General features: G+C 63.8%; 49 protein-coding genes and 1 pseudogene (2 of these 50 only partly in view). 37 read left to right on the forward strand and 13 right to left on the reverse strand.

What is annotated here, in order from left to right:
• From epmA to NKI10_RS14205, 8 genes are all read left to right on the forward strand, one after another.
• Positions 1-705, forward strand: the 3' portion of a protein-coding gene (gene epmA, locus NKI10_RS14170; protein ID WP_023700603.1) for an EF-P lysine aminoacylase EpmA. 342 nt of this gene lie to the left of the window's left edge; only the last 705 of its 1,047 coding nucleotides appear in the window; its start codon lies off the left edge, out of view; its stop codon occupies positions 703-705.
• Positions 706-904: 199 nt separating this feature from the next.
• Complete coding sequence (locus tag NKI10_RS14175; RefSeq protein WP_023816274.1) at positions 905-2,248, forward strand: TldD/PmbA family protein; 1,344 nt, start codon at positions 905-907, stop codon at positions 2,246-2,248.
• Positions 2,235-3,041 carry a 3'(2'),5'-bisphosphate nucleotidase CysQ gene (locus tag NKI10_RS14180; protein ID WP_352652149.1) on the forward strand — a complete coding sequence of 269 codons (807 nt, stop codon included), beginning with the start codon at positions 2,235-2,237 and terminating at the stop codon, positions 3,039-3,041. The genes NKI10_RS14175 and NKI10_RS14180 overlap by 14 nt, the downstream gene beginning before the upstream one ends.
• A gap of 68 nt (positions 3,042-3,109) precedes the next feature.
• Positions 3,110-3,355 (forward strand): DUF4170 domain-containing protein, encoded by a 246-nt coding sequence (locus NKI10_RS14185; RefSeq protein WP_023682943.1) that lies wholly within the window; start codon positions 3,110-3,112, stop codon positions 3,353-3,355.
• Between the two features lie 5 nt (positions 3,356-3,360).
• Positions 3,361-4,149: a lysophospholipid acyltransferase family protein gene (locus NKI10_RS14190; protein ID WP_023682942.1), complete on the forward strand. Its 789-nt coding sequence runs from the start codon at positions 3,361-3,363 to the stop codon at positions 4,147-4,149.
• Entirely contained in the window at positions 4,146-5,462 is a 1,317-nt protein-coding gene (waaA, locus tag NKI10_RS14195) for a lipid IV(A) 3-deoxy-D-manno-octulosonic acid transferase (RefSeq protein ID WP_352860528.1), read from the forward strand. Before NKI10_RS14190 ends, waaA begins: the two co-directional genes overlap by 4 nt.
• Positions 5,463-6,491: a tetraacyldisaccharide 4'-kinase gene (gene lpxK, locus NKI10_RS14200; RefSeq protein ID WP_352860530.1), complete on the forward strand. Its 1,029-nt coding sequence runs from the start codon at positions 5,463-5,465 to the stop codon at positions 6,489-6,491.
• A gap of 88 nt (positions 6,492-6,579) precedes the next feature.
• A complete protein-coding gene (locus NKI10_RS14205; RefSeq protein WP_155922435.1) occupies positions 6,580-7,062 on the forward strand; it encodes a PM0630 family protein in 483 nt (160 codons plus the stop codon).
• A 60-nt stretch (positions 7,063-7,122) separates the two neighbouring features.
• On the opposite strand, the gene NKI10_RS14210 is transcribed toward NKI10_RS14205, so the two are convergent.
• Positions 7,123-7,356, reverse strand: coding sequence for a DUF2093 domain-containing protein (locus tag NKI10_RS14210; RefSeq protein WP_023694434.1), 234 nt, complete (start codon positions 7,354-7,356; stop codon positions 7,123-7,125).
• 112 nt (positions 7,357-7,468) lie between these two features.
• Between NKI10_RS14210 and NKI10_RS14215 the strand changes: the two genes are divergently transcribed.
• Positions 7,469-8,074, forward strand: a complete 606-nt coding sequence (locus NKI10_RS14215; protein ID WP_352860532.1) for a hypothetical protein — start codon at positions 7,469-7,471, stop codon at positions 8,072-8,074.
• 17 nt (positions 8,075-8,091) lie between these two features.
• Here NKI10_RS14215 and NKI10_RS14220 read toward each other — a convergent pair whose 3' ends face one another.
• Complete coding sequence (locus NKI10_RS14220; protein ID WP_352860534.1) at positions 8,092-9,018, reverse strand: LysR substrate-binding domain-containing protein; 927 nt, start codon at positions 9,016-9,018, stop codon at positions 8,092-8,094.
• Positions 9,019-9,110: 92 nt separating this feature from the next.
• On the opposite strand from NKI10_RS14220, the gene NKI10_RS14225 reads away from it, so the two are divergent.
• Positions 9,111-10,004 carry a DMT family transporter gene (locus NKI10_RS14225; protein WP_352860536.1) on the forward strand — a complete coding sequence of 298 codons (894 nt, stop codon included), beginning with the start codon at positions 9,111-9,113 and terminating at the stop codon, positions 10,002-10,004.
• An 80-nt stretch (positions 10,005-10,084) separates the two neighbouring features.
• Positions 10,085-11,392 carry a hypothetical protein gene (locus NKI10_RS14230; RefSeq protein ID WP_352860538.1) on the forward strand — a complete coding sequence of 436 codons (1,308 nt, stop codon included), beginning with the start codon at positions 10,085-10,087 and terminating at the stop codon, positions 11,390-11,392.
• Positions 11,393-11,417: 25 nt separating this feature from the next.
• Here NKI10_RS14230 and mutL read toward each other — a convergent pair whose 3' ends face one another.
• Together mutL and NKI10_RS14240 are read right to left on the reverse strand one after the other, a co-directional pair.
• Entirely contained in the window at positions 11,418-13,271 is a 1,854-nt protein-coding gene (gene mutL / locus NKI10_RS14235) for a DNA mismatch repair endonuclease MutL (protein WP_352860540.1), read from the reverse strand.
• Positions 13,272-13,541: 270 nt separating this feature from the next.
• Complete coding sequence (locus NKI10_RS14240) at positions 13,542-14,444, reverse strand: LysR substrate-binding domain-containing protein (RefSeq protein ID WP_352860542.1); 903 nt, start codon at positions 14,442-14,444, stop codon at positions 13,542-13,544.
• Positions 14,445-14,533: 89 nt separating this feature from the next.
• On the opposite strand from NKI10_RS14240, the gene NKI10_RS14245 reads away from it, so the two are divergent.
• The 4 genes from NKI10_RS14245 (at position 14,534) to NKI10_RS14260 (ending at position 18,984) form a co-directional block, all read left to right on the forward strand.
• Positions 14,534-16,084: a trimethylamine methyltransferase family protein gene (locus NKI10_RS14245; RefSeq protein WP_352860544.1), complete on the forward strand. Its 1,551-nt coding sequence runs from the start codon at positions 14,534-14,536 to the stop codon at positions 16,082-16,084.
• A 61-nt stretch (positions 16,085-16,145) separates the two neighbouring features.
• Positions 16,146-17,795 carry an ABC transporter substrate-binding protein gene (locus NKI10_RS14250; protein ID WP_352860546.1) on the forward strand — a complete coding sequence of 550 codons (1,650 nt, stop codon included), beginning with the start codon at positions 16,146-16,148 and terminating at the stop codon, positions 17,793-17,795.
• A 93-nt stretch (positions 17,796-17,888) separates the two neighbouring features.
• Positions 17,889-18,368 (forward strand): DUF3828 domain-containing protein, encoded by a 480-nt coding sequence (locus tag NKI10_RS14255; RefSeq protein WP_352652154.1) that lies wholly within the window; start codon positions 17,889-17,891, stop codon positions 18,366-18,368.
• Between the two features lie 4 nt (positions 18,369-18,372).
• Positions 18,373-18,984 carry a hypothetical protein gene (locus tag NKI10_RS14260; protein ID WP_352860547.1) on the forward strand — a complete coding sequence of 204 codons (612 nt, stop codon included), beginning with the start codon at positions 18,373-18,375 and terminating at the stop codon, positions 18,982-18,984.
• Positions 18,985-19,202: 218 nt separating this feature from the next.
• On the opposite strand, the gene queF is transcribed toward NKI10_RS14260, so the two are convergent.
• Positions 19,203-19,664 (reverse strand): preQ(1) synthase, encoded by a 462-nt coding sequence (queF, locus tag NKI10_RS14265; protein ID WP_023682931.1) that lies wholly within the window; start codon positions 19,662-19,664, stop codon positions 19,203-19,205.
• A 140-nt stretch (positions 19,665-19,804) separates the two neighbouring features.
• Here queF and NKI10_RS14270 point away from each other — a divergent pair, with 140 nt between their 5' ends.
• Positions 19,805-21,850, forward strand: a complete 2,046-nt coding sequence (locus tag NKI10_RS14270) for an oxidoreductase (RefSeq protein ID WP_352860588.1) — start codon at positions 19,805-19,807, stop codon at positions 21,848-21,850.
• Between the two features lie 220 nt (positions 21,851-22,070).
• Here the strand turns inward: NKI10_RS14270 and NKI10_RS14275 are convergent, their stop codons facing one another.
• On the reverse strand, positions 22,071-22,478 hold the full coding sequence (locus tag NKI10_RS14275; RefSeq protein WP_023682929.1) for a hypothetical protein: 408 nt from the start codon (positions 22,476-22,478) through the stop codon (positions 22,071-22,073).
• A 192-nt stretch (positions 22,479-22,670) separates the two neighbouring features.
• Between NKI10_RS14275 and NKI10_RS14280 the strand changes: the two genes are divergently transcribed.
• The gene (locus NKI10_RS14280; protein ID WP_023672921.1) at positions 22,671-23,075 is read left to right on the forward strand and encodes a MarR family winged helix-turn-helix transcriptional regulator; all 405 of its coding nucleotides are present in this window, start codon (positions 22,671-22,673) and stop codon (positions 23,073-23,075) included.
• A 21-nt stretch (positions 23,076-23,096) separates the two neighbouring features.
• Here the strand turns inward: NKI10_RS14280 and NKI10_RS14285 are convergent, their stop codons facing one another.
• On the reverse strand, positions 23,097-25,163 hold the full coding sequence (locus NKI10_RS14285; protein ID WP_352860549.1) for a putative bifunctional diguanylate cyclase/phosphodiesterase: 2,067 nt from the start codon (positions 25,161-25,163) through the stop codon (positions 23,097-23,099).
• A 309-nt stretch (positions 25,164-25,472) separates the two neighbouring features.
• On the opposite strand from NKI10_RS14285, the gene NKI10_RS14290 reads away from it, so the two are divergent.
• Together NKI10_RS14290 and tdh are read left to right on the forward strand one after the other, a co-directional pair.
• Positions 25,473-26,660 (forward strand): glycine C-acetyltransferase, encoded by a 1,188-nt coding sequence (locus NKI10_RS14290; RefSeq protein WP_352860551.1) that lies wholly within the window; start codon positions 25,473-25,475, stop codon positions 26,658-26,660.
• A 45-nt stretch (positions 26,661-26,705) separates the two neighbouring features.
• Entirely contained in the window at positions 26,706-27,740 is a 1,035-nt protein-coding gene (gene tdh, locus NKI10_RS14295; protein ID WP_352860553.1) for an L-threonine 3-dehydrogenase, read from the forward strand.
• A gap of 223 nt (positions 27,741-27,963) precedes the next feature.
• Here the strand turns inward: tdh and NKI10_RS14300 are convergent, their stop codons facing one another.
• On the reverse strand, positions 27,964-28,398 hold the full coding sequence (locus NKI10_RS14300) for a MarR family winged helix-turn-helix transcriptional regulator (RefSeq protein ID WP_031203942.1): 435 nt from the start codon (positions 28,396-28,398) through the stop codon (positions 27,964-27,966).
• A 122-nt stretch (positions 28,399-28,520) separates the two neighbouring features.
• Between NKI10_RS14300 and hmgA the strand changes: the two genes are divergently transcribed.
• The 6 genes from hmgA to NKI10_RS14330 are packed head-to-tail and all read left to right on the forward strand — an operon-like array spanning position 28,521 to position 32,895.
• Positions 28,521-29,834 (forward strand): homogentisate 1,2-dioxygenase, encoded by a 1,314-nt coding sequence (gene hmgA / locus NKI10_RS14305; protein ID WP_352860555.1) that lies wholly within the window; start codon positions 28,521-28,523, stop codon positions 29,832-29,834.
• A 10-nt stretch (positions 29,835-29,844) separates the two neighbouring features.
• Positions 29,845-30,732: an MBL fold metallo-hydrolase gene (locus tag NKI10_RS14310; protein ID WP_352860557.1), complete on the forward strand. Its 888-nt coding sequence runs from the start codon at positions 29,845-29,847 to the stop codon at positions 30,730-30,732.
• On the forward strand, positions 30,729-31,742 hold the full coding sequence (locus tag NKI10_RS14315) for a fumarylacetoacetate hydrolase family protein (protein WP_023747725.1): 1,014 nt from the start codon (positions 30,729-30,731) through the stop codon (positions 31,740-31,742). The genes NKI10_RS14310 and NKI10_RS14315 overlap by 4 nt, the downstream gene beginning before the upstream one ends.
• 14 nt (positions 31,743-31,756) lie before the next feature.
• Positions 31,757-32,053, forward strand: a complete 297-nt coding sequence (locus NKI10_RS14320) for a hypothetical protein (RefSeq protein WP_023724856.1) — start codon at positions 31,757-31,759, stop codon at positions 32,051-32,053.
• Between the two features lie 7 nt (positions 32,054-32,060).
• A complete protein-coding gene (locus NKI10_RS14325) occupies positions 32,061-32,357 on the forward strand; it encodes a hypothetical protein (RefSeq protein WP_352860560.1) in 297 nt (98 codons plus the stop codon).
• Position 32,358: 1 nt separating this feature from the next.
• Positions 32,359-32,895 carry a DinB family protein gene (locus NKI10_RS14330; protein ID WP_352860562.1) on the forward strand — a complete coding sequence of 179 codons (537 nt, stop codon included), beginning with the start codon at positions 32,359-32,361 and terminating at the stop codon, positions 32,893-32,895.
• 3 nt (positions 32,896-32,898) lie between these two features.
• Here the strand turns inward: NKI10_RS14330 and NKI10_RS14335 are convergent.
• Together NKI10_RS14335 and hppD are read right to left on the reverse strand one after the other, a co-directional pair.
• Positions 32,899-33,066: pseudogene (locus NKI10_RS14335) on the reverse strand (type II toxin-antitoxin system Phd/YefM family antitoxin); the annotation flags it as partial.
• Between the two features lie 113 nt (positions 33,067-33,179).
• Complete coding sequence (gene hppD / locus NKI10_RS14340; protein ID WP_352860564.1) at positions 33,180-34,295, reverse strand: 4-hydroxyphenylpyruvate dioxygenase; 1,116 nt, start codon at positions 34,293-34,295, stop codon at positions 33,180-33,182.
• 135 nt (positions 34,296-34,430) lie between these two features.
• On the opposite strand from hppD, the gene NKI10_RS14345 reads away from it, so the two are divergent.
• Entirely contained in the window at positions 34,431-34,898 is a 468-nt protein-coding gene (locus tag NKI10_RS14345; RefSeq protein WP_023689628.1) for an Lrp/AsnC family transcriptional regulator, read from the forward strand.
• 215 nt (positions 34,899-35,113) lie between these two features.
• Here the strand turns inward: NKI10_RS14345 and NKI10_RS14350 are convergent, their stop codons facing one another.
• Positions 35,114-35,452, reverse strand: a complete 339-nt coding sequence (locus tag NKI10_RS14350; protein WP_023672907.1) for a protein tyrosine phosphatase family protein — start codon at positions 35,450-35,452, stop codon at positions 35,114-35,116.
• 207 nt (positions 35,453-35,659) lie between these two features.
• On the opposite strand from NKI10_RS14350, the gene NKI10_RS14355 reads away from it, so the two are divergent.
• Positions 35,660-36,004, forward strand: a complete 345-nt coding sequence (locus NKI10_RS14355) for a RidA family protein (protein WP_023672906.1) — start codon at positions 35,660-35,662, stop codon at positions 36,002-36,004.
• A 169-nt stretch (positions 36,005-36,173) separates the two neighbouring features.
• Here the strand turns inward: NKI10_RS14355 and hutC are convergent, their stop codons facing one another.
• Complete coding sequence (gene hutC / locus NKI10_RS14360) at positions 36,174-36,914, reverse strand: histidine utilization transcriptional repressor HutC (protein ID WP_352860567.1); 741 nt, start codon at positions 36,912-36,914, stop codon at positions 36,174-36,176.
• A complete protein-coding gene (locus NKI10_RS14365; RefSeq protein WP_023747719.1) occupies positions 36,911-38,263 on the reverse strand; it encodes a formimidoylglutamate deiminase in 1,353 nt (450 codons plus the stop codon). The genes hutC and NKI10_RS14365 overlap by 4 nt, the downstream gene beginning before the upstream one ends.
• A gap of 90 nt (positions 38,264-38,353) precedes the next feature.
• On the opposite strand from NKI10_RS14365, the gene hutI reads away from it, so the two are divergent.
• The 10 genes from hutI to NKI10_RS14415 all read left to right on the forward strand — a co-directional run.
• The gene (gene hutI, locus NKI10_RS14370; protein ID WP_352860569.1) at positions 38,354-39,589 is read left to right on the forward strand and encodes an imidazolonepropionase; all 1,236 of its coding nucleotides are present in this window, start codon (positions 38,354-38,356) and stop codon (positions 39,587-39,589) included.
• On the forward strand, positions 39,586-41,124 hold the full coding sequence (gene hutH / locus NKI10_RS14375) for a histidine ammonia-lyase (RefSeq protein WP_352676632.1): 1,539 nt from the start codon (positions 39,586-39,588) through the stop codon (positions 41,122-41,124). The genes hutI and hutH overlap by 4 nt, the downstream gene beginning before the upstream one ends.
• 1 nt (position 41,125) lies before the next feature.
• Positions 41,126-41,938 carry an N-formylglutamate deformylase gene (gene hutG, locus NKI10_RS14380; protein WP_023742743.1) on the forward strand — a complete coding sequence of 271 codons (813 nt, stop codon included), beginning with the start codon at positions 41,126-41,128 and terminating at the stop codon, positions 41,936-41,938.
• A 28-nt stretch (positions 41,939-41,966) separates the two neighbouring features.
• On the forward strand, positions 41,967-43,637 hold the full coding sequence (gene hutU, locus NKI10_RS14385) for a urocanate hydratase (protein ID WP_502896825.1): 1,671 nt from the start codon (positions 41,967-41,969) through the stop codon (positions 43,635-43,637).
• Between the two features lie 12 nt (positions 43,638-43,649).
• Positions 43,650-44,249 (forward strand): HutD/Ves family protein, encoded by a 600-nt coding sequence (locus NKI10_RS14390; protein WP_352860591.1) that lies wholly within the window; start codon positions 43,650-43,652, stop codon positions 44,247-44,249.
• Between the two features lie 289 nt (positions 44,250-44,538).
• Complete coding sequence (locus tag NKI10_RS14395) at positions 44,539-53,118, forward strand: glycoside hydrolase family 94 protein (RefSeq protein WP_352860572.1); 8,580 nt, start codon at positions 44,539-44,541, stop codon at positions 53,116-53,118.
• 343 nt (positions 53,119-53,461) lie between these two features.
• Positions 53,462-55,234 (forward strand): glucan ABC transporter ATP-binding protein/ permease, encoded by a 1,773-nt coding sequence (locus NKI10_RS14400; protein WP_352860574.1) that lies wholly within the window; start codon positions 53,462-53,464, stop codon positions 55,232-55,234.
• A gap of 166 nt (positions 55,235-55,400) precedes the next feature.
• The gene (locus NKI10_RS14405) at positions 55,401-56,162 is read left to right on the forward strand and encodes a heme ABC transporter permease (RefSeq protein ID WP_023715243.1); all 762 of its coding nucleotides are present in this window, start codon (positions 55,401-55,403) and stop codon (positions 56,160-56,162) included.
• Between the two features lie 191 nt (positions 56,163-56,353).
• Positions 56,354-57,025, forward strand: coding sequence for an outer membrane protein (locus tag NKI10_RS14410; protein WP_023689643.1), 672 nt, complete (start codon positions 56,354-56,356; stop codon positions 57,023-57,025).
• Between the two features lie 35 nt (positions 57,026-57,060).
• Positions 57,061-57,671, forward strand: partial view of a tetratricopeptide repeat-containing sulfotransferase family protein gene (locus NKI10_RS14415; protein ID WP_352860577.1) — the 5' portion only. Its footprint extends 1,021 nt past the window's final position; only the first 611 of its 1,632 coding nucleotides appear in the window; it begins with the start codon at positions 57,061-57,063; the stop codon falls past the right edge of the window.

The raw sequence follows: 57,671 nt of genomic DNA on the forward strand, positions 1-57,671 counted from the left end.
TTCACCATGCTGGAATGGTATCGGGTCGGCGAAACCTATGACAGCCTGATGGCCGATTGCGCCGAACTGCTGAAGCTGGCAGCCGAGCGGGCCGGCGCCAAAACCTTCCGCTTTCGCGGCCGCGAGGCCGATCCGTTCGCCGAACCGGAACGCGTGAGCGTGGCGGAAGCTTTTGCGCGTTACGCCGGCATCGATCTTCTTGCCACCGTTTCTGCCGATGGCGGCACAGACCGCGCCGCACTCCATGATGCTCTGGTCAAGGCCGGCCTGCGCACGGCCGACGATGACAACTGGGCCGATTTGTTCAGCCGCGTGATGGTGGAAAAGGTCGAACCGATGCTGGGGCAGGGGCGGGCCACAATCCTCTATGGCTATCCGATCTCCGAGGCCGCCTTGGCCCGGCCGAGCGCGGAGGACCAGCGCGTGGCCGAGCGCTTCGAGCTCTATTGCTGCGGCGTCGAGCTCGCCAATGCTTTCGGCGAACTGACCGATCCGGCCGAGCAGCGCCGGCGCTTTGCCGCCGAGATGGACGAGAAGGAGCGCGTCTATGGCGAGCGCTATCCGCTGGATGAGGATTTTCTCGCCGCCCTCGCCATCATGCCGCAAGCCAGCGGCTCGGCGCTTGGCTTCGATCGGCTGGTGATGCTGGCAACGGGCGCGACGAGGATCGATGACGTGATCTGGACGCCGGTCGCCACTCCTTGACGGAAATCGGCCTCGGTTAAACTCACAAACCGGTCAAGCCGCGCGTCTGTGGCGGCCGCCGCGGATGGGCTTTGCGGGCCGCTTGGGCGCTATGCCGCAGCGGGACAATTGCCCGTGCGCCATTGCACAAGCCGCATTGGGACAATAGATGGTGCAACAGCCGCTACCGCCCGGCGCGGCTTCAGCCAGGACCATGCGCATGACCGATACACCAGAGGCAGCGAAATTGACCGACCGCGTCGCGGCACTGGTCGAGGCTGCCAAGCGGGCCGGCGCCGACGCCGCCGACGCGGTTGCCGTGCGCGGCCGCTCGATCGGCGTGTCGGTGCGGCTGGGCAAGGTCGAGAACACTGAGGCGTCCGAGGGCGACGATGTCTCGCTGCGCGTCTTCGTCGGCAACCGGGTGGCGAGCGTCTCGGCGACGGCGGCATCGGACCCCAAGGCATTGGCCGAGCGCGCCGTGGCCATGGCCAAAGTCTCGCCCGAGGACCCCTATCAGGGTCTCGCCGATCCGGCTTTGCTGGTCGGCAAGGTGCGCGACCTCGATCTGTTCGACGCCACCGAGGTTTCGGCCGATCAGTTGAAGGAAGCGGCCCTGGCCGCCGAGGAAGCGGCCCTTGCAGTCAAGGGCGTCACCAATTCGGCCGGCAGCGGCGCCAGCGCAGGCCTCGGCGGGCTGGTGCTTGCCACGTCGAACGGCTTCGTCGGCCACTATGTCGCGTCGCGCTTTTCGCGTTCGGCCAGCGTGATTGCGGGCGAAGGCACCGGCATGGAGCGCGACTACGAATACTCTTCGAACCAGCATTTTTCCGATCTGGACGCACCGGAATTGATCGGCCGCAAGGCCGGCGAGCGCGCCGTGCGCCGCCTCGGCGCCCGCAAGGCGGCGACCGGTCCGGTCAACGTGGTGTTCGATCCGCGCGTCGCGCGCGGCATTGCCGGTCATCTCGCCGGCGCCATCAACGGCGCTTCGGTGGCGCGCAAGACGAGTTTTTTGCGCGAGATGATGGGCAAGCAGGTTGCGTCGGCTGCCATCACCGTCACCGACGAGCCGCTACGGCGTCGCGGCCAGGCCTCGCGCCCGTTCGACGGCGAAGGCGTCGAGGGCGAAAAGCTGTTGATGGTCGAGAACGGCGTGCTGAAGCACTGGTTCCTGTCGACGTCCGCCGCGCGGGAATTGGGGCTGACCACCAACGGACGCGGCGCGCGCAGCGGCTCGTCGGTATCGCCGTCTTCGACCAATCTCGCCATCGAGCCGGGCGACAGGACGCCGGAAGACCTGATCAGGTCGCTGAAATCCGGCTTTTATGTCACCGAAGTGTTCGGCCAGGGCGTCGACATGGTGACCGGCGAATACAGCCGTGGCGCATCCGGCTTCTGGATCGACAATGGTGAGCTTGCCTATCCGGTGGCCGAGGTGACCATCGCCTCCAATTTGAAGACGATGTTCCTCAACATGGTGCCGGCGAGCGATCTTGACCGCGATTTCGGCACCGCCGCACCGACGCTGCTGATCGAAGGAATGACCCTTGCCGGAGCGTGACCCGGTCATATCGGCCGGGGCCTCGGACGACCTCGATCTGCTGCGCGACGCCGCCCGCGAGGCGGGCGCGATCGCCATGCGCTATTTCGGCAAGAACCCGCAAGTGTGGATGAAAGGCGGCACCTCGCCGGTCAGCGAAGCCGACCACGCGGCGGACGCCTATTTGCGCGAGACCCTGCTTGCGGCGCGGCCGGACTATGGCTGGCTATCAGAGGAAACGACTGACGATCCGGCGCGGCTTCTGGCGCGGCGCACCTTTGTCGTCGACCCCATAGACGGCACCCGCGGCTTCCTCGAAGGTCTGCGCTCCTGGTGCGTCAGCGTCGCCGTGGTCGAGAACGGCCGCACGCTCACCGGTGTGCTCGAATGTCCGGCCAAGGGCGAAACCTATTGGGCGTTGCCTGGCCATGGAGCTTTCTGCAACGGCAAGCCGATTGCCGTGCGCCAGTTGGGCGAGACGGTCGAGATCGGCGGGCTGAAGCAGTTGATCGACCTGATGCCGCCGCAATGGCAGGGCCGGGTGCGGCGGGCGGCGCACATTCCCTCGCTCGCCTACCGGCTGGCGATGGTCGCCAACGGCACGCTCGACGCCACCTTCGTCAAGCCCAACGCGCATGACTGGGATATCGCCGCCGCCGATCTCATCTTGCGCGAGGCTGGCGGCGCCGTGCTCGACGGCCATGGCCGCGCGCCGCTTTATGCCGGGGAGATCATCCGTCACGGCGCGCTGGTCGCCGGCAGCGGGCAGTTGCTGACCGTGCTTGCCGGCGTCATTGCCGATACGGAAGCGTGATCGAAGGTTCCAAAGTCGGCAGCTTTGGGCTAGACCTGTCGCAAACTCACAATATGTGAAGGACCGAAATGGCCGCGGAAGACGGAAAGAAACAGCTTTTGCACCTGGTGTTCGGCGGCGAGCTGAAGAAGCTGGGAGGCACCGAGTTCCGCGATCTCGACGCGCTCGACATCGTTGGCGTTTATCCGGACTATCAAACCGCGCACACCGCGTGGAAGGCCAAGGCGCAAGCCAGCGTGGACAATGCCCATATGCGCTATTTCGTCGTCCATCTGCACCGGCTGCTCGACCCTGAAAGCAAGGCCGCCGGTTGACAGCGATGGAGCATGAAGCGGTGAAAGGGCAGCCCACCGGCGCCGCGGTCCGAAGAAGACGCGGCGGCAGTTCGAAGACATTCTGGCGCAAGATCCGCGAGCCGTTGGCGCAGTCGCGAATCGTCAAGAGCATGATCGTCAGCCTGCTCGCCCAGTTCGTCCGCCTGGTGCGCCTGACCAACCGGGTGGTCGAAGGCTCGGCTAAATTTTCAGGCGGCGACTACGCCGAATTCGAACCCGGCATCATCGCGCTCTGGCATGGCCAGCATCTGCTGACCCCAGCCTATTATCCCAAGGGACGGCCGCTGGTCGCCATGGTCTCGCGCAGCGCCGACGCCGAACTCAACGCGCTGATGATCGAAAAATTCGGCATCGAGGCGGTGCGCGGCTCCGGCGGGCGTGAAAGCACGAAGCATCTCGACAAGGGCGGCGCCAAGGCGCTCATCGCCCTGAAAAAGTCACTCGTCGCCGGCAAGAACGTCGCCATGATCGCCGACATTCCCCACGGCACGCCGCGCGACGCGGGGCTTGGTATCGTTCTGCTGGCACGCCTTTCCGGCCGGCCGATCATGCCTGCCGCCATCGCCACCAGCCGCCGCAAGGTGCTGGAAAGAAGCTGGGACAAGACCACCATCAACCTGCCGTTCGGCCGCTCCTCGATCGTCATCGGAACGCCGGTTTTCGTGCCGGCCAATGCCGACGAGGCCGAAATGGAGCGCAAGCGCCAGGAAGTCACGGCCGCGCTCAATGCCGCAACCGCCGAGGCCTATCGGCTCGTGGACGGCAGGCCATGAGCGTCGGCTGCGCGCGCGCCTTCCTGGCGGCCTACCGCCTTGCCGGTGCAGCCGCCTATCCGCTGATGGGTCCCTATGTCGCCTGGCGCACATCGCAGGGCAAGGAAGACCGCAGCCGCAGCCGTGAGCGCTACGGCGTTGCCGGGCGGCCGCGCCCCGAAGGGCCGGTGATCTGGATCCATGCGGCAAGCGTCGGCGAGACCCTTGCGGTCGTGCCGCTGGTGCAAAGCATCCTCGACTACGGTGTCAACATCGTGCTGACGACGGGAACAGTGACCTCGGCGCAGGTTGCCGACGAACGGCTGGGCGACCGCATCATCCACCAATATGTTCCGCTCGACCTGAAGCCGGCCGTCAGCCGCTTTCTCGATCACTGGCGGCCGGACCTGGCTATCATCGCCGAATCCGAGATATGGCCGATGACCATCCTCGAGCTCGGCGCCCGACACGTGCCGCAGGTGCTGGTCAACGGCCGGCTGTCCGACCGTTCGTTCAAATCCTGGAAGAAGCGCGCCAACATCGCCGAGGCGCTGTTCGAGAACCTCGCACACGTCGTTGCCCAGTCGGATGTCGACGGCGAACGGTTTCGCGCGCTTGGCGCCCGGCCGGTCACCGTGTCCGGCAACCTCAAGGTCGACACCTTGCCGCCCCCCGTCGACGAACGGGCGCTGGCGACGCTGAAGCGCCAGATCGCCGGCCGCCCGACCTGGGCGGCAATTTCGACCCATGACGGCGAGGAGGTGGTCGCGGCGGAAGTCCACGCCACGCTCTACAAGCGCCACCATGGCCTGCTGACGATCATCGTCCCGCGCCATCCAGACCGCGCCGAAGCGCTGGCAGCACAGATTTCCGGCATGGGCCTGAAGCTGGCGCGGCGCAGCAAGGGGGACCGGATCACCGCCGACACCGATATCCTGCTCGGCGATACGATCGGCGAGATGGGGCTTTATCTCCGGCTGACGGAAATCGCCTTTGTCGGCCGCTCGCTGACCTCGGAAGGCGGCCAGAATCCGCTGGAGCCGGCCATGCTCGACACCGCTGTGCTGGCCGGCCGCAACGTCCAGAATTTTCGCGAGGCCTATCAGCGCCTGCTCGACAGTGGCGGCGCCAAGCTGGTGCGCGACCGCGACATGCTGGCCGGCGCCGTCAATTTCCTGCTGAGCAATGAAGTTGCGCGCCATGAGATGATGGCGGCCGGTGCCGCCACAGTCGACCAGATGCGCGGTGCGCTGGCGCACACGCTGAAGTCGCTCGAGCCTTATATCCAGCCATTGATCGTCAAGTCGCGCCTGAAGGGCGCCGACGGGCGATAGGTGGCGTCGGAAGCACCACCTTTCTGGTGGGAAGCGCCGGACTGGCGGGTCTTTGCGCTGTCGCCGCTATCAGCGGTCTATGGCATGGTCGCCGGCCGCCATATGCATCGGGCGATACGTGAAAAGATCGACGCGCCAGTGCTTTGCGTCGGCAACCTCACCGTCGGCGGCAGCGGCAAGACGCCGGTCGCCATCGCGCTGGCCAAGCAGGCCCGGCGCATGCAGCTCAATCCCGGATTCCTGTCGCGCGGCCATGGCGGCTCGTTCGCGCAGCCGCATGTCGTCGATGCCAGTCACGACGCTGCAAAGCATGTCGGCGACGAGCCGCTGCTTTTGGCCGAGCACGCGCCGGTTGCGGTGAGCCCCAACCGCGCTGCCGGCGCCAAGCTGCTCATGGAAGCCCATGGCTGCGATTTCCTGATCATGGATGACGGTTTTCAGAGCGCACGCATCCATATCGATTATGCGCTGGTCGTCGTCGACGCCCGCTACGGCATCGGCAACGGCCGCGTCATTCCGGGTGGACCGCTGAGAGCCAACATCGTCGACCAACTGGTGTTCACCGATGGGCTGTTGAAGATGGGCGAGGGCGCTGCCGCCGACCAGGTCGTGCGCCAGGCGGCGCGCGCCGGCCGGCCGATCTTCGAGGCGCATGCCGAGCCCGCGGCCAAGGAGCGGTTCGCCGGCCGGCGGTTCCTCGCCTTTGCCGGCATCGGCCACCCCGAAAAATTCTTCGACACGCTGCGCGGCACAGGCGCTGAGGTGGCGCTGAGCCGGTCATTTCCGGATCATCACTTCTATGCCCCTGATGAACTCGCGGAACTGGCGGCAACCGCGCGCCGCGATGGACTGGGCCTTGTCACCACCGCCAAGGACACCGCCCGGCTGCGCCATGGCGCTGCCCCGGCCGATTTCCTCGCTGAACTCGCCGTGCTGGAGATCGACGCCACGTTCGAACTCGACACCGTGCCGGAGCGCATCATCGACGAGACGCTGGATGCCTGGAGACAGCGCAAGCTGCGAGGGTAGGGCGCTCCCGCGTTGACACAGGATATTTCTCGCCGCTTATCACTATTATAAGTCAGACCGGCTTCAGCGCGGGGGTGGAATGGTTAGGTTGCGGGCACTCTTTGTGGGCTTTGTTCTTGTGGCGATGGCGAACCCATCTTCGGCGCAGGCACCCACCGCGACCGACAGCGAATTTCTGGTCTCGGTCACCGAAGCGGACGGTGCTACCCACGTTCGGCCCTCAAACATTGTACCGCTTATCCCCGATAGCGCCTGCTTTGAATGGCGCGTACGTCTGGCGCAAGGCGACAGACTGGTATCGGTCACCGAGGTGTTCGCGCTTCCCGCGGAGCCCAGGCAGTGGGGTGGTATCGACGGAAACGAATACAGCTTGAGCAAGCTATCGGGCGATCGAAGGGTCTCCGAGACCACCATGTTCTACAAACCGCAGGACGGATGGATCTCGCATGGCTGGTGCATGGCCGAGGGTGATCCGATCGGGCCGTATTCCATCAAAGTGCTTGTCGGAGATCGGCTTGTTCATAAATTCGACTTTTCGGTCGAAAACGCGCCGGCATCCTCAAAGCCATAGTCCTGCAGGCGTTCCAGGAAAATCAGATCGACGGTGGGCCTTGCTTTCCGGTGTGCCGATCTAGCCCCGGCTGCGCAGGTCCGGATGCATCTCGATCTCGCGGCGCAGCGAGGCGGCGGCGCTGACATAGGGCTCCTGCCTGGCGACGCTCCAATATTTGAGCTCGTCCAGCGGAATGCTCTCGCCGGTCACCGCGCAGCGCACGAAGGCGCCGGGGCTGGTGACCTGGAAGTCGCCGTCGAGATAGCGGATACGGGCTTCCTTGCCGCCGGGGCCTTCGAAGCGGTTCATCATGGGGTGGTGCCAAGGTTCATGCTGATTTCATCGCCATAAATTGCCGGCAAGGTCAAGCTTGACGCAATGCTGAGGCGCTATTGTCGCTCCAAACCATTCTTATGGGACCGGCATGGACATTTCACCCGCCCGCCTGACCGCGCTGCTGCGTGAGGCCATGATGTTGGCAGCGTTGCCGTCGGCGAAGGCCGATCCGGCGAAAGCAGCACTTATAAAGGCGCTGGTGCAGCCGCCGACGCCGTCCGGCGCGCCTTTGCAGCCGGCAGCGGCGCCGGCGCTGCAGGCGCTGTTGTTCGCGGCAACCGCAAAGGGGCAGCAGACGGGTTCTGCCGAGATCCTCCAGGCCTATCTGGCCCTTGCCGAACCTGGTGACGCGCCGCCCGACGTTTCCGGGCCAATAGCGGCTGCGATAGGCAAGGCGACGCCAGCGAACGACGATGCACAGCGCGGTCTGCCGCTGCCGCCGGCCAAGGCCGAAGATGGCGCTGCCGCAAAGCCCGCAGGACTGCCCTGGTTTGCGCTTCTCGCACCCGTGGTTTCGCCGCAGCGCCGCGCTGCCACCACCGATATGCCAATGAAGCGGGAGCAGGCGACGTCTGGGCCGAATGATGCGGCCCAGCCGCAAGGCCGAAAGCAGACGCGTGTCGGTCTGATGGCGCTGGCAACCGGGTTTCTGGCCGTCGCCATTGTCGGGCTAGCCCTGCTGGTGCTTCGCTGAGCACCGAACGATCGCCGCTATCGCTCGGCTTCGAGGAATGCTTCCATCTTGTCCATCGCCAGCCCCGCCTCGACAGCGATCCGGCGTGAAAGTTCGGCGGCAGCCGTGCGTGGCCGCCCGAGCGGCCGGTCGAGCCAGTACGACACCGGGTTCAGCGCCGTGCGCTCGTCAACGGCGACGATGCGGCCCGACTCCAGCTGATGTCGGGTCAATGGCGGCCGCGCCAGCGCGATGCCGAGCCCATAGGCGGCAGCGTCGAGCACCAGATTATAGTCCTCGAAGCGGCGATCCTGCGGGCGCGGGCGGTAGTCCATCCCTTGCGCGGCAAACCAGGCACGCCACCCCGAAGCGTCGGAATCGTTGATCAGCGGAAATTTGAGCAGCCGGGCCGGGTCGCCGCGACCGATCTCGTGGGCAAGGCCGGGCGCGGCGACGGGAAAGACATGTTCCTCGAACAGCTTCACCGAGATGCGGCCCGGAATGCCGCCGCGGCCGCAGCGGACCGACAGGTCGATGCCTTCATCGGCAAGGTCGGCCTGGCGGATGTCGACGTCGAGGACGATGCGCAGCTTGGTGGGATTGTTCTCCAGCGCCGCCATGCGTGGCATCAGCCACAGCCCGCTGACGGAGGGTATCGAGGTCAGCCGCACCACGGCGGTGCCGCGCGGCTCGACCCAGCGGTCGGAATGGCTGGAGATCAGCGCAAAGGCTTCCGCCGTGCGCAGATGCAGGCGGTTGCCCTCGATGGTCAGCGAGACGCCGCGCGCGCCGCGGTCGAACACTTTCAAGCCCAGCCAGTCCTCCAGCTTGGCGATCTGCCGGCTGACGGCGCCGTGGGTGATGTTGAGCTTCTCGGCCGCGGCCGAAAAGCTCCCCGTTCGCGCCGCCGCATCGAAGGCGCGCAGGGTCTCGAGCGGCACCATTGTGTCTGAGCTGTGATCCATAGTCACAGGTGATCCTCGATTTGATCGTTTGTCAACGGCGCCGAAAAGGCGCTTTCTGCCTTTCAACACTCTGGGAACCCGAGGACAGGCAGATGAGCGCAACGACCAGCACGTCGAATCCGACACAGCGGATGGACACCACGGCGGCCATCGCCGTGGCGTTGACGGTGGTCGGCTGGGCCTCGGCCTTTCCGGCGATCCGTGCCGGCCTCGCCGCTTTCGGGCCGCTGGAACTCGGTGCGCTGCGCTTTGCCATTGCCGCGGTGCCGGCGGCGATCTTTCTTGCCGTCAAGCGCCCGGCGCTGCCGAGGCTCGACGAAGTGTGGCGCCTGGTCTTTGGCGGCGCCATCTTCGTCGCGCTCTACACTGTCATGCTCAATTTCGGCGAACTGACCGTGTCGGCGGGTGCCGCCGGTTTCATCATCAATGTCAGCCCGATCTTCACCGCCATCATGGCAATGGCATTGCTGGGCGAGCGTTTCTCAAGCTGGGCCTGGTTCGGCACGGCGATTTCTTTCGCCGGCATCGGCATCATCGCCGTGGCCGACGGCAATGGCTTGAGTTTCGACACCGGCGCGCTGCTGGTTCTTGGCTCCGCGCTGTGCTCGGCCATCAACACGATCGTCCAGAAGCCGCTCTTTGCCCGCCATCACCCGCTGACCATTTCGGCCTCCAACATGATCCTTGGCGCGCTTTGCCTGGCACCCTTTCTGCCAAGCGGCTTTGCGCAGGCCGCGGCCGCCAACACGGCCGGTCTCGGCGCCGTGATCTTTCTTGGCATCGTGCCCAGCCTGATCGCCTATGCCGCATGGGCAACCGCACTGTCGCGCCTCCCGGCAGCGCGCGCGTCGAACTTCCTCTATCTGGTCTCGCCCATGTCGGCCTTGATCGGCTTCTTCTGGCTGGGCGAAGTGCCGACGCTACTTGGTATCCTCGGCGGCGCCCTGGCGCTGGGCGGCGTGATCGTGGTGAATTTAAAGCGTTAAAACAAATGATTTGAGCTGTTTTCGGACTCAAACCGAGAACCGCTTCCATCAGAATGCAGACACCCAGAGGAAGGACAGCTATGGTACGCTGCCTTCACTGGGGGACGGAATGGGAAGACTGTTCATATCGGCAATTTTTTTGCGTTTTGCTGCTGACCGGGAAAGCCGCCGCGGGCTGGTATCAGGTCGAAAACTACGAAGGCTCCATCGGACCTAACCCCGTCCACCTATCGCTGCAGAGATATGACAGTTTCGGCAGCGGGATTACGGTCGAGGGGAGCTATTTCCACGACGCGAAGCAAAGCCCGATAGCGGTGTACGGCAAGATCAGTGGCACCAGCGTCTTCCTTTGCGAGATTGCGGACGACAGGGAGTTCGACCGGGTGCTGGTCATGGGATCGAAAACGCCCGTTGGCACCACCGGATGTCCGTTTTCTCTCGACCTTGGCGAAAGCGGCGCAACAGGGACTTGGAGCAAGGGCTCGGACAAGTTCCCGATCACGCTGAAGAAGGTCGCAAACCTCGACGATACCGGTGAGGCGAAGGTTGACGGCACCGTCGAGATTCCCTTCTGGGCGCAGACAGCAACCCACAGATTTGCCGGGGTCTACGAGAAAGCGGGCTTTCTCGTCTGCATGAATAAGCTGCAATTTTTTTGCGTTTTGCTGCTGACCGGGAAAGCCGCCGCGGGCTGGTATCAGGTCGAAAACTACGAAGGCTCCATCGGACCTAACCCCGTCCACCTATCGCTGCAGAGATATGACAGTTTCGGCAGCGGGATTACGGTCGAGGGGAGCTATTTCCACGACGCGAAGCAAAGCCCGATAGCGGTGTACGGCAAGATCAGTGGCACCAGCGTCTTCCTTTGCGAGATTGCGGACGACAGGGAGTTCGACCGGGTGCTGGTCATGGGATCGAAAACGCCCGTTGGCACCACCGGATGTCCGTTTTCTCTCGACCTTGGCGAAAGCGGCGCAACAGGGACTTGGAGCAAGGGCTCGGACAAGTTCCCGATCACGCTGAAGAAGGTCGCAAACCTCGACGATACCGGTGAGGCGAAGGTTGACGGCACCGTCGAGATTCCCTTCTGGGCGCAGACAGCAACCCACAGATTTGCCGGGGTCTACGAGAAAGCGGGCTTTCTCGTCTGCATGAATAAGCTGCGGGTCATCGACAAGAAGAAAAAGAAGGTCGTTCAGGCAATCGCTTTCGATGACGACGATTGCGATGCCGGCATGCTGATGACTCCCATCTACATGAATGTTCAAAAACAGGTTGGGAGAAGCTTCGAGATAATCTCCGTGAATTTTCGCGGCGGTAGCGCCGGTTACTCAAGGGATTACGTTTTCTCTCATAGGTCCAAGGATTATCGCCTGTTGGTGAATTGAGCGTGTGGCCTGACCTGGCTTGTGCTCACCGCCGCCCAAACAGCCGCTCTATGTCGGCGAGCTTGAGTTCGATATAGGTCGGGCGGCCGTGGTTGCAGGTGCCGGAGCCGGGAGTCGCCTCCATCTGTCGCAGCAGTGCGTTCATCTCCTCGGCCTTGAGCAGCCGGCCGGAGCGCACCGAGCCATGGCAGGCCATGGTGGCGGCGATCTTATCCAGCCGCTCTTTCAGCGTCTCGACGGTATCGTTGTCGGCGATCTCATCGGCAAGGTCGCGCACCAATTGCTGGACATTGGTTTCGCCGAGCATGGACGGCGTCTCGCGCACCGCCACCGCGCCGGGACCGAAACGCTCAATGCCGAGGCCGAACCGGGCCAGCGTTTCGGAATGCACGGCCAGCCGCTCGGCGTCCTCCTCCGGCAGGTCGACGATCTCCGGCAAGAGCAGCATCTGCGAGGGCACCGCGCGCGAGTGCAGGGCATTCTTCAACGCCTCGTAGACCAGCCGCTCATGCGCCGCGTGCTGGTCGACGATGACAAGCGAATCCCTCGTCTGGGCGACGATGTAGTTCTCGTGGACCTGCGCGCGGGCGGCGCCCAGCGCGGTGCCGAGCAGCGTCTCGGCCGGCTCGGCTGAGCCGGCACGCGCATCGGCGCTGGCGAGCGGACCGGCGTCGAATGCAGCCTGGTCGTTTTCGCGGAAGCCGGCGCCGTCAAATCCCATATCCAGCGGCCGCTGTGGCGAGCGGTCAAAGCCCGAAAAGCCCGAGGCCCGGTAGGCCGCGTCATAACTGCGATGACCGTTGGCAGGACCCGCATGGGCGTATGAGGCGGCTCCCGGCCGGAACGCCGCCATCATCCCGGCGGCACCGCTGGTGGCGGCGCGGATGCCGGCATTGGCCAGAGCCTCGCGGATGGCGCCGACGATCAGCCCGCGCACCAGGCCGGGGTCGCGAAAGCGCACATCGGCCTTGGCCGGGTGGACGTTGACGTCGACGGTCGCCGGATCGAGCGTCAGGAACAGCACGGTCACCGCGTGCCGGTCGCGCGGCAGCACATCGGCGAAAGCGCCGCGAATGGCGCCGGCAATCAGCTTGTCGCGCACCGGACGGCCGTTGACATAGGCATATTGCTGCAGCGCGTTGGCGCGGGTGAAGGACGGGATCGAGACGTGGCCGGTCAGGTGCACGCCGTCCCGGCTGGCGTCGATAGCGATGGAATTGTCGGGAAACTCGGCGCCCATCACCTGGGCGACGCGGCGCAGGCTGCCCTCGGTACTGTCATCGGTCGCCGGCAATTCCAGCGTCGAGCGGTCCGAGCCGGCCAGCGTGAAGCGCACGGCGGGGAAGGCGATGGCGATGCGCTTGACCACGTCGCTGGTTGCCGAGCTTTCGGCCCGCTCGCCCTTCATGAACTTGAGCCGCGCCGGCGTGGCAAAGAACAGGTCGCGCACCTCGACCGTTGTGCCGCGATTGGCCGCCGCCGGTTTGACCGCCGAAACGCGGCCGCCTTCGATGGCGATCTCGGCTGCAGCGTCGCCTGCGGTCGTGCGCGAACGGATCGACAGCCGCGCCACCGAACCGATCGACGGCAGCGCCTCGCCACGGAAGCCGAGCGAGCGGATATCATGAATGTTGTCGGCAAGTTTCGAGGTGCAGTGGCGCGCAATGGCCAGCGCCAGTTCCTGTTCGGGGATACCGGAGCCGTCATCGGTGACGCGGATCAGGTTCAGCCCGCCGCCGGCAGTGACGACCTCGACGCGGGAGGCGCCGGCGTCGAGCGCGTTTTCGACCAGTTCCTTCACCACGCTCGCCGGACGCTCGATGACTTCGCCGGCGGCGATCTGGTTGATCATCGTTTCGGAAAGCTGGCGAATGGGCATGGGGGTATTATAGGCGGATTCGAAGGGTGTGCGGAAGGCTTCAATGAATGCCGGACATTGGAGACGCCAGCGGGACAGCACCCCCCTCTGGCCTGCCGGCCATCTCCCCCGCAAGGAGGGAGATCAGATGTCACGACGGCTTTCGCCAATCTCCAATGCTTGAAGGGTGACGCGACATATGACCAATCTCCCCCCTTGCGGGGGAGATGTCCGGCAGGACAGAGGGGGGTGTGAAGGAACTCCGCGATAGTGACTACGCTGCAACCGATTTCAAGCCTGCGCCGCCAGCCAGTCCCTGACTTTCCGCGCATTCTCGCTCAACTCCCGGTTCTTCGGCCAAACCACATAGAACGCCTTGCCGGTTCTCAGCACATGGTCGGTCACCGGCACCAGCAGCCCCGACGCCAGGAGCCGTTCGGCCAGATGCCGCCAGCCGAGCGCGATGCCCTGGCCCTCCATGACGCCCTGGATCACGAGGCCGTAATCGTTGATGCGCAGGCCGCGCGCGGTGTTGTCGAGCCTGCCGCCCGCAGACTGGAACCATTCGTCCCAGCTAGCCGCCTCGCGGTAGGGCTCCTCGAGGTGGATCAGGCGATGCGTCGCCAGCTCCGCGACGCTCCTTGGCATGCCGAATTTCGCGAGATAGCTGGCGCCAACCACCGGAAAAATCTCCTCGTCGGCCAGCGGCAGCGAGTGATAATCGGCCCAGTCGCGCGGTTCGCCGCCGCGAACTGCGAGCGGGATGCCCTCGGCGATGATGTCGAGATCGCGGTCGGCGGTCTGGATGCGCAAGTCGATGCCCGGCAGTTCGTCGCGGAACTGCTGCAGCCGCGGCATCATCCAGAACGAGCCGAAGGCGGTCGACGCCGCCAGCGTGACATGACCGCCGGTCGCCTGCAGGCGCAGATCCTCCGCCGATTTGCGGATATGCGACAGGCCGAGCGAGACGTCAGCATGGAAGCGTTCGCCCGCTTCTGTCAGGACGACCTGGCGGTGGCGGCGCTGGAACAACTGCGCGCCAAGCTGTTCCTCCAACCCGCGCACCGCATAGGAGACGGCGGCCTGCGTCATGCCGAGCTCGCGCCCGGCGGCAGTGAAGCTCGACAGCCGGCCCGCCGCCTCGAAGACGATCAGGCTGCCGGCCGAGGGCAGGAGGTGGCGCAGGCTTCGCATAAGTTGAGCTTATACAAGAGATCAGGATTTTCCAGCATCACATCCATATTTCCTCTCGCTAACTTGGTTGGACGGAATGAGGAGGCTCCATGAACGCACCGGCCGCTGAACTGACCGAGCAAACCCACCGCCGCGGCGGCGGTCGCCTCGGACGCAAGGCGCTGAGGAGCGCCCCCGTCGCCTCGTTCCCGACGCTGGTCCGCGAGATCCCCACCTACCAGATGGTCCCGGACGAGGCGGTGGAACTGATCCACCAGGAGTCACTCGCTATCCTCGAAGAGGTCGGTTGCGAGTTCCGCGACGACGAGGCGATCGCCATGTGGAAGGCGGCGGGCGCCGACGTGTCCGAGACACGCGTCCGCATCGACCGCGGCCTCCTGATGGAACTGGTCGCGAAGGTTCCATCCGAGTTCACTCTCAATGCGCGCAATCCCGAGCGCACCGTGCGCGTCGGCGGCAAGAACTCCATCTTCGCGCCGATGTATGGCGCGCCTTACGTGCGCGACCTCGACAACAACCGGCGTTATGGCACGCTTGAAGACCTCAACAATTTTCACAAGCTCGCCTACATGGCCCCGGCGCTGCATTCGTCGAGTTCGATCATCTGCGAGCCGATGGAGATCGCGGTGCCGAAACGGCATCTCCACATCATCCATTCGGCGCTGAAGCATTCCGACAAGCCGTTCATGGGCATCGTTACTTCCAAAGACCGCGCCGAAGACACGATGGCGATGGCGGGCATCGTCTTTGGCGAAGATTTCGTTCGCGACAACCCGGTGCTGGTGTCGATTACCAACTGCAACTCGCCGCTGGTGTGGGACGCCACCATGCTGGACGCGATGAAGGTCTATGCGCGCAGCAATCAGCCGCTGATCCTGGCTCCCTTTGCGCTGTGCGGCGCATCGACTTCGGCCTCGGCCGTCGGCGCGGTGGCGCAGGTCAATGCCGAAGCATTGGCCGGGGTCGCTTTCACCCAACTGCTGCGCCCGGGTTCGCCCCAGATCTACGGCCAGTTCATGGTGACGGTTGACATGAAGACCGGCGCGCCGATGGGCGGCACGCCGGAGGCTGCGCAGATGATGTATCTGATGGGCGCGTTGGCGCGGAAATACAAACTGCCCTGGCGAACCTCCGGCTTCCATGTCGGCTCCAAGCTCAACGACGCCCAGGCCGGCTATGAATCCAACATGCTGATGCATGCCGCCATCCTCGCCGGCGCCAATTACATCTGGCACTCCGCCGGCTGGCTCGAGGCCGGGCTCACCTGCGGCTATTCGAAATTCGCCACCGACTGCGAGCAGCTTGTCGGCTGGTACAAATATGCCGGCGGCCTGTCGTTCGACGACTTCAAGGAGGCCATGGCGGCGATCCGCGAAGTCGGGCCGCAGGGCCATTTCCTCGGCACCCAGCACACGCTCGATCACTACGAGTCGGCATTCTTCATGCCCACCATCATGGATTTCAACTCCTACGAACAATGGAAGGCCGGAGGGGCGAAGGACCACGACACGCGCGGCCGCGAGAAAGCCCGCAACATGCTGGCCGACTATGAAGAGCCGAAACTCGATGAGGGCATTGCCGAGGGCCTCAGGGACTTTATCGCGCAGCGCGAGGAGAGGCTGCCCGACAGCGTTAGCTAAGAGAACGACGAATGAGTTGATAACGGGCGAAGACCCGATGGGAACCGCAAGGGAGAAAGACATGACACTTTTCAAAAGCAATGGCGATCGCGTGCCAACGGCCATCGAGGCGCTGGCGCAAGAGACGCGTGCTGGCCGCATGGACCGGCGCGAGTTTCTAGCATTGGCAAGTGCGTTCGGCGCATCGACGGCGCTGGCCTACGGCATGATCGGCCTTGCCGCGCCGGGACAGGCTTTTGCCGAGGAGCCGAAGAAGGGCGGCACGCTGCACATATCGATGTCGGTCAAGGCCCAAAAAGATCCGCGCACCTATGACTGGGTGGAACTCGCCAACATCTCGCGCTGCTGGCTGGAGCCGCTGGTCCGCTACACCAGGGAATTCACCTTCGAGCCAGTGCTGCTCGAAAGCTGGGACATCAATGACGACGCCACGGAATACACGTTGCATGTGCGCAAGGGCATCACCTGGAACAATGGCGATGCTTTCAACGCCGATGACGTGGTCTTCAATGTTACCCGCTGGTGCGAGAAGAAGGTCGCCGGCAACTCCATGGCCGCTCGCGTCGGCGGGCTGATCGACGAAAAGTCGGGCAAGGCTAGGGAAGGCGCGATCGCCAAGGTCGACGACAACACGGTCAAGCTGACGCTCAGCGCGCCCGACATTTCGCTGATCCCGAACCTCACCGATTATCCCGCGCTCGTCGTCCACCGCAATTTCGACGCCGAAGGCGCCGACCCGGTCAAGAAGCCGATCGGCACGGGCCCGTTCGAACTGGTCTCCTACGATGTCGGCCAGAAGGCGGTGGTCAAGCGTCGTGAAAACGGCAAGTGGTGGGGTGGTGAAGCGCCGCTCGACAGCGTCGAGTTCATCGACTACGGCACCGACTTCAACGCTTCGATCAACGCCTTCGAATCCGGCGAGATAGACCTCAATTTCGAGACTCCGGCCGACTTCATCGGCATCCTGGATAAGATGGGGCTGGAGAAGTCCGAGGTTGCGACGGCAACCACGCTGGTTGCCCGCACGAACGTTACCCACAAGCCCTATGACGACCAGCGGGTGCGCAACGCGCTGCAGATGGCGGTCGACAACAATGCGGTGCTGGAACTCGGCTATGCCGGGCGAGGGACGGTCGGTGAAAACCACCATGTCAGCCCTATCCATCCTGAATATTTCGCGCTGCCCAAGAAGACGCGCGACGCGGCCGGCGCCAAGAAGCTGATGGCGGACGCAGGGCAGGCCGATTTCGAGCACGAGCTGATCACCGTCGAGGACGATTGGCAGAAGAACACCGGCGACGCGATTGCGGGCCAGCTGCGCGACGCCGGCATCAAGGTGAAGCGCACGGTGCTGCCGGGCTCGACCTTCTGGAACGACTGGACGAAGTATCCCTATTCGATGACCATCTGGTACATGCGGCCGCTTGGCGTCCAGGTGCTGGCGCTTGGCTATCGCACCGGCGAAGCCTGGAATGAGTCGGCCTATTCCAACCCGGACTTCGACGCCAAGCTGAAGCAGGCGCTGTCGCTGATCGACGTGGAGAAGCGGCGTGAGGTGATGAAGGATGTCGAGCAGATCCTGCAGGATTCCGGCGTCATCATTCAACCCTTCTGGCAGAAGCTCTACAGCCACATGAACAAGAAGGTGAAAAACTACGGCGTCCACCAGACCTTCGAGATGGACCTGCAGAACGTCTGGCTGGATGGCTGAGACGGTGCAGCCGGGGCTTCATGAGCCGCAAAAAAGCCGATATGCAGGATGTCTGGTATTGCCGCCTTGCCGCCAAACTTCCGGAGATCCTGCATGAAACCGATAGTGCTTGCCGCTGTCTTTTCGATTGCCTTGCCAGCGACGGTGCTGGCCGGGCCGGCTTCCAACGCCGTGAAGTTCTTTTATGTGCCCGAGGTGAAATTCGAGGGAGATGCAAAGTACCGCGACCGCTTCACCGAGCCGGTGACCAAGCTGTTCGATCTCAACGACCAGGCAACGAAGAACAAGCCCGACGAAGTCGCCTGCCTCGACTTCGATCCCGGCCTCGACGCCCAGGATTTCGACCAGAAGTCGATTGCCAAGACATTGAAGCTGGCCGAGACCGTCAATGGCGATACGGCCGAAGTCACCGCCACCTTCAGCCTTTTTGCGGAAGGCGATGATTCCAAACGCGAAATGCTGTGGTCGCTGAAGGAAATCGACGGCAAATGGAAGGTCGCCGACATCACCTCCAAGACCAGCAACTGGACGCTAAGCGCGCTGGAATGCATGCCCGACAAAGCGCCGGAGTGATCCCGTGCTCCGCCGTCTTGCCTTGGCGCTGTCGCCCATGTGCGTGCTGTCGGTGGGTATGAGCGCAGCCGCAGCACAAGGCCTGTTGGGCCCGCCGCCAGCCAATGCGCCGGCCGTGACGGCACCGGCCGGCGCAGCACCGCCCGCAAATCCACCCGGGACAGCGGTGGAACCGTCGACACCGCCGGTTGGGTGGCCGCCGGCCGACGCCCCACCGGCCGCACCCATTCTGCCGGGATCCCCGACGGCGGTGGTGCGGCCATTTTACGATCAGGTGGGACTGGAGATCGATCCGGCGCAGCGCAGCCACTTCATCGACCCGGCAAAAACCGTTCTCGACAAGAGCGACGCGTTGCGCAAATCCGGGCAGGGAGAATGTCTCGACCCCAACATGGCGCTCGACAATGCCGACTATGACAAGACCGAGATCGACAACAGCCTGAAGACACTCGAAGCGATCAATGGCGACCAGGCCAAGGTCATTGTCGCCTTCGTCGTCGCCGGCAACCCGCATCGCCTTGAATGGAAATTCAGGAAAGTCGACGGCGACTGGAAGATATCCGACCTGCTTTCGGTGACCGGTGAATGGGCGCTCAGCCAGTATCAGTGCGAATAATGTTGATTGAGGGTCAGCGCCTGCGATGCTTCGCGTCCCCCTCTGTCCTGCCGGACATCTCCCCCATACGGGGGGAGATCAGCAGTTCCAGCGTCTCGCCCGCTCCGCATCATTTGAGATTAGCTAAAGCCTATGTGGCGGCCAATCTCCCCCGTGTGCGGGAGATGTCCGGCAGGACAGAGGGGGGCGCTGTCCCGCTAAAGTTCCGCAAAATAGCTTCAGCCCCTTCCGCGATAGGGGGCAACCCCGGTGTCGGGCAACCAGGCGCCTTCGGGCGGAGCGCCGGTCTGCCAGAAGACATCGATCGGAATGCCGCCGCGCGGATACCAATAGCCGCCTATGCGCAACCACAGCGGCTTCGTTGCCGCCACAATGCGGCGGCCGATCATCACCGTGCAGTCTTCATGGAAAGCGCCATGGTTGCGAAACGAGGTCATGAACAGTTTGAGCGACTTCGATTCCACGAGCGTGGCATCGGGTGCGTAGTCGATGACGATATGAGCGAAATCCGGCTGTCCGGTGACCGGGCAGAGCGAGGTGAATTCCGGGCAGGTGAAGCGCACGATCGCCGGCGGTCCGTCGCCGCGCTGGAACGGCACGGTCTCCAGGACCGCGGTCTCCGGGCTCTGTGGCGTCTCGACGTGGGCGCCGAGCTGGGTGAGGGTTTTGGTATCGATCATCGCGGTTTTCCTGGGGATTTTCCGGGCTCATTAGCATCGGATCGAAAAGTGTGCAGCGATTTTCGGATAAATTCGATGCTTAAGACAAGAACTGGAGCAGCGCGCGCTGCTCCGACACAAACTGGAACGGCAGGAAGATGATGACCAGCAACGACCCGCTTCTCCAGCCTTACCAGCTCAAACACCTGACGCTGAAGAACAGGGTGATGTCGACCAGCCACGAGCCGGCCTATTCAGAGGACGGCATGCCGAAACAGCGCTACCGGCTCTACCACGCCGAAAAGGCCAAGGGCGGCATGGCGCTGACCATGACGGCGGGCTCGGCGATCGTCTCGCGCGACAGCCCGGCCGCGTTCGGCAATCTGCATGTCTATGACGACCGCATCGTGCCGTGGCTGGCCGAACTGGCGGGCGCCTGCCACGAGTATGACTGCAAGGTGATGATCCAGATCACCCATCTTGGCCGCCGCACCGGCTGGAACAAGGCCGACTGGCTGCCGGTGCTGTCGGCCTCGCCGGTGCGTGAGCCGGCGCACCGCGCGTTCCCGAAAACCATCGAGGACTGGGACATCGAGCGCATCGTCGCCGACTATGCGTCCGCTGCGCAGCGCTGCCAGGCGGCCGGCCTCGACGGCATCGAGTTCGAATCCTACGGCCATCTGATGGACGGGTTCTGGTCGCCGGCCACCAACCATCGCGACGATGAGTTCGGCGGTTCGCTCGACAACCGGCTGCGCTTCACCGACATGGTGCTGGATGCCGTGCGGGCTGCCGTCGGTGAAAAGTTCATCGTCGGCATCCGCATGGTCGCCGATGAGGACTTTGACAAAGGCCTGTCGAAGGCGGAGGGCGTCGAGATCGCGAGACGGCTCGCCAATTCTGGCAAGGTCGATTTCCTGAACATCATCCGCGGCTCGATAGAAAGCGACGCGGCGCTCACCAAGGTTATCCCGGTGACCGGCATGCGCTCTTCGCCGCATCTCGATTTCGCCGGCGAGGTGAGGGCGGCAACGAAATTTCCGACCTTCCATGCGGCGCGGATTTCCGATGTCGCCACGGCGCGCCACGCCATCGCGACCGGCAAGCTCGATATGGTCGGCATGACCCGCGCCCATATCGCCGACCCGCACATCATCAAGAAGGTCATGGAAGGTCGCGAGCACGAGATCCGGCCTTGCGTCGGCGCCACCTATTGCCTCGATCGTATCTATGAAGGCGGCGAGGCGCTGTGCGTCCACAATGCCGCGACCGGCCGCGAGGCCGAGATTCCGCATATCATCCTGAAGACCGAAGGGCCCAGGCGGAACGTCGTCGTCGTTGGCGCTGGCGCTGGCGGGCTCGAGGCAGCTCGCGTCATGGCCGAACGTGGCCATCATGTCACGGTGCTTGAAGCCTCCGGTCAGGCCGGCGGCCAGGTCCGGCTGGCGACGCAGAACCCGCGCCGCAAGGAACTGATCGGCATCATCGACTGGCGGCTGGCCGAACTCGACCGGCTCGGCGTCGGGATCCGCTACGACGCCTGGGCCGAGCAGGACGAAGTGCTGGCGCTGTCGCCCGACGTGGTGGTGATCGCCACCGGCGGCCTGCCACAGAACCCGCCGCTGACATCAGGCGACAATCTCGTCACGTCGAGTTGGGACATCATGGCCGGCAGCATCAAGCCGGCGGAGAACGTGCTGCTCTTCGACGACAATGGTGGCCACCAGGGCATGGGCGCGGCGGAGCTGATCGCCAATGCAGGGTCAAAACTGGAGCTGGTTTCGCCGGAGCGCTTCTTCGCCCCCGAAATGGGCGGCATGAACCACGTGCCCTATATGCGCGCCTTCCAGGAGAAGGGCGTCACCATCACCATCAACACCAGGCTGCGCTCGGTACGGCGCGAGGGCAACCAACTGGTCGCCGAACTCGCCTCCGACTTTGCCGATGGCTGGCGTGGCGAAAGGCGAGTCGACCAGGTGGTGGTCGAGCACGGCACGGCGCCGCTCGACGATCTCTATCTCCAGCTGAAACCGCTGTCGAAGAATGGTGGCGCGGTCGACTATGAGCGGCTGGTCGGCGGCGGCGATATTTTTCCTTCACGCAACCCCGAAGGCGGCTTCGTGCTGTTGCGCATCGGCGATGCGGTCGCCTCGCGCAACATCCACGCCGCCATCTATGATGGCATCAGGTTCGGCTTGCGGGTTTGAGCCTACAAGCCGGCCTACGGCTTGTTCCAAAGCTCGATCTCACCCTTCCGGCGGGCGCATCTCGATCGATCAAAGTGATGGGTGGCGCGCAGCCAAACCTCTGTGCGGAGAGCCACCTTGCACATCCGTCCGAACTGCCCGCCGCGTACGCCACCAGCCGAGAGCCAGGCGACGCACGATGCGGAATGGTCTTCAACCGGGAGGCGACGTGCGGCAGGGCTCAAATCATCCTGGCGGTCGCCATGCAAAGCACGGTGAGCACCAGCAGCCAGGCGGCGATGCGCTCGCCGCGGGCCATTTTGGTGCGCAGCGCCGCTTCCGTTGCGACGTCCGCGCCGGCAAGCTGCCGGCTGGTCTTGCGGACGACGACGCTGAGAACGCCGGCAGCGGCGAAGGCGGCCAGGATGCCTAGCGCTAGCACCATTTCCATCGAGCCGAAATAGGCGCCGTGGAAGAAATACCAGAGCAGGGCGCCGGTCACGAACACCATACCGGCCGAGCCCATTTGCGGTCCGATAAAGCGCTCCGCCCTGATCTCGGGGTCGCGGGCAAGCGTGATGGTGGTGCCGGCCCAGAACACACCGGCCATGACGTGAAGGCCGATAACGACGATGTAGACATATTGCATGACCGCTTCCTCCTTGCCCGCCGCCCGTCCTCGGATCCCTGTCGAATGCGGGATAATACGAACTCGGTAGATCGACACGCATGATAGTTAGGTATCAAATGGTTCGATGTCAATGTATATTGCCGCGTTCCATCGCTCGGCGCCTTGTTCTACTGTCGGCGCATGACTCCCTTTGACCGTCCGCCAATCGGCATGAATCTCGCGCGCACCTCCAAGCTGGTGGCGCAGGCCTTTGACGCCGCTTTGGTCGAGGCCGGCGGCACGCTGCCGGTGTGGCTGACCTTGCTTTCGGTCAAGTCGAGCGAGCTTGCCAACCAGCGCGAACTTGCCGGCATGATCGGCATCCAGGGCGCCACGCTCACCCACCATCTCAACGCCATGGAGGCGCAAGGCTTGCTGACGCGCCGCCGCGATCCGGACAACCGCCGGGTTCATCTGGTCGAGCTGACGCAGGCGGGCGAAACGATGTTCCTGAAGCTGCGGGCGGCGGCTCTCATCTTCGACAAGCGGCTGCGCGCGGGATTGCCGGACGACAGGCTGGCGGAGTTCGCCGAGGTGCTGGCGGCATTGCGGGCGAATGTCGCGCCGGCCAAATGACCGGCACCGGTGGGCAATAGTCTAGGCTAAATTGCCCTGAAGCACCTTCACCTTGGCTTTCTTCGGGCTGCGCGCCAGCAGCCATTCGCGCGCTTTGTCCTGCGGCATCGGGAAGGCGATGGAATAGCCCTGCACCTGATCGCAGCCGATCGCCATCAGCGAATCGAGCTCGGCTTCGGTTTCCGCGCCCTCGGCGACGATCGAAATGCCGAGACCGCGCGCCAGCTCGGTGATGGCGCGCACGATCTTGGTGTTGTCGCCATTCTCGTTGATGTTCTGGACGAAGCGGCGGTCGATCTTCAGGCGGTCGATCTCGTTGGGATTGACGTGGCTGAGCGAGGCATAGCCGGTGCCGAAATCGTCGAGCTCAAGATGGACGCCGGCAGCGCGGATGTGGCGCAGCTTCGCCGCGATGCCCGTCTTCTCGTCGTCGAGAATGACGGATTCGACGATTTCCAGCGACAGTTTCTGCGGCGCCAGGCCGGCCTTTTCCAGCGTCGCGAACAGGAAGCGGTCGAAGTCGGGTTCGCGCAGCTCGGTGCCGGACACGTTGACGGCAAGCCGGCCGAAAGCGATGCCGGCGCGATCCCATTCGGCTGCTTGCTCGATCGCCTTGGTAAAGACGATGCGGCCGATCTCGGGCATGAAGCCGCATTTTTCGGCGACCGGAATGAACTCGCCCGGCGCAATCATGCCGCGCTCGGCATGCTTCCAGCGCACCAGCGCCTCGATGCCGCTGATGGCGCCGTTGCTCAGCGACACCTGCGGCTGGAAATAGACCTGGAAGGCGTTCTCCGAAATCGCGACCTTGATGTCGTGCTCGAGCTGCTTGCGGTAGTCTAGCTCGCGCCTGAGTTCCTCGGAGAAGAACGAGAAGCTGCCGCCGCCGAGCTTCTTGGCGGAATAGAGCGCGAGGTCGGCGTGGACGAGCAGATCCTCGGCATTGTCGGCGTCGATGGGATAGACAGCAATGCCGGCGCTGGCCCCCGGAAGGATGGTCGTGCCCTGGAAGGTAATCGGCTCGTTGATCTCCTCCAGGATGCGACGGGCCAGCATGTTGATGTCCTCGGGGCCGCCGGCGCCATTGAGGATCATCACGAATTCGTCGCCGCCAAGGCGCGCGCACAGATCCGACGCGCGGCAGGAATCGCGCATGCGCTGGGCGGTGACGACCAGCACATAGTCGCCGGCGGCATGGCCGAGTGTGTCGTTGATCTGCTTGAACCGGTCGAGGTCGAGCTGGATCACCGCCAGCCTCTCACGCCGGCGATGCGCGCCCTTGATCAGCGTTTCGAAGTGATCGGTCAGGAAGGTGCGGTTGTGCAGGCCGGTCAGCCCGTCATGTACGGCGATGAAGGCCATCGAGTTGCGGGCATCGACAAGCTCGTGCGTCTTGCGCAGGATCGCCTTCGACATCGGCCGGAAGATGAAAAGCGCCACCAGCACGATGACGCCGATGGTGGCGTAGAACAAGGTGCGGTGGAGATCGAGGAGCTTTTCCGACCGCTCGTCGGCGAATGCGGCGATGCGTTGGCCGAGCGCGGCATAACCCGACAGCGTCGCATTGGCGACGGAAGCATCGAGATTGACGCGCTCGCCGCCGCCCTTGTAGGCGGCATTGCCGGAGAGCTGGGATTCGAAGGACGAGATCAGCCTTTCGCCATTGGCGACCAGCCCGACCGAGAAATAGTCGAGGTGGAACGGCTTGCCGTAAAGGACGCTCTCGATCGACTTTGGGTCGGACAATGCCGGCGACAGCGGGTCGGCTCCCGTCTGTTTGAGGAGCAGGTCGTAGTTCGTCTCGAACTCGGCGGTCGCCTGTTTCAGCGCGGCAACCAGGGCCGGCTGCTTGTCACGCGCGGCGGAGCCGGTTGCGCTGGTCAAAAAGACGATGCGCTGCGACAGCGCCTTCTGGGTGCTGACGATGTCGAGCAGAGTATGGTTGTGCTGTTGCGCCGCCATCATCTGCTGCAGCAGGATGAAGGAAGCCATCACCATAGCCGCGATGATCAGCAGCGCCAGCCAGTAGCCGCTCTTGATCAGCAGGATGAGTTTGCCCGAGACGGTTTGCGCCGGCTGCTGAGACATATTCTAGGTGACCCCTCGGTCGAACTGATTCTGCCACCGATTCGTGGCGAGAAGACCATTGGCTTGAAAGGGTTAACAGGTCTGGAAGCCGGCGGAACTGTTGCTTCCGCAGTAAACGAAAGCTGCTGAAATGGTTATCATGTTCTTTCGCGGCACGGCCGTATTCGCGTGCCTGCTACTCCAGCATGCTGGCCATGCGATCGGATCGCGCCAGGGTTGAGCCCGCCGTGCCACCGAAACGGTCGCTTTTGCGGTGGATTTTTAGTGCGCGTAGCGCGACAGTCGCGCCAATCTCAACAGGACGTGATCATGAGCGCGGCATTCCTCTCCCATATCGACAACGAACTGCAAGGTCTGAAATCCGCCGGGCTCTACAAATCCGAGCGGGTGATAACCTCGATGCAGTCGGCTGAGATCGAGGTCGGCGGCGACAAGGTGCTGAACTTCTGCGCCAACAACTATCTCGGCCTCGCCGACAGCTCAGAATTGCGCGATGCAGCCAAAGGCGCGCTGGACCGCTACGGCTACGGCATGGCTTCGGTGCGTTTCATCTGCGGCACGCAGGAAGAGCACAAGCAGCTTGAAGCAACGATTTCATCATTCCTCGGCATGGACGACACCATCCTTTACGGCTCCTGCTTCGACGCCAATGGCGGCCTGTTCGAGACACTGCTCGGCGAGGAGGATGCGATCATTTCCGATGCGCTGAACCATGCCTCGATCATCGACGGCGTGCGACTGTCGAAGGCCAAGCGTTTCCGCTACGCCAACAACGAGATGGCCGATCTCGAAGCCCGGCTGAAGGAGGCGAAAGACTGCCGCTTCCGGCTGATCGCCACCGACGGCGTGTTTTCTATGGACGGCATCATCGCCAATCTGAAAGGCGTCTGCGACCTCGCCGACAAATACGACGCCATGGTGATGGTCGACGACAGCCATGCCGTCGGCTTCGTCGGCAAAAGCGGCCGCGGCTCGGCCGAGCATTGCGGCGTCGAGGGCAGGGTGGACATCATCACCGGCACGCTCGGCAAGGCGCTGGGCGGCGCCTCGGGCGGCTACACCTCGGGCAAAAGCCAGGTGGTCGACTGGCTGCGCCAGCGCTCGCGGCCCTATCTCTTCTCCAACACGCTGATGCCGGCGATCGCCGGCGCCTCGATCAAGGTGTTCGAGCTGATCCGAAATGGCGACGCCCTGCGCCAGCGCCTCTATGCCAATGCGGCGCGCTTCCGGTCCGAGATGGGCAAGCTCGGCTTCACGTTGGCCGGCGCCGATCACCCGATCATCCCGGTGATGCTGGGCGATGCCAGCCTGGCGCAGGAAATGGCGGCGCGTATGCTGAAGCGCGGCATCTATGTCATCGGTTTTTCGTTCCCGGTGGTGCCGAAAGGCCAGGCGCGCATCCGCACGCAGATGTCGGCGGCGCATTCCGCCGCCGACATCGACCGCGCCGTGGCGGCATTCGCCGCAGTCGGCAAGGAACTGGGCGTCATCTCCTGAGCCGCCAAAAGCGATTCCGGATCAAAGGATTCAAGGGACAAAAGCATGTCGAACATGATGAAGGCGCTGGTGAAGGCCAAGGCCGAGCCGGGTATCTGGATGGAAGAGGTGCCGGTGCCGGAGATCGGCCCCAACGATGTGCTGATCAAGGTCAAGAAGACCGCGATCTGCGGCACCGACGTGCATATCTACAATTGGGATCAGTGGGCACAAAAGACCGTGCCGGTGCCGATGGTGACCGGCCATGAATTCGTCGGCACCGTTGCCGATTTCGGCTCGGCGGTCACCGAATACAAGGTCGGCCAGCGTGTTTCGGGCGAAGGCCATATCGTCTGCGGCCATTGCCGCAATTGCCGCGCCGGGCGAGGGCACCTCTGCCGCAACACGCTCGGCGTCGGCGTCAACCGTCCCGGCGCCTTCGGCGAATATCTGGCGATCCCGCAGCACAATGTCGTGCCGATCCCCGACGATGTGCCCGACGAGATCGCGGCGATTTTCGATCCCTTGGGCAATGCGGTCCACACCGCTCTGTCCTTCGATCTGGTCGGCGAGGATGTGCTGGTCACCGGCGCCGGTCCGATCGGCATCATGGGCGCGCTGGTGGCGCAATGTGTGGGCGCGCGAAAAGTCGTCATCACCGACATCAACCCGGTGCGGCTGGCGCTGGCCAAAAAGCTCGGCGTCCAGCATGTCGTCGACGCCTCGAAGGAAAAGCTTAGGGATGTCATGCCGGCGCTCGGCATGACCGAAGGTTTCGACGTCGGCCTCGAAATGTCGGGTGCGGCGCCCGCCTTTCGCGACATGATCGACACGATGAACAATGGCGGCAAGATCGCCATTCTGGGCATCGCGCCGACCGGCTTTGAGATCGACTGGAACAAGGTCATCTTCAAGATGCTGCACTTGAAGGGCATTTACGGCCGCGAGATGTTCGAGACTTGGTACAAGATGATCGCCCTGGTGCAGGGGCCGCTGGATGTCAGCGGCCTGATCACGCATCGGATCGGTATCGATGATTTTCAGGCGGGGTTCGATGCGATGAGGAGCGGCAGTTCGGGTAAGGTGGTGATGGATTGGTAGGCGCAGAGGCACGTTCTAGCTGGAGAAGCCGGCGGGACAGCACCCCCCTCTGGCCTGCCGGCCATCTCCCCCGCAAGGAGGGAGATTGGCAGCTTTGACGCCTCGCCACCTCCGCAACATTGGAGATTGGCGAAAGCCTTCGCGACATCTGATCTCCCCCCTTGCGGGGGAGATGTCCGGCAGGACAGAGGGGGGTGTGAAGGATCACGGCGGAGCAGACCCTTTATTCACCCAACGCTCCCTCCAGCGCCGCCACGCCGCTCACAATCGCTGTCCGCTCCTCTGTGCTCAACCTCTCCAGCAACTCCCGTTCGAACGCCTTCGCCAGCGGCACCATTTCGCCATAGGCCGCCAGCCCCGCCTTCGTCAGCGCCAGGTGCTCCACACGTCGATCATTCTCGTCAGTTGTGCGTACCAGCCAGCGCCTTCGCTCCAGTTCCGCCACGGCGCGCGACACCTTGGTCTTGTGCATGGCCGACTGTTCGCCAAGCGCTGTCGCCGTCATGGTGCCGCGCTGTCCGAGCCCTGACAGGGTGCGCCATTCCGGCCGCGTCAGGCCGTGGCGGTCGCGGTAGATTTTTGAAAATTCGCGGCTGACGGCGTCGGCCAGCCGGTAGAGCCGATAGGGCAGGAAGCTTTCGAGTTCGAGGATTTCCATCTGCACCATGGATGCGGCATTCGCCCGTTGATAGTTACATTTTCGATGGTTACAAATGAAACCAGTTTGGTCAACATCGCCGGCAAGCAGCGCTTCGCGGGGCCGGGATCAGGGAGGATCGGATGACCTTTTCCTACATGCCGGGCTTCGGCAACGACTTCGAAACCGAGACGCTGCCGGGCTCGCTGCCGCAGGGGCGGAACTCGCCGCAACGGCCGGCTTACGGGCTCTATGCCGAACAGCTATCGGGCTCGCCCTTCACCGCGCCGCGCGGCACCAATGAGCGTTCCTGGCTCTACCGCATCCGGCCGAGCGTAAAACACACCGGCCGCTTCAAGGCAGCGAGCTATCCCTTGTGGAAGACAGCACCCAATGTCGGCGACCACGAACTGGCGCTCGGGCAGTATCGCTGGAACCCGGTGCCGATGCCGAAGGAGCCGACCGATTTCATTCAAGGGATGCGCACCATCACCACCGCCGGCGACGTGCTGGGCCAAAGCGGCATGGCGGCGCATGTCTATGTCGCCAACCGCTCGATGGTCGACGACCATTTCTTCAACGCCGACGGCGAGTTGCTGATTGTCCCCCAGGTCGGCGCCTTGCGCTTTGTCACCGAGATGGGCGTCATCGAGCTTCGGCCCGGCGAGATCGCCGTGCTGCCGCGCGGTCTGGTGTTCAAGGTCGAGCTCGCCGACAAGGAAGTGCGCGGCTATGTCTGCGAGAATTACGGCGCCAAGCTGACGCTGCCCGACCGCGGCCCGATCGGCGCCAACTGCCTGGCCAACCCACGCGACTTCAAGACGCCCAGCGCCTGGTTCGAGGAGAAGGAGACGCCGTGCCGGCTGACGGTGAAATGGTGCGGCAATTTCAACGTCACCGAGATCGGCCATTCGCCGCTCGACGTCGTCGCCTGGCACGGCAACTATGCGCCCTACAAATATGATCTGGCGACGTTTTCGCCGGTCGGCGCCATCCTGTTCGACCATCCCGATCCGTCGATCTTCACCGTGCTGACGGCGCCGAGCGGCGAGGAGGGCACCGCCAATATCGACTTCGTCATCTTCCCGCCGCGCTGGCTGGTGGCGGAAGACACGTTCCGGCCGCCCTGGTACCACCGCAACATCATGAGCGAGTTCATGGGCCTGATCCATGGCCAGTACGACGCCAAGGAAGAAGGCTTCGTGCCCGGCGGCATCAGCCTGCACAATCTGATGCTGGCCCACGGCCCCGACGCACCTGGCTTCGAAAAGGCCTCGCGCTCCGAGCTGAAACCGGTCAAGCTCGACAACACGATGGCCTTCATGTTCGAGACCCGATTCCCGCAAATGCTGACCCGCTACGGCGCCGAGCTTGAAACAAGGCAGGACAATTACATTGACTGCTGGACCGACCTGAAGAAGCGCTTCAACGGCACGCCGGAGGGCGACTGGCCTTGAGATCAGCTCGATGAGCGACCGGCTGGTGCTTCTCGGCTCGAAAGGCGGCCCGGCATTGCGGTCGGGCGGGCCGTGGCCGAGTTCGTCGCTGCTGGAGCTTGGCGGGCGGACCATCGTCGTCGATTGCGGGCTGGGTGTCACGCGTGGCCTGGTCGATGCCTGCGTCAGCCTGAAGGCGCTCGACCTGATCTTCGTCACCCATCTGCATTCCGATCATGTGCTGGAACTGGGGGCGCTGCTCCACACCGCCTGGACCGCCGGTCTGGCCAGTCCGGTGACGTTGTTCGGACCGCCCGGCACCGGCCATTACTGGCGGCGCTTCTGCCAGGCGATGGAGTTCGACATCGAGATCCGAATCGTCGACGAAGGCAGGCCGGACATCCGCGAACTGGTTTCGATCGTTGAATTCGGCGAAGGCCAGGTTTTCGCACAACGCGGCCTGAAGGTCTCGGCACTGCGCGTCGACCATCCACCGGTAACCGACTGTTTCGCGCTGCGGTTCGAGCAAGGCGGTAAAAGCGTCGTCTTCTCATCCGACACCGCCTTCTTCCCGCCGCTCGCCGGCTTCGCCAAAAATGCCGACATCCTCGTCCATGAAGCCATGCTGGACGAGGGCATCGAGCGGCTGGTCGCCAGGACCGGCAATGGCGCGCGGCTGAAAGAACATCTGCTCGCCAGCCACTCCTTTGCCGAGGAAGCCGGGCGCATCGCCAGCGATGCCGGGGTGAAGAGGCTGGTGCTCAACCACCTCATTCCGGCCGACGATGCCGCGATCGGCGATGCCGACTGGGAGGCCGCCGTCAGGAAATCGTGGGCGGGTGACTTGACGATTGCCCGCGACGGCCTTGTTGTGAACTTAGACGGCGCCAAAGCCGCATCAGGAGAGGAAACCGCATGAAGCTTGCCACATTGAGGGACGGGACGCGCGACGGAAAGCTTGTCGTCGTCTCGCGCGACCTGACGCGCTTCACCGACGCCTCGTTCCTGGCGCGCACGCTGCAGGCCGCGCTCGACGACTGGCAGCGGATTTCGCCGCACCTGGCGACGATCGCCGAATCGCTGGAGAACAATGCGGTGCCGTCGGCACGCTTCCATGAGCATGACGCCCATTCGCCGCTGCCGCGCGCCTATCAATGGGCCGATGGTTCTGTCTATGTGAACCACGTCGAGCTGGTGCGCAAAGCCCGCGGCGCAGAGATGCCGGCAAGCTTCTGGACCGATCCGCTGATCTACCAGGGTGGCTCGGATTCCTTTATCGCGCCGCGCGAGCCGATCCGCGCGGCGGACGAAGCCTTCGGCATCGACATGGAGGCGGAGGTCGCCGTCATAGTCGACGACGTGCCGATGGGCGCCAGCCTCGACCAGGCGCGCGCCGCCATCCGGCTGGTCATGCTGGTCAATGATGTGACGCTGCGCGCGCTCACCGGACCCGAGCTCGCCAAGGGGTTTGGCTTCTTCCAGTCGAAGCCGTCCTCGGCTTTTTCGCCGGTGGCGGTGACGCCGGACGAACTCGGCGACGCCTGGGATGGCGGCAAGGTCAACCTGCCTCTGCTCGCCGACGTCAACGGCAAGCCGTTCGGCCGTGCCAATGCCGGCGTCGACATGACCTTCGACTTCCCGGCGCTGATTGCCCATGCCGCAAAGACACGGCCGCTGGTTGCCGGCACCATCATCGGCTCCGGCACCGTCTCCAACAAGCTGGATGGCGGGCCGGGCAAACCGGTGGCGGCCGGCGGCGCCGGCTATTCCTGCATCGCTGAACTGCGCATGATCGAGACCATTGAGTCTGGCGAGCCCAAGACGCCGTTCCTGCGCTTTGGCGATACGGTGCGTATCGAGATGAAGAATAAAAGCGGAAACTCGATCTTCGGCGCCATCGAGCAGAAGGTCGAGAAGTCCCAGGCATAAGAGGGGGCAATGCAATGACGGGCGAGGCGTTCTACCTGCTGGCCGGCGTCTGGGCGTTGGCCATTCTGGTGGTCTTCATCCAGGCGATCCGGCTGAGCTACCGCATCGAGGCGCGCTCGCCCGATCTGACCAACCGCAGCGGCTACCCGCGCAAGGCGATGATGTTCCACACCATCACCAATACCAATGTGGCGCGGGACGAGGAGACGCAGGCGACGCGGCGGCGCATGAACCGGCTTTTGCTGATCGTTGTCGCCGGCTTCGCGGTGATGGCGGCAGGCTTGTATCTGATGCGATCGACGGGAGCGTGAATGGCAGATGGCCTATACCGCTTCTTGTCTTTGGTTTCTTGGGCTTTGCAGCGTCGCAACCGGCTGGCTTTTGATTTCCGCAATTCGGCTCTGCCGGCAGGTCGAGGATCGGTCTGAAAGGCTGCGTAATTTCAGCAGCGAGGCGCGCCTGCCGAGGCTTGTGTACGTCGCTTTGAACCGGGAAGTCGCAAGCGATGCAGGAACGCAAGAACTGCGCCGCGGTATGAACGTTCGTCTTCTGGGGATAGCTGCCATACTCGTCATTCTGAAGTTGGTGGAGTTGGTCGGTTGGCCAAGCGCATAACATGGATATTCTCACCCACTTCAGCCGCATGGCCGGCAACAATCTCTGGTCGAATGACCGGCTCTACCGCGCTGTGCTTGCGCTGAAGCCCGGCGAATTCGAAGCCGAACGCACCAGCTTCTTCCCGTCGATCAAGGCAACGCTCAACCACATCCTTGCGGTCGATCATCTCTATCTCGATTTCCTTGAGGAGGGCGGCGTCGGCGCGGCCGCCCATGACGATTACGTGCCGTTCGATGACCCGCAGGCGCTGTTTGCCGCTCAGGTCGCGGCCGACCGGCGCCTGATCGCCTTTTGCGAGAAGCTGTCGGAGGCGGATCTCGACCGTCAGGTCATCACGGACCGGCGCGAGGACGGCATGATCCCCGAAAAGATCGGCGACATTCTCGCCCATGTCTTCCTGCACGACATCCACCATCGCGGCCAGGTTCACGCGATGCTCTCGGGCAGCTCGGTCGCGCCGCCGCAGCTGGACGAGTTTTTGCTCGATTATGATTTGAAGGTGAGGAAAGAAGAGGTCGAGCGGTTGGGCCTCTGACCTTTATCTGGTGTACTCGTTCCATTCAGGGCCGAGTTTGTCGAAATCGTCTGAAATCCGAATCTTGCCCTTCAGGGCACCTATGCGCGACAACAAGTCTTCTCGAACTGGTGGCACGAGCCGCTCCGCGATCTTGCCGTGACGAGTGATGACTATCTCCTCGCCGGCTTCCGCGCGGCCGACGAGTTCCGATAGTTGGCCTTTGCTTCGGTTATGGAGACGTTCACGGCTTGACCCTTTTGATCGAAACTCAGATCAAGGCCGATCGAGCCGCAAACGGGGGTTCACGCCGCCTTGCCATCGACCTTGATTACGCCGCGCTTGATCTGGTCCTGCTCGATCGACTCGAACAGCGCGCGGAAATTGCCTTCGCCAAAACCTTCGTCGCCCTTCCTCTGGATAAATTCGAAGAAGATCGGGCCGATCACGGTTTTGGAGAATATCTGCAGCAGGATCTTGGTCATGCCGCCGTCGACCACGCCTTCGCCGTCGATCAGGATGCCGTGCTTCTTCATCCGCTCGATCGGCTCGTCATGCCCGTTCACCCTGTTGTACGACATGTCGTAGTAGGTCTCCGGCGGACCGGGCATGAACTTCAGCCCGTTGTCGGCAAGCTTGTCGGTGGCGGCGTAGATGTCGTCGGTCCCGACGGCGATATGCTGGATGCCTTCGCCATTGTACTTCTTCAGGTATTCGGCGATCTGGCTGGTGTCGTCCTTGGATTCATTTAGCGGAATGCGGATCTTGCCGCAGGGCGAGGTGATGGCGCGGCTGACGAGGCCGGTGATCTTGCCGTCGATGTCGAAGAAATGGATCTGCTTGAAGCCGAACAGTTCGCGATAAAAGTACCACCATTTGTCCATCTGGCCGCGATAGACATTGTGGGTGAGGTGGTCGAGGAAATAGAAGCCGACGCCTTGCGGCCGCGGATCGCGTTCGCCCAGCCAGTCGAATTCGGCATCATAGGCCGAGCCCTTCTTGCCATAGGCTTCGATGAAATAGAGCAGCGAACCGCCAATGCCGACAATGGCCGGCACGTCGAGCGCCTTGTCGTCGCCTTCATAGGGCGTGGCGCCTTTCGACACCGCATGGTCGAAAGCGTGCTTGGCATGGACAACCCGCCAGGCCATCGAGGCGGCGCACGGGCCGTGCATGTCGACGAACTTCATCGCATGCGAACCCGGCTCGGCATTGACGACATAATTGATGTCGCCCTGGCGCCAGACGGTGATGTCCTTCGTGCGGTGCTTGGCCACCGCGACATAGCCCATGCGGGTGAACAGTTCGGCGAGCTTCTGCGGCTCCGCATGCGCGAACTCGACGAACTCGAAACCGTCGGTGCCGGCGGGGTTTTCCTTGCTGATCTTTGCGGGCGGTGCGTCGTGCGGGAAGGGACCCATGGCATTGCTCCAAAACTGGCGGTGGCCGCAGCGGACCACGTGCAATCATAACGCGGAGCGGCTGCACGGTGCTTGCATTCAAACGCTTGAAATGATCAGATCGTGCGTGAATTGTGCACAAACGGGCCAAAGATCATGAATGAGACGCGCATCGATCAGTTCGACCGCAAGATAATGGCACTTCTGCAGGGCGATGCGCGGCTGACCAACAACGACCTGTCGGAGCGGGTGAACCTCTCCGCCTCCCAATGCTCGCGCCGCCGCCAGCGGTTGGAAGAGGACGGCTATATCAAGGGCTACCGGGCGGTGCTCGACCGCGACAAGCTCGGCTTCTCGCTGGTCAATGTCATCTCGGTGACATTGGCCACCCACAACCGCGACAATGCGCGGCGCTTCGGCGAATTGCTGGCGCGGCTGCCGGAAGTGCAGGAGGCGCACGCGCTGACCGGTGAGATGGACTACATCTTGAAAGTGGTGACCCCCGATCTGAAATCGCTGTCGGAATTCGTCAACGGCGTGCTGTTGCCGCACGACTCCGTGCAGCATGTAAAGACCGCGATCGTGCTGGAGACGCTGAAGGAGACCGGGGCGCTGCCGATCTAGTTTGAGAGAGTTTCAGTTGATACGTCGGCGGGACAGCACCCCTCTCTGGCCTGCCGGCCATCTCCCCCGCAAGGAGGAGATCAGCAGCTTTGTCCAGCGCTCATCCTGCAACGTCGGCGATTGGCGAAGAGCGAAGGCGACATCCGATCTCCCCCCGGGGGAGATGTCCGGCAGGACAGAGGGGGGTGTGAGGGATCGCCAGCGCCTCAGGATGCTCACCCCTTGGACTGCTGAATCAGCCCGTAGAGATTGGTGCAGCGCGCGCCGGAGCGGCAATAAGCAAATACCGGGCCTTCGAGCGCGTCGAGCGCTTCGGCCTGATCTTCGACATTCTCGGCTGTGATCTGGCCGCTGATTACCGGGATGTAGCGGAAGGCCAGCCCCGCGGCTTCGACCGCCGCCTTGACGCTGTCGGCCGAAGGCTGGTCGGGCTGCTCGTCATCCGGCCGGTTGCAGATCACGCTCTTGAAACCGGCTTCCTTGATGGCGGCGGCATCTTCGGGCTGGATCTGGCCCGAGACCGAATAGTCCTCGCTGATTTCTCGATATTCCATGGCTCTCATCCTCTCAACCTGGTTTGGCGCGAAGTCTTGCCACTCTCACACGAGGTCGGCAATCCGCGCCGGAAAGAAATACCTCGGCGCAGATAGACATTTGCGGTCTAAGATCCAACCCAGGCTCAAGAGGTTTCGCGCTGTTGGCCTTGCCCGGAGGCGGCAGCGACTCTAAACAGGCGCACCGACAAACGAAGGAACCATCCCATGAGCATTCGTCGCATCGATGTTGGCCCGCGCATGAGCCAGATCGTCATCCACGGCAACACCGTCTATCTCGCCGGCCAGGTCGGAACGCCCGGCGCCAGCGTTGGCGAACAGACGAGGTCGATCCTCGCATCTATCGACGAACTGCTGGCCAAGGCCGGCACCGACAAGACCAAGATCCTGCAGGCGATCATCTGGCTGGCCGATATGGGCACCTTCGCCGAGATGAACAAGGAATGGGACAAGTGGGTCCCGCAAGGCAACACGCCCGCCCGCGCCACGGGTGAGGCCAAGCTTGCAGGGCCGGAATACACCGTCGAGATTATCGTTACGGCGGCGATTTAGAGCGCGGCGCCTTACCCTCCCCCTCGAGGGGAGGGTCGGCGAGTAGTCGAAGCGAAGCGGAGACTGCGAGACGGGGTGGGGTCGGCGAGGCTGCACCGACCCCACCCCGCGTCACCAGTGCCGCCTTGCGGCACTTGCTCCGCGACCCTCCCCTCGAGGGGGAGGGTAATCACCCCTGCGAAGGCCTGAACCGCGCCACCAGCGTGTGGCTCTCCGCGGCGTAGGTGAACCTCACCTGCGTCACCGGGTGCTCGGCGCCCCAGGTCCGGCGCTCGACCACCAGGCAGGGCGCGCCGGCGGCGATGTCGAGCGCTTCGGCAATGTGCCTGTCGGCCGCGACCGCGCGGATACGGTGCTCTGCCTCGCTCCACGGCACGCGCCCGATCAGCCAAGGGCCGGGGGCAATGTCGAGAAACTCCTCCTCGGCGGCTTCCGCGACGGCGGCCAGATTGATCAGCCGCTGTTCGTGCGCGAATGGCCGCTTGCCGGCGAAATGCCGGCATTCAAGCGCCAGCACCTGTCCGGCTGCGTCCAGTTCCAGCAAGGCGCGATCCTCGGCGCTGCTGCGCCTTTTCTGCCGCGCCAAGCGCTCGTAACGATAAGCCAGGCCAAGCGACTCAACCTCGATCCTGATGTCGTGGATTTCCAGCACCGCGGCCTGCGACTGCGGCTGGCGGACAAAGCTGCCCGAACGGCGGCGGCGCTCTATCAGCCCAGCCTTGGCCAGCTGCGACAGCGCCTTGTTCACCGTCATGCGCGAGCAATTGTATTCGGCCGTCAACTCGTGCTCGAACGGGATGCGGTGACCCGGCGCCCAGGCGCCGGACATTATTTTCTCGCTGATGTCGGACAGGATGCGCTGGTGCAGCGAACCGCCGCCTTCCACCGCCGCTGTCTCTGATATGCTCATGCCGAAAGCGCCGTCATCACATGGCGAAAGCGCTCGGCGATCGTCTCACGCGCTGCATGCCGGCCGCCGCTGACTTGTTTTTTTCCGTGCACCCAGACGCAATCGACCTTGCCGCCATTGGCAAAGATCCAGGCGTCGAGGATCGCATCGCCACTTTTTCCGGCCAGCGAAGGATGGTTTTCGTCGAGGGAGACGAAATCAGCCGCGGCGCCGGCGGCGATCCGCGACGGGCCGGCGCCGAGTGCGGTGCTGCCGCCATCGAGGGCGGCGTCGAACAGAGCCCGCCCGGTCGAGCCGCCGGCCACCGCCAGCACATTGCGGGCGCGGTGTGCGAGGCGCTGCGAATATTCGAGCTGGCGCAATTCATCCGGCAGGCCGATCAGCACGTTGGAATCCGAGCCGACGCCGAAGCGGCCGCCATGTTCGATGAACAGAGGTGCTGAAAAGGTGCCGTCGCCGAGATTGGCCTCGGTGATCGGGCAAAGCCCGGCAATGGCGCCGCTTCTGGCCATGCCGGTTGTCTCAGCCTCGGTCATGTGGGTGGCGTGGATCAGGCACCAACGCTTGTCGATCCCGGCATTGGCGAGCAGCCATTCGACCGGTCGCGCACCCGACCACGCCAGGCAATCCTCGACCTCCTTCACCTGCTCGGCGACGTGGATGTGGATCGGTCCGTCCGGCGCAATGGCGGCAACAGCGCTGAGTTCCTCCGGCGTCGCGGCGCGCAGGCTGTGCGGGGCGACGCCGACGACAGCCTGATTCAACGCACGAACCGATTCGCGGCTTTTCTCAAGCAAGCGTTCGAACCGATTCACATCGTTGATGAATCGCCGCTGGCCTTCGTTGGGCGCAGCGCCGCCGAAGGAGGAATGGGCATAAAATACCGGCAGCAGCGTCAGGCTGATCCCTGTTTCGTTGGCAGCGGCGGCGATCCGCTCCGCCATCTCGGCCAGGTTGGAATAGGGTGTTCCGTCGCGATCGTGGTGGAGATAATGAAACTCGCCGACGCGCGAGAAGCCGGCCTCCAGCATCTCGACGTAAAGCTGTGCGGCGACCGCCTCGACCTGGTCCGGCGTCATCGACAGCGCGAAGCGGTACATCACCTCGCGCCAGCTCCAGAAGCTGTCGGCGGAGGGACCGCGCAGTTCGGCAAGCCCGGCCATGCCGCGCTGGAAGGCGTGGCTGTGCAGGTTCGGCATGCCCGGCACCAGAATGGCGTGGCGTTCGTCACCGCTCCGCGGCGACGTGTCGACTTCGACGGTTGCGATGCGACCGTCCGTGACGACGATCCGCACCTTGTCATGCCAGCCCTCGGCCAGCAGCGCCTGTTCCGCAAAGATCGCCGTCACGTTTTTTTCTCCGAATTCCATCAACAATGCACTTGCAGCGCGTTTCAATATGTATATACATAATCGCCATCCAAGCAACGGAAAAAGATGATGGCGGCACAAGACAAAAGCCGGGCAGGGGGCCTTCAGCTTTGGCGTGATGCCCGCCTGGCAACCATGGCCGAAGGCGTTGCCGGACTTGGCATCGTCGAAAAGGGCGCGATCGTCTCCCGTGACGGCATCATCGTCTATGCCGGCCCGGAAGCCGACATGCCGTCAGCGTTGGCTCAGGGCGGCGAGACTACCGATTGCGAAGGCCGTTGGATCACGCCCGGTCTCATCGACTGCCACACCCATCTCATCCATGCCGGCAACCGTGCCAACGAGTTCGAGATGCGGCTGGCCGGCGCCAGCTATGAGGAAGTCGCCCGTGCCGGCGGCGGCATCGTCTCCTCGGTCAAATCCCTGCGTGCCGCGAGCGAAGACGAACTGGTTGAGCAGACGCTCCCGCGCCTTGACGCGCTGATGGCCGAGGGCGTCACCACGGTAGAGGTAAAGTCGGGTTACGGGCTCGATCTCGAAAATGAACAGAAGTCGCTTCGCGCCGCGCGGCAGCTGGACAAGCAACGCCCGGTCACGGTCCGCACCACCTTCCTCGGCGCGCATGCGCTGCCGCCGGAAGCAAAAGGCGACAAGGACGCTTTTGTCGATCTCGTCGCCAACACGATCCTGCCCGCAATCGCCGCCGGGGGCCTGGCTGACGCCGTAGACGGCTTTTGCGAAGGCATTGCCTTCTCGCCGGAGCAAATCGCCCGCGTGTTCGACAAGGCCAAGGCGCTTGGCCTGCCGGTAAAGCTCCATGCCGACCAGCTGTCGAACCTGCATGGCGCCGAACTCGCCGCCCGCTATGGCGCGCTGTCGGCCGACCATCTCGAATACACCGATGAAGCAGGTGCCGCAGCCATGGCCAAGGCCGGCACCGTGGCGACGATCCTACCCGGCGCCTACTATTTCATCCGCGAAACCAGGAAGCCGCCGATCGGCCTGTTTCGCCAGCACGGCGTCAAGATGGCGGTCGCCACCGACAACAATCCCGGGACGTCGCCGCTGACCTCGCTGCTTCTGACCATGAACATGGCCGCGACGCTTTTCGGCCTGACCGTCGAGGAGTGCCTGGCCGGCACCACTCGCGAGGCTGCCCGTGCGCTGGGATTGCTCGGCCAGACCGGCACGCTTGAAGCAGGGAAATCCGCCGACCTGGCGATCTGGGACATCGAGCGTCCGGCCGAACTCGTCTACCGCATGGGCTTCAACCCGCTCCATGCCCGCATCTGGAGAGGACAATGACCGAACTTAACCTGAAGCCCGGCAATGCATCGCTGGCCGACTGGCGCACCATCTATCGTGGCGCCGTGCCGAAGCTCGACGCCTCCTGCCGTCCGAAGATCAAGGCCAGCGCCGAGGCAGTCGCCCGCATCGTCGCCAAGGGCGAGCCGGTCTATGGTATCAATACCGGCTTCGGCAAACTGGCCAGCGTCCGCATTCCGGCCGAGGATCTAGAGGCCTTGCAGCGCAACATCGTTTTGTCGCATGCCGCCGGCGTCGGCGAGCCGATGCCGGTCGCTGTGGTTCGGTTGATGATGGCGCTGAAGCTCGCCAGCCTGGCGCAGGGCGCGTCGGGCGTGCGGCCGCAAACCATCGAATTGCTGGAAGCGATGCTGGCCAACGACGTCATCCCCGTCGTGCCGGCGCAGGGCTCGGTCGGCGCCTCCGGAGATCTCGCGCCGCTGTCGCACATGACGGCGGTGATGATCGGCGTCGGCGAATGCTTTACACCGCATGGCCGCTTCCCGGCCAAGGTCGCTTTCGTCTCGCACGGCCTGGAGCCGGTGACGCTTGGCGCCAAGGAAGGTCTGGCGCTGCTCAACGGCACGCAGTTTTCCACCGCCTACGCGCTGGCCGCTCTGTTCGAGGCCGAAGTGCTATATCAGTCGGCGCTGGTCGCCGGGGCGCTGTCGACCGACGCTGCCAAGGGCTCGGATGCACCCTTCGATCCGCGCATCCATCTCCTCAGAAAACACCCGGGCCAGATCGAGACGGCGGCAGCGCTGCGCAATCTGATGTCCGGCAGCGCCATCCGTGAATCGCACCGCGTCGGCGATGAGCGCGTGCAGGATCCGTACTGCCTGCGATGCCAGCCGCAGGTGATGGGTGCTGCACTCAGCGTGCTGCGCCAGGCTGCCGATACGCTCGGCACCGAGGCCAATGGCGTCACCGACAATCCGCTGATCTTCGCCGAGGACGATACTGCGCTTTCAGGCGGCAATTTCCACGCCGAGCCGGTGGCTTTCGCTGCCGACATGATCGCGCTTGCCGTCTGCGAGATCGGCTCGCTGTCGGAGCGCCGCATCGCCATGCTGGTAGACCCCGCGCTGTCCGGCATGCCGGCCTTCCTGACGCCGAAGCCCGGCCTGAACTCCGGCTTCATGATCCCGCAGGTGACGGCGGCGGCGCTCGTCTCTGAGAACAAGCAGAAGGCCTATCCGGCAAGTGTCGATTCCATCCCGACCTCGGCCAACCAGGAAGACCATGTATCGATGGCCGCACACGGCGCTCGCCGGCTGATCGGCATGATCGAAAACGCCACGGCCGTCATCGGCATCGAACTCTTGGCCGCCGCGCAAGGCTGCGATTTCCATGCGCCGCTGGCGTCGAGTGCAGCTCTGGAAGCGGTTCGCAAGCTGGTCCGCGCAGAAGTGCCGCATCTCGACAATGACCGGCATTTCCACCCTGACATGGAAAAAGCCATCGCCATGGTGCGCAGCGGCGCAGCCATCAAGGCTGCGAGCGCGGTGACATTGCCTTCGATCTCGGGAGTCTGACATGACCGACTGGCTGACAGTGACCGAAGGCACGGCACCCCTGTTGGTGTCGATCCCGCACACGGGTATCGATCTCGCCGGCATCGACAATCGGCTGGTCTCGCCCTGGCTCGGCCGCCGCGATTGCGACTGGTGGATCGACAATCTCTACGATTTCGCCGCCGGCCTTGGCGCGACGATTGTGCATACGTCGATCTCGCGCACCGTTATCGACGTCAACCGCGATCCTTCCGGCGCCTCGCTCTATCCCGGGCAGACGACAACGACGCTATGCCCGACCGAGACCTTCGACGGCGATCCGCTGTATCTGCCCGGCGCGGAACCGACGCCGTCGGAGATAGACCAGCGCCGCATAGCGTATTTCGTGCCTTACCATGAAATGCTGGCGGCCCAGGCCGTCAGGCTGCGCGGCCTGCATGAGAAGGTCGTCATTTACGATTGCCACTCGATCCGGTCGGTGCTGCCGCGCCTGTTCTACGGCACGCTGCCGGTATTCAATCTCGGCACCAATGACGGCCAGACCGCGGATCCTACGCTGCAGGCGCTGGTTGGTCAGATCATGGCCGAGAGCGGTGAAAGCAATGTCATCAACGGTCGTTTCAAGGGCGGCTGGATCACCCGCTATTTCGGCAATCCGCAAGGCGGCTACCATGCGCTGCAGATGGAACTTGCCGATCGCGGCTATTTGCGCGAGCCCGAGGGCAAGGGCGAACCGGACAATTGGCCGGTGCCTTATGATGCCGAGTTCGCCGCGCCGATGCGCGCCACACTGACGAAAATCCTCCAATCCGCCATTGACTGGGCCGGGCGCTGAGACGCCGCCTTACTCCAAAGGGACAATGATGAACAATCCTCGCCACAACATCCGCGAAGTGCGCGCGCCCCGCGGCGACAAGCTCAACGCCAAATACTGGACGACCGAAGCGCCGCTGCGCATGCTGATGAACAACCTCGATCCCGATGTCGCCGAAAACCCCAATGAGCTCGTCGTCTATGGCGGCATCGGCCGGGCCGCGCGCACCTGGAACGATTTCGACAGCATCGTCGCCTCGTTGAAGACCCTCAATGAAGACGAGACGCTGCTGGTCCAGTCCGGCAAGCCGGTCGGCGTCTTCCGGACGCACACCGATGCGCCGCGCGTGCTGATCGCCAACTCCAACATCGTGCCGCATTGGGCGACCTGGGACAAATTCAACGAGCTCGATAAAAAAGGCCTGATGATGTACGGCCAGATGACGGCCGGCTCCTGGATCTATATCGGCACGCAAGGCATCGTGCAGGGCACCTACGAGACCTTCGTCGAGGCCGGCCGCCAGCACTACAATGGCAACCTTACGGGCAAATGGATCCTGACCGGCGGCCTCGGCGGCATGGGCGGCGCCCAGCCGCTTGCCGCCGTCATGGCCGGCGCCTGCTGCCTCGCCATCGAATGCAATCCGGACTCGATCGATTTCCGGCTGCGCACCCGCTATGTCGACGAGAAGGCCGAGACGCTCGACGAAGCGATGGAAATGATCGAGCGCTGGACCAAGGCCGGCGAGGCGAAGTCGGTCGGCCTGCTCGGCAATTCGGCCGACATCGTGCCGGAAATGTTCAAGCGGGGCATCCGCCCCGACATGGTCACCGACCAGACCTCGGCGCATGACCCGATCAACGGCTATCTGCCCAAGGGCTGGACGATGGCTGAGTGGCGCGAGAAGCGCGTCTCCGATCCCAAGGCTGTCGAGAAGGCCGCCCGCGCCTCAATGCGCCAGCATGTCGAGGCGATGGTCGCGTTCTGGAATGCCGGCGTGCCGACGCTCGACTATGGCAACAACATCCGCCAGGTCGCCAAGGACGAAGGCTTCGAGAACGCCTTTGCTTTCCCGGGTTTCGTGCCGGCCTATATAAGGCCGCTGTTCTGCCGTGGCATCGGCCCGTTCCGCTGGGCTGCTCTTTCGGGCGATCCCGAGGATATCTACAAGACGGACGCCAAGGTGCGCGAACTCACCCCCGGCAACACCCATCTGCACAACTGGCTGGACATGGCACGTGAGCGCATCGCCTTCCAGGGCCTGCCGGCGCGCATCTGCTGGGTCGGCCTCGGCGACCGCCACAGGCTGGGGCTCGCCTTCAACGAGATGGTGGCCAGGGGCGAACTCAAGGCGCCCGTCGTCATCGGCCGCGACCACCTCGATTCCGGCTCGGTGGCTTCGCCCAACCGCGAGACGGAAGCGATGAAGGACGGCTCCGACGCCGTCTCCGACTGGCCGCTGCTCAATGCGTTGCTCAACACCGCGTCGGGCGCAACCTGGGTGTCGCTGCATCATGGCGGTGGCGTCGGCATGGGCTTCTCGCAGCATGCCGGCATGGTCATCGTCGCCGACGGCACGCCGGACGCCGCAAGGCGCCTGCAGCGCGTGTTGTGGAACGATCCGGCGACAGGCGTCATGCGCCACGCCGATGCCGGCTACGACATCGCCATCGAGTGCGCGAAGGAGCACCAGCTCAATCTGCCCGGTATTTTAGGCTGATTGGCTTAAATGATGCGCATCGTACGGGCCGCCGACTACCGCGTCATGCCGTGGAAGAATGGCGGCGGCACGACCACCGAGATCGCCGTCTCGCCGGACGGCGCCGGGCTGGACGATTTCGACTGGCGCGTTTCGATGGCGCGAGTCGAGGGCAGCGGCCCGTTCTCGGGCTTTGCCGGCGTCGACCGCACGTTTGCCGTGCTGGAAGGCGAGGGTATCGTGCTTGATATTGCCGGCCGTCCGCCGGCCGAAGTGACGGCGGCTTCCGCCCCGCTGTCCTTCCCGGCCGATGTGCCGACCACGGCCGCGCTGATCTCCGGTCCGATCACCGACCTCAACGTCATGACCCGCCGCGCGCGGGCCACGCACACGGTCGAGCGCCTGGTGTTCTCGGTTCCGACCGATATCCGGCCGACCAGCGCTATGACCCTGATCCTGCCGTTCGACGGCGAGGTCGGCCTCAGCGGCCCGACATCGTCTCGTCTTGGACCCCTCGACACGCTGTTGCTCGGTCCGCAGGCGAAACTACGGGTTGAACCGGTACGGCCGACGACCGTGTTCGTCATCCGGATAGCCAGGCTGGGCCAGCCGCACCGCCAGCACAACGATTAACGCCTGTTGCCAAACATGATCGCACGCCGGAGAAATCTGGCGTAAGCTGTTGTCTGGATCACGAAAAAGCCCGAATCCTTCCGTCGTTCCAAGGCGGACGGGAGGGCAGGGGTGCTCGTCCTTGAGTTGTCGAAAGCCCCACTTAAAATGTCGAAGGGATAACGCCTCTGGCGTGGTGCGAAGCAAAACTTTCGGCCAGTGTAATCATGCAACCAATTGCATTTGAATCGGTTTTAGGGACATTGCCGTGGCGGTGGCGCCGCATCGCGTCCCCCATGCGGAATTTTCAATGAATATCCAGACAAATCCTGCCCAAATCGAAAAGTCCAGCGCCGGCTTCCCGGTCATCACCGAAGAGCCGATACGCTCCAATTTCCTGCCCGAAGAGCGGCTGCGCGCGCTGGGCGAAAGCCTCGCCAACGGCGACATCAAGGACCTGTTCGGCCTGACGCCGTTCGATTTCCAGGCCCGCATCCGCGACAGCGCCAAGAAAATCCTCGAAGTCTACCGCTCGACCAATGCCGCCCAGGCCAAGGGCGAAACCATCACGCCTGCCGCGCAATGGCTGCTCGACAACAATTATCTCGTCGAGGAGACCATTTTTCAGGTGAAGCGCGACTTGCCGCGCCGTTTCTACCGGCAGTTGCCGACCCTGGAAGTTGCCGATCGCGCCGCGGTGCCGCGCGCGCTGGCCTTGGCCTGGAGCTATGTTGCCCATTCCGACAGTTCGGTTTCGGCGACCATGTTCAAATCCATCGTCGAGGGTTTTCAGTCGGTCGAGCCGCTCAAGATCGGCGAATTGTGGGCGCTGCCGTCGCTGCTGCGCTTCGTTTTAATCGAGAATCTGCGCCGCATCGCCGTGCGCGTCGACCGCACCAGGCAGATGCGCCATATCGCCAACGAGGTCGCCGACCGCGTGCTGGCGACCGACGACAATGCAGACCGCCGGAAGATCCTGTCGGGCTACGGCGCGCATGCGCAGGACACCACCTTCGCCACCCAGTTGCTCTACCGCCTGCGCGACGGCTCGCAGAATGCCGGCAGGGCGCTGGAATGGCTGGAGGTCGAGCTCGAGAAAACCGGCTCCGACGCCGAGGAAATCATCATTTCCGAGCATCGCACGCTGTCCAGCGGCAATGTCACCACCGGCAACATCATCCGCGGCCTGCGCCTCATCAACGACGTCGACTGGACGGTGTGGTTCGAGGGCGTCAGCCGCATCGACACGCTCTTGCGCGAGCGCACCGATTTCGCCGCGCTCGATTTCTTTTCGCGCGACCAGTACCGCACGTCGATCGAGCAACTGGCGCGCCGCTCCGACCTGTCCGAATTCCGTGTCGCCGAAAAGGCCATCGAGCTGGCCAGCCATGTCCCCGGCGTCACCGATGCCTCCGGCGTGCCGGATGCATCAGCCGATCCGGCCATGCATACCGATGTCGGCTTCTTCCTGGTCGGCCCGCGCCGGCCGGATCTGGAAGAGGCGATCGGCTACCGGCCGCCCTTCCATGTGACCTTCAAGCGAGCCTTCACCGCCACGGGCTGGCTCGGCATCGTTGTGCCGGTCTTCCTGCTTACGGTGCTACTGCTGGTTGTCTCCGGCAATGCGCTTGCCCATCTTGGCCTGTCGGTGGAATCCATCACGCTGATGCTGGCGCTGTTTGCGGTGCCTGCCAGCGAAGGCGCGCTCGCCTTCTTCAACACCGTTGTTTCACTGTTCCTGAAGCCGACGCGGCTCGTCGGCTATGACTACAAGCACGGCATTCCGGCGGCATCACGCACCTTGGTCGTGGTGCCGTCGCTGATCGGCTCGCGCGATGATGTCGAGGAAAACATCCGCAACATCGAGGTGCATCACCTCGCCAACACGGCCGAAGAAATCCATTTCGCGCTGCTGTCCGACTGGCCGGATTCCAAGACCGAGATCGACGCCGCCGACATCGAGATCCTGCAATATGCGCGCGACGAGATCGCCAGGCTCAATGCCCGTTATCCCTCGGAAGGCGCGCCGCGTTTCTATATCCTGCATCGCCGCCGGCTCTACAACCAGGCGCAGGGCGCCTGGATGGGCTGGGAGCGCAAGCGCGGCAAGCTGCATGAGCTGAACCTTCTCTTGCGCGGCGATAGCGACACCACCTTCCTGCCGCTCGACGTGCCGCTGCCGGAAAAGGTCGTCTATGTCATGACGCTCGACGCCGACACGCGCACCACGCGCGACGCTGTGTCGTCACTGGTCGGCAAGCTCGCCCATCCGCTCAACCGCCCGCATTTCGACGCGACAAAGCGCGTCGTTACCGCCGGCTACACCATTCTGCAGCCGCGCATCACAGCCTCGCTCACCAGCGGCGACGACGCTTCTTTCTTCCAGCGCGTCTTTTCGTCCAACAGCGGTCTCGATCCTTACGTCTTTGCCGTCTCGGATCTCTACCAGGACGTCTTCAGCGACGGCTCTTTCACCGGCAAGGGCCTTTATCACGTCGACGCTTTCGAGGCGGCGCTGCAGGGCCGCATCGAGGAAAACACCGTCCTCAGCCACGATCTGCTCGAAGGTGCGTTGGCGCGCGCAGCACTTGTCACCGATGTCGAACTGGTCGAGGACTATCCTACCCGCTACTCGGTCGACGCCTCGCGCCACCACCGCTGGGCGCGCGGCGACTGGCAGCTGCTGCGCTTCATCGTCTCGCCGCGTTCCGGCGTGCCGGCGCTGTCGCGCTGGAAGATGGTCGACAATCTGCGCCGCTCGCTGACCCCGATCTTCTGGGTCATGGCGGCGATTGCCGGCTGGACGCTGCTGCCCTTCACGCAGGCCGCGCAGTGGCAGGCGCTGCTGATCCTGTCGCTGTTCATGGCGCCGACCTTCGATGTCGTCAACGCCATCCTGCCCAAGAGCGGCGACCAGACGCCGCGCGGCCATTTCTCCGCGCTGGCCCACGACACCGTCTTCGGCACGGCCCTTGTGGCGCTGAAAGTGCTGTTGATGGCGCACAATGCCTGGATGATGGGCGACGCCATCGTGCGCACGCTCTACCGCCTGTTCGTCAGCCGCCAGAACCTGCTGGAATGGCGCACCGCATCGCAGGCGCACAAGGGCGGCGACAACGATCTCGGCTCCTATTACAGCATGATGTATGGCGCCGTGATCATCGGCGTCGTCGGTCTCGCCATCCCCGTGCTGGCCGATTCCACCGGTGCCTTCGTCGCCTTCTTCTTCGCTCTGTTCTGGATCGGTTCGCCGGCGGTTGCCTGCTGGATCAGCCGCTCGGCCGAGACCGAGGACCGCCTGCGCATATCGCAGGCCGACATCCACGCGCTACGCACCGTGGCGCGCCGCACCTGGCATTATTTCGAAACCTTCGTCACGGCCGAGCACCACAATCTGCCGCCCGACAATTTCCAGGAAAGCCCGGCGCCGGTTGTGGCGCCGCGGACGTCGCCGACCAATATCGGCGTCTACCTGCTGTCGGTGGTGTCGGCACGCGATTTCGGCTGGATTGCGCTCTCCGATGCCATCACCCGCATCGACGCCACGATGACGACCATCGAGAGCATGCCGCGCAACCGCGGCCATCTCTTCAACTGGTACGACACGACGACGCTCAAGCCGCTCTACCCGCTCTACATCTCCGCCGTCGACAGCGGCAATCTCGCCGGACATCTGGTCGCGGTCGCGGCTGCCTGTGCCGAATGGGCGGAAGCCCCGTCCGTTCACCTGCAGGGCGATTTCGAAGGCGTCCTCGACACGGTGAGCATCCTCGACGAGAGCCTCGAGGAATTGCCTGACGACCGCCGGCAACTGCGGCCGTTGCGCCAGCGTCTGGCCGATCGCCTCGATGGCATGCGGCGCGCCGTCATGACCATCAAGGCGCAGCCGGAGATGGCCTCAATCCGCACCATTAACCTGGCCGTGCTTGCCGGCGAGATCCGCAAGCTCGCCACCGCCATCCACACCGAGGCCGGATCGCAGCGCAGCGACATTATCGCCGACTGGGCGGCACGGCTGGAAGCGACCTGCGAGGCGCATGTGCATGACTCGCACAGCGACGAAAACGCCGTCGAAGCCTTGCGCGCCAAGCTGCTGGCGCTGCGCGAACGCTGCCGCCGCTATGCCTTCGAGATGGATTTCTCTTTCCTGATGCGTCAGGAGCGCAAACTGCTCTCGATCGGCTACCGGGTCGAGGAGCACCAGCTCGACGAGAGCTGCTACGATCTGCTCGCCTCCGAGGCGCGGCTGACCAGCCTGTTCGCCATCGCCAAGGGTGACCTGCCCACGGAGCATTGGTTCCGGCTTGGAAGGCCGATCGTCGAGATCGGCTTCCAGGGTGCGCTGATGTCCTGGTCGGGCTCGATGTTCGAGTATCTGATGCCGCCACTGGTGATGAAGGAACCGCAGGGCTCGATCCTCAACCAGACCAGCAAGCTGATCATCAAGCGTCAGATCCAGTACGCGCGTTCGAAGAACGTGCCCTGGGGCATTTCGGAAGCGGCCTACAATGCCCGCGACCGCGAACTGACCTACCAGTATACCAATTTCGGCGTGCCCGGACTTGGCCTCAAGCGCGGCCTTGGCCAGAACACGGTGATCGCCCCTTACGCCACGATCCTCGCGGCGCAGTTCACACCGCGCGAATCCGTCCAGAATCTGGCTAGGCTGCGCTCCATCGGCGCTCTCGGCCGGCATGGCTTTTACGACGCCGTCGACTTCACGCCGCAGCGCGTGCCGGAAGGCACCGACCACGCTGTTGTCCTGAACTACATGGCGCATCACTCCGGCATGTCGATCGCCGCCGTTGCCGACGCCATCTTCGAGGGCCGGCTGCGCGACCGCTTCCACAGCGATCCGGTGATCGAGTCTGCCGAACTCCTGCTGCAGGAGAGGGCGCCGCGCGACATCCCGACCGCCACGGTCAGGACCGAAGCCGACGAGCGCTCGAAGGACGAGACCGAGGTCGAGAGCCCGGATTCGCGCATCGTCCTCGACCCGCTGAGGGCGTTGCGCGCCACCAGCGTCATGTCCAATGGCCGCTACTCCGTCATGGTCTCGGCCACCGGTTCCGGTTACAGCCGCTGGGGCGAACTCGCCGTCACCCGTTGGCAGCCCGACCCGACCGAAGACCGGCTCGGCTCCTACATCTTCCTGCGCGACGCCGGCAGCGGCGACTGGTGGTCGGCCACCGCGGAGCCGAAGCAGGCGACCGGCGAGAGAGTGCAGACGCTGTTTTCCGACGACAAGGCGAGCTTCGTCAAAACAGTGGGCTCGCTGCGTTCGGAGGTCGAATGCATCGTCATCTCGGAAGGCAATGGCGAGGGACGGCGCGTCACGCTCTACAACGACGGCGCCACTGACCGGCATATCGAGGTGACCTCCTTTGCCGAGCTGGTGCTGGGCAACGAAGCCTCCGACAATGCCCATCCTGCGTTCTCGAAAATGTTTATCGAGACCGAGATCGCTGCCAACAACGGCGCCATCTTTGCCACCAGGCGCAAGCGCGAGAAGAACGAGCCTGACGTCACCATGGTGCATTTCGTCACCGATCCGTCCGGGTCGGCGCGCGATGCCGAGGCCGAAACCGACCGCCGTGCCTTCATCGGCCGTGGCCGTACCATCGCGGAAGCGGCGGCCTTCGATCCCGGCGCCAAGCTTGGCGGTCACCACGGCTTCACCCTCGATCCGGTAGCGGCCCTGCGCCGCCAGGTGCGGGTGCCGGCCAACAAGAAGATATCGCTGACCTTCTGGACCGCCGTCGGCGCCAACCGCGCCGAACTGGACGAGGCCATCGCCAGGCTCGACCATCCCGAAAGTTTTGCCCGCCAGGCGATGCTTGCCTGGACGCGTTCGCAGGTGCAGACCCGCCATCTTGGTCTCAGCCTGACCGACGCCGCCAACGTGCAGAAGCTGGCGCGCTTCCTGATCTATCCCGATCCGTTCCTGCGCCTGCCCGGCGAATCCATCGCTTCGGGGCTGGGCAAGCAGTCCAGCCTGTGGCCGACCAGCATTTCGGGCGATTTCCCGATCTTCCTGGTCCGCATCGGCGACGTGGCCGACCTCGAAATTGTCGCCCAGGCGCTGCGCTTCCAGGAGTATATGCGCGCCCGCGGCATGATGATCGACTTCGTGGTCGTCAACGAGCAGGCATCGTCCTATGTCCAGGATCTGCAGCGCGCGGTCGAGACGCTGTGCGAAAACAGCCGCCTGCGCGGCAAGGAACTCGGGCCGCGCCAGCACATCTTCGCCGTGCGCCGCGACCTCATGGACGAGGCGACGTACAAGACGCTGCTGGCGGTTGCCCGCGTGGTTCTGCACACGCGCAACGGCACCATCTTCGACCAGATCGAACGCGCCGAGGCGGCAGCCTTGCAAGCACGCGATGCCCTGCAGCCGGCGCCCCCCGCGTCACTGCGCGAGCCGTCTCTGCCGGTGCCGGCGGCGCCTGCATACCATGCCGCGTCCGACAGCACCGCCGACGGCAGCGGCCTCAGCCAATGGAACGGCTTTGGCGGTTTCGAGGGCGACGGCCGCCACTATGTCACCCGCCTTGCCGGGCGGCGCTCGACGCCGCAGCCCTGGATCAACGTCGTCTCGAACGCCTCGTTCGGATTCCATGTCTCGGCCGAAGGCGCTGCCTTCACCTGGAGCCGCAACAGCCGCGATTACCAGCTGACGCCATGGTCGAATGATCCGGTCACCAACCGGCCGGGCGAGGGCATCTACATCTACGATCAGGCCAGCGGCAAGGCATTCTCGCCGCTGGCTGCCGTGGTCCGCGATCCCTCGATGACCTATGAGACATGGCACGGCCAGGGCTTCTCCACCTTCCGGTCCAAACGCGGCCCGCTGTCGATGGATCTGACGCACGTCGTCGATCCCGTCGATCCAGTGAAGATCACGCGGCTGCGCATCCAGAACTCAGGCTCGGCGCCGGCGCGGCTGCGCGTCTATGCCTATGCCGAATGGGTCCTCGGCAGCCATCGCTCGAGCACGGCTGCGACCATCATCCCGTCCAGGGATCCAGCGACTGGCGCGCTTCTGGCGCAAAACCCCTACGGTCTCGATTTCGGCGACCGAGTGGCCTTCCTTGCCGCCACCGGTCCGGTGCATTCGGTGACAGCCGATCGTGGCGAGTTCATCGGTAGGCACGGCACCAGCGCATTCCCGCACGCGGTCGTCAGCGGCGCCGGCCTGTCGGGCCGCGTCGAGGCCGGCGACGATCCGTGCGCAGCTGTCGCCAGCGAAATCGATATCCCTGCCGGCGGCGACGTCACGCTGGTCTGGCTGCTTGGCGACGCCGCCACATCAGCCGAGGCGAGCGCGTTGGTGCAGACTCATTCGGGCAAGGATTTCGACCAGCGGCTGGCCGACAATGAACGCGTCTGGCGCGGCTTCCTCGACACCATCCAGGTAGAGACGCCCGACAAGGCGCTCGACGCCATGGTCAATCACTGGCTGCCCTATCAGAGCCTGGCCTGCCGCATCCGCGCCCGCTCGGCCTTTTATCAGGCAAGCGGCGCCTTCGGCTTCCGCGACCAGCTGCAGGACACGCTGGCCCTGCTTGCGCATGATCCGAAACTGGCGCGCGACCAGATCCTCAATGCGGCGCGCCGGCAGTTCCCCGAAGGCGATGTCCAGCATTGGTGGTTGCCGCGCACCGACGCCGGCGTGCGCACTATGATCTCCGACGATGTGGTCTGGCTGGCGCATGCCACCAATCGCTACATCGAGGTGACCGGCGATACAGGGATCCTGAACGAGCAGCTGCCTTTCATCGACGGGCAGGTGCTGGGCGAGGGCGAGCACGACGCCTTCTTTACGCCGGAAATCTCCAAGACGAACGCTTCGCTCTACGACCATTGCGCGCGCGCACTCGACCTTGCGGTCAAGCGCAGCAGCCCGGCTGGGCTGCCGCTGATCCTCGGCGGCGACTGGAACGACGGCATGAACCGCGTCGGCGAAGCCGGCAAGGGGGAGAGTGTCTGGCTCGGCTGGTTCCTTTTGAAGACGCTGGGCGACTTTACCACCGTGGCCAAGGGGCAAGGCGACACCAAACGGGCGCAGGCCTGGACAAAACACGCCGATGCGCTGAAGCGGGCGCTGGAAAGCACCGCCTGGGACGGCCAGTGGTATCGCCGCGGCAGCTACGACGACGGCACGCCGCTTGGCTCGCATAATTCGGACGAGTGCAAGATCGACTCCATCGCGCAGTCGTGGAGCGTGCTCTCCGGCGAGGGCGACCCCGCGCGCTCGACCACGGCGATGCAGCAGGCGACGAACCTGCTGGTCGACGACAAGCTCAAGATCGTCAAACTGTTTACCCCGGCCTTCCAGAACACGAGAAAGGACCCTGGTTACATCAAGAGTTATCCGCCGGGCGTGCGCGAGAACGGCGGCCAGTACACCCATGCGGCGACCTGGTTTGTCATCGCGCTCGCTGAAATGGGCCGCACCGACGATGCCTATCGCTGCTTCTCGATGCTGAACCCGGTCAACCATGCGCTCGACGATGCATCGGCCGAGCATTACCGCGTCGAGCCGTACGTCGTCGCCGCCGACATCTATTCCGGTGAGGGCAAGGGCGGTCGCGGCGGCTGGACCTGGTATACGGGCTCAGCGGGATGGCTCTACCGTGCTGCGGTCGAAGGAATTCTGGGCATTGAGCGGCGGGGCAAGCAGATCACGTTCCGGCCGAAACTGCCCAGCCATTGGGACGGCTATTCTGCCACGCTGAAGATGCTGGGGTCGGAGATCAAGGTTCGCGTCATCCGCGACAAAAAGGCCAAATCCATCTCGCTCGAAGTCAATGGAACCAAGACAAAGTCTTCCGGTTTTCAGCCGAAAGCCGGCGACAAGACCGAGGTGGTCGTCAAGATACCCGCGTAAAATCAAAGGCTTCAGGTTATTGACGCGCGCCTTTCGAGGCGCGCGTTTTCTACTTCGGCATGCTCCTGGCGCAGAACGGCGTGCCTTCCCGATAACGGCGGTCCAAGCGTGCAGTGACTAAAAATGTGGCAGCGCCAGCTGCTGCCATGATTTTGCCGCAAGACTGACATTTCACCTTTTATCTCAAACCGTTAGGTGATCACGGCAGATTTCGCAACGTCGTCATCTTTTGTTCGCAGAATGGGAACGGAAGAGGTAGACGGGCATTGTTTTGCGACCCGTTAACCGGTACGTGTCAAGAAATGGTGCGGTGCACAATAATGTTTTGGGCGGAGTAGCTGAAGTGTCACTTCTGCAAATCTACTGGAGAGCGCTGGGTTATCTCGCAGCCGACAGGAAGCGCGTTGCGTTTATCTGCGGTGCGAATGTCGCGCTCGCCATTATCGCCATCCTCGAGCCGATCATGTTCGGCCGGGTGATCGACGCCATCTCCGATAAGGGTTCGGTGTTTTCGACGCTCGCGCTGTGGGCCGGTCTCGGCGCCTTTAACATCGTCGCCTTCGTGCTGGTGGCGCGCGGCGCCGACCGTTTTGCCCACAAGCGTCGCAGCGAGGTGCTGTGCCAGTCGTTCGAGCGCGTGATCACCATGCCGCTCGCCTGGCACCACCAGCGCGGCACCTCCAACGCGCTGCACACGCTGCTGCGCGCCGTCGAGACGCTGTTCAGCCTGTGGCTTGAATTCATGCGCCAGCATCTGTCGACGGCTGTTGCGCTGGCTCTGCTGATTCCGACCGCTATAAGCATGGATCTTCGCATGTCGCTGGTGCTGATGGCGCTGGGCGTTCTCTATGTCGGCATCGGCCGGCTTGTGATGAAGCGCACCAAGGCGGGCCAGGCCGCGGTCGAGCGCCACTACCATCAGGTGTTCGCGCATGTGACCGACTCGGTCAGCAATGTCGCCGTGCTGCAGAGCTACAACCGTCTCGGCCACGAGGCCGATACGCTGCGCCGCTATGTCAAGAACCTGCTCGACGCGCAGAACCCGGTGCTCGACTGGTGGGCGATGGCCAATGCGCTGCACCGCCTGTCGTCGACCATTTCGATGATGGTTGTGCTTTTGATCGGCGCCTATCTGGTCACCCATGGCCAGCTCAAGATCGGCGACGTCATCGCCTTCACCGGCTTTGCCACGCTGCTGATTGCCCGCCTCGACCAGATGTCGGCTTTCGCCAACCAGATTTCCGAAGCCCGCGCCAAGCTCGAGGACTTCTATCACCTCGAGGATTCGGCCGCCGACTCCGCCGAGCCGGACGGCTTGCGCGACCTCACCAACGTCACCGGCCATGTCCGCTTCGAGAATGTCGGCTTCGAGTTTGCCAATTCGCGGCAGGGCGTCGACGACGTCTCCTTCGAGGTCCAGGCCGGGCAGACGGTTGCCATCGTCGGCCCGACCGGCGCCGGCAAGACCACGCTGATCAACCTCTTGCAGCGCGTCTTCTCGCCGTCTCATGGCCGTATCCTGATCGACGGCATCGACACCCGCACGGTGACCCGCAAGTCGCTGCGTCATTCGATCGCCACCGTCTTCCAGGATGCCGGCCTGCTCAACCGCTCGATCGAGGACAACATCCGCGTCGGTCGTGCCGAGGCGACTTATGACGAGGTTCACGCCGCCGCCAACGCGGCTGCCGCGCAGGATTTCATCCTTGCCAAGAGCGCCGGCTATGACACCGTCGTTGGCGAGCGCGGCGGCCAGCTTTCGGGCGGCGAGCGTCAGCGCATCGCCATTGCCCGCGCCGTGCTCAAGGACGCACCGATTCTGGTGCTCGACGAGGCGACCAGCGCGCTCGATGTCGAGACCGAGGACCTCGTCAAGGAAGCCATCGACGAACTGAGGCGCAACCGCACCACCTTCATCATCGCCCACCGCCTGACCACCGTCCGCGACGCCGACCTGGTCGTGTTCATGGACAAGGGCAAGGTGGTCGAGATGGGCGGCTTCGCCGAACTGTCGCTGCGCAATGGCCGTTTCGCCAGCCTGCTGCGCGCCGGCGGCCTGCTCAACGACGAGGAAGTCCGCCGTCTCAGCCGCACGGTGAATATCGAAGCTGCGTAAGCTTTTTACCTGCCCCTTGTGGGGAGGTCGGACCGAAGGTCCGGGTGGGGTAGTGCCCGCCACCCCCACCCCGCTGCTTCGCAGCGACCCTCCCCACGAGGGGGAGGGTAAGCACTGCGACAACCGCTCGATTGCCCCGAACGCGCCGCCGGTCTATCTAGACCCTATGAGCGATACCTCCTCACGCCTCGCCGGCTGGACCGACCTCGCCAACCCGACGCGCTTTGTCGGGCTGGCCGACAGGCTGGTGCCGTGGCTGGCGTCGATCGCCGCGATCCTGCTCGCCATCGGTCTCTATATGAGCTTTGCCGCGCCTGAGGATTTCCAGCAGGGCATCACGGTGCGCATCATGTATATCCACGTGCCTTTCGCCTGGCTCGCCATGATGTGCTACACGGTGATGGCCGTCGCCGCGCTCGGCACGCTGGTCTGGCGCCATCCCTTGGCCGATGTCGCGCTGAAGTCGGCAGCCCCGATCGGCGCCACCTTCACCGCGCTTGCGCTGGTCACCGGCTCGATCTGGGGCAAGCCGATGTGGGGCACCTGGTGGGTCTGGGACGCCCGCCTGACCTCGGTCTTCATCCTGTTCCTGATGTATCTCGGCATCATCGCGCTGACGCGTGCGCTCGATGACGCCAGCCGCGCCGCCTGGGCCGCCGCCATCATCACGCTCGTCGGCTTCATCAACATCCCGATCATCAAATTCTCGGTCGACTGGTGGAACACGCTGCACCAGCCGGCCTCGGTGTTCCGGCTCGGCGGACCGACGATCGATCCCAGCCTGCTATGGCCACTGCTGGTGATGGCGCTCGGCTTCACCGTGCTGTTCTTCGCGCTGCATTTGACGGCGATGCGCACTGAGATTCGCCGCCGGCGGGTCATTGCCATGAGGCGCATCGCGGCGCGGCAGGCAGAGCAACGCGACTAGGCGGTTCTCTTCCGGCCACTCGAATGACAACCGAAACAGCAGCCTTTGCCTATCTCCGTCTAAATTAGAATATGCTGCTATGTTGCTGTACAGCAACGAGGATTCCTGAAAGAGTGCCCTGACTGCGTCTGCTTATTGACAGCTCCAACCGCAGGCGAGCAAGTAGCTGGAACGCTACGAGGGAATCGACGATGAAACTGCTTCTACTGGCTGGTGTGTCGACAACGGCATTGGTGCTTGGCTGGAGTTCGGCCTACGCCGCCGACGCGATCGTCGACGTTCCGAGGGCAGAGGATCTCTGGTACGTCACGCTCTTCGGCGGCGCCAGTTTCCCGAACCATGTGAAAACGGACTACAATGGTACTGGCTATTCAGTCGATCTTGATACCGGGTTCGTAATCGGCGGCGCTGTCGGTCGACGCATCAACGATGTGTTTCGTGTCGAAGGCGAACTGTCCTACGCGCGCTACAAGGCAAGCGAATACAGCTACACGGGCGTCGGCAACTATCCGGCTTCCGGCAATCTGTCGGCCACCTATCTTCTCGCCAACGTCTGGGCCGATGTTGCGCATTTTGGTGATGCCAAACTCTATGTCGGCGGCGGTCTCGGCGCGGCCTATGTTACCGCCGATACTCACTTTGATGGCCACGCCTTTGGATACGGGCCTGGCGGCTGGGGTTTCGCCGGCCAAGTGGGCGCCGGTGTTACCTACGCGGTAACGCAGAATGTCGACCTCGATTTCGGTTACCGCTTTAAGGCCGTGACAAGCGTGGATCTAGACGACAATGATGGCGGCGGCACATACGAGAACGCCAAATTGTACTCCCACAATCTCCAGCTTGGCGTTACCCTGAAGTTCTGATTGGTTCGTCGCAGGCCGCGACCGGGATTTGACGGATGCCGCTCTTGCCACGCCGGCAACCCCTGGGCCTGCCGGCAATGATCCCAGCCTCGCTGCCGACCGCCGGTGAGCCGGCGGAAAAGACATTGCAGCGCGGCATCGACCTGCAACGGCGCAAGCGTTTTCGCGAGGCCGAGTTCTGCTACCAGACGGTGCTTCGCACGCAGCCCAAAAATGCCATGGCGCTGAACCTGATGGGCACGCTCGCCATCGAGGCCGAGCATCATGACGCCGCCATTGCCTATATGGAAAGGGCGGTCAAGCTCGAACCGGACAACGCCATCTTCCGCAACAATCTCGGCAACGCCTACAATGTCACCGGCAACGTCGACAAGGCGCGCAGACATCTGAGAAAGGCGATCGAGCTCGACGGAGGGCTCATCGAAGCGCTGTGCAATCTCGGCCGCTCCTACCGCAGCCAGCTCGAGGGCGACATTGCCGAAGGGTTCTATCGCCAGGCGCTGGCTATCGACGGCCAGTCGGTGATGGCACTTGCCGGTATGGGCGATTTGCTCACCGACATTGGCCGGCCGGCCGAGGCGGTCGAATGCTTCAGCAAGGCCCTTGCCATCGACCCGGGCCATGTCGAGGCGCTGGCTGGAATGGC

Origin of the sequence: Mesorhizobium sp. M0802 (assembly GCF_040320115.1) — a bacterium.
GTDB lineage: Bacteria > Pseudomonadota > Alphaproteobacteria > Rhizobiales > Rhizobiaceae > Mesorhizobium.

Coding starts and splice junctions, on each gene's coding strand:
- NKI10_RS14175 (WP_023816274.1), top strand. CDS start 905: ATGACCGATACACCAGAGGCAGCGAAATTGACCGACCGCGTCGCGGCA.
- NKI10_RS14185 (WP_023682943.1), top strand. CDS start 3,110: ATGGCCGCGGAAGACGGAAAGAAACAGCTTTTGCACCTGGTGTTCGGC.
- NKI10_RS14190 (WP_023682942.1), top strand. CDS start 3,361: ATGGAGCATGAAGCGGTGAAAGGGCAGCCCACCGGCGCCGCGGTCCGA.
- waaA (WP_352860528.1), top strand. CDS start 4,146: ATGAGCGTCGGCTGCGCGCGCGCCTTCCTGGCGGCCTACCGCCTTGCC.
- NKI10_RS14210 (WP_023694434.1), bottom strand. CDS start 7,356: ATGATGAACCGCTTCGAAGGCCCCGGCGGCAAGGAAGCCCGTATCCGC.
- NKI10_RS14215 (WP_352860532.1), top strand. CDS start 7,469: ATGGACATTTCACCCGCCCGCCTGACCGCGCTGCTGCGTGAGGCCATG.
- NKI10_RS14220 (WP_352860534.1), bottom strand. CDS start 9,018: ATGGATCACAGCTCAGACACAATGGTGCCGCTCGAGACCCTGCGCGCC.
- NKI10_RS14225 (WP_352860536.1), top strand. CDS start 9,111: ATGAGCGCAACGACCAGCACGTCGAATCCGACACAGCGGATGGACACC.
- NKI10_RS14230 (WP_352860538.1), top strand. CDS start 10,085: ATGGTACGCTGCCTTCACTGGGGGACGGAATGGGAAGACTGTTCATAT.
- mutL (WP_352860540.1), bottom strand. CDS start 13,271: ATGCCCATTCGCCAGCTTTCCGAAACGATGATCAACCAGATCGCCGCC.
- NKI10_RS14240 (WP_352860542.1), bottom strand. CDS start 14,444: ATGCGAAGCCTGCGCCACCTCCTGCCCTCGGCCGGCAGCCTGATCGTC.
- NKI10_RS14245 (WP_352860544.1), top strand. CDS start 14,534: ATGAACGCACCGGCCGCTGAACTGACCGAGCAAACCCACCGCCGCGGC.
- NKI10_RS14250 (WP_352860546.1), top strand. CDS start 16,146: ATGACACTTTTCAAAAGCAATGGCGATCGCGTGCCAACGGCCATCGAG.
- NKI10_RS14255 (WP_352652154.1), top strand. CDS start 17,889: ATGAAACCGATAGTGCTTGCCGCTGTCTTTTCGATTGCCTTGCCAGCG.
- queF (WP_023682931.1), bottom strand. CDS start 19,664: ATGATCGATACCAAAACCCTCACCCAGCTCGGCGCCCACGTCGAGACG.
- NKI10_RS14270 (WP_352860588.1), top strand. CDS start 19,805: ATGACCAGCAACGACCCGCTTCTCCAGCCTTACCAGCTCAAACACCTG.
- NKI10_RS14275 (WP_023682929.1), bottom strand. CDS start 22,478: ATGCAATATGTCTACATCGTCGTTATCGGCCTTCACGTCATGGCCGGT.
- NKI10_RS14280 (WP_023672921.1), top strand. CDS start 22,671: ATGAATCTCGCGCGCACCTCCAAGCTGGTGGCGCAGGCCTTTGACGCC.
- NKI10_RS14285 (WP_352860549.1), bottom strand. CDS start 25,163: ATGTCTCAGCAGCCGGCGCAAACCGTCTCGGGCAAACTCATCCTGCTG.
- NKI10_RS14290 (WP_352860551.1), top strand. CDS start 25,473: ATGAGCGCGGCATTCCTCTCCCATATCGACAACGAACTGCAAGGTCTG.
- tdh (WP_352860553.1), top strand. CDS start 26,706: ATGTCGAACATGATGAAGGCGCTGGTGAAGGCCAAGGCCGAGCCGGGT.
- NKI10_RS14300 (WP_031203942.1), bottom strand. CDS start 28,398: ATGGAAATCCTCGAACTCGAAAGCTTCCTGCCCTATCGGCTCTACCGG.
- hmgA (WP_352860555.1), top strand. CDS start 28,521: ATGACCTTTTCCTACATGCCGGGCTTCGGCAACGACTTCGAAACCGAG.
- NKI10_RS14310 (WP_352860557.1), top strand. CDS start 29,845: ATGAGCGACCGGCTGGTGCTTCTCGGCTCGAAAGGCGGCCCGGCATTG.
- NKI10_RS14315 (WP_023747725.1), top strand. CDS start 30,729: ATGAAGCTTGCCACATTGAGGGACGGGACGCGCGACGGAAAGCTTGTC.
- NKI10_RS14320 (WP_023724856.1), top strand. CDS start 31,757: ATGACGGGCGAGGCGTTCTACCTGCTGGCCGGCGTCTGGGCGTTGGCC.
- NKI10_RS14325 (WP_352860560.1), top strand. CDS start 32,061: ATGGCCTATACCGCTTCTTGTCTTTGGTTTCTTGGGCTTTGCAGCGTC.
- NKI10_RS14330 (WP_352860562.1), top strand. CDS start 32,359: ATGGATATTCTCACCCACTTCAGCCGCATGGCCGGCAACAATCTCTGG.
- hppD (WP_352860564.1), bottom strand. CDS start 34,295: ATGGGTCCCTTCCCGCACGACGCACCGCCCGCAAAGATCAGCAAGGAA.
- NKI10_RS14345 (WP_023689628.1), top strand. CDS start 34,431: ATGAATGAGACGCGCATCGATCAGTTCGACCGCAAGATAATGGCACTT.
- NKI10_RS14350 (WP_023672907.1), bottom strand. CDS start 35,452: ATGGAATATCGAGAAATCAGCGAGGACTATTCGGTCTCGGGCCAGATC.
- NKI10_RS14355 (WP_023672906.1), top strand. CDS start 35,660: ATGAGCATTCGTCGCATCGATGTTGGCCCGCGCATGAGCCAGATCGTC.
- hutC (WP_352860567.1), bottom strand. CDS start 36,914: ATGAGCATATCAGAGACAGCGGCGGTGGAAGGCGGCGGTTCGCTGCAC.
- hutI (WP_352860569.1), top strand. CDS start 38,354: ATGGCGGCACAAGACAAAAGCCGGGCAGGGGGCCTTCAGCTTTGGCGT.
- hutH (WP_352676632.1), top strand. CDS start 39,586: ATGACCGAACTTAACCTGAAGCCCGGCAATGCATCGCTGGCCGACTGG.
- hutG (WP_023742743.1), top strand. CDS start 41,126: ATGACCGACTGGCTGACAGTGACCGAAGGCACGGCACCCCTGTTGGTG.
- hutU (WP_502896825.1), top strand. CDS start 41,967: ATGAACAATCCTCGCCACAACATCCGCGAAGTGCGCGCGCCCCGCGGC.
- NKI10_RS14390 (WP_352860591.1), top strand. CDS start 43,650: ATGCGCATCGTACGGGCCGCCGACTACCGCGTCATGCCGTGGAAGAAT.
- NKI10_RS14395 (WP_352860572.1), top strand. CDS start 44,539: ATGAATATCCAGACAAATCCTGCCCAAATCGAAAAGTCCAGCGCCGGC.
- NKI10_RS14405 (WP_023715243.1), top strand. CDS start 55,401: ATGAGCGATACCTCCTCACGCCTCGCCGGCTGGACCGACCTCGCCAAC.
- NKI10_RS14410 (WP_023689643.1), top strand. CDS start 56,354: ATGAAACTGCTTCTACTGGCTGGTGTGTCGACAACGGCATTGGTGCTT.